57 protein-coding genes, 6 tRNA genes and 1 riboswitch (2 of these 64 cut by a window edge) are annotated in these 57,671 nt (G+C 47.4%); of the genes, 21 read left to right on the forward strand and 42 right to left on the reverse strand.

All coding sequences use genetic code 11. The annotated features are described in order from the left end of the window. From AC6CIF_RS09820 to AC6CIF_RS09895, 16 genes are all read right to left on the reverse strand, one after another. Positions 1–1,147, reverse strand: partial view of a DUF6382 domain-containing protein gene (locus AC6CIF_RS09820; RefSeq protein ID WP_498199367.1) — the 5' portion only. It extends 581 nt beyond the left edge of the window; the window shows 1,147 of its 1,728 coding nt (coding positions 1–1,147); it begins with the start codon at positions 1,145–1,147; its stop codon lies beyond the left edge, outside the window. A gap of 94 nt (positions 1,148–1,241) precedes the next feature. Beyond that, a complete protein-coding gene (locus tag AC6CIF_RS09825) occupies positions 1,242–1,757 on the reverse strand; it encodes an A24 family peptidase (protein ID WP_498199690.1) in 516 nt (171 codons plus the stop codon). A gap of 11 nt (positions 1,758–1,768) precedes the next feature. Continuing rightward, on the reverse strand, positions 1,769–2,800 hold the full coding sequence (locus tag AC6CIF_RS09830) for a pilus assembly protein (RefSeq protein ID WP_498199369.1): 1,032 nt from the start codon (positions 2,798–2,800) through the stop codon (positions 1,769–1,771). Positions 2,801–2,829: 29 nt separating this feature from the next. Continuing rightward, entirely contained in the window at positions 2,830–4,947 is a 2,118-nt protein-coding gene (locus tag AC6CIF_RS09835; RefSeq protein WP_498199370.1) for a hypothetical protein, read from the reverse strand. 91 nt (positions 4,948–5,038) lie between these two features. Further along, entirely contained in the window at positions 5,039–5,716 is a 678-nt protein-coding gene (locus AC6CIF_RS09840) for a TadE/TadG family type IV pilus assembly protein (RefSeq protein WP_498199372.1), read from the reverse strand. Then, complete coding sequence (locus AC6CIF_RS09845; protein ID WP_076209456.1) at positions 5,697–5,888, reverse strand: Flp1 family type IVb pilin; 192 nt, start codon at positions 5,886–5,888, stop codon at positions 5,697–5,699. The genes AC6CIF_RS09840 and AC6CIF_RS09845 overlap by 20 nt, the downstream gene beginning before the upstream one ends. Before the next feature lie 11 nt (positions 5,889–5,899). Further along, positions 5,900–6,769: a type II secretion system F family protein gene (locus tag AC6CIF_RS09850; protein ID WP_076209457.1), complete on the reverse strand. Its 870-nt coding sequence runs from the start codon at positions 6,767–6,769 to the stop codon at positions 5,900–5,902. 12 nt (positions 6,770–6,781) lie between these two features. Next, positions 6,782–7,525 carry a type II secretion system F family protein gene (locus AC6CIF_RS09855; RefSeq protein ID WP_076209547.1) on the reverse strand — a complete coding sequence of 248 codons (744 nt, stop codon included), beginning with the start codon at positions 7,523–7,525 and terminating at the stop codon, positions 6,782–6,784. A 40-nt stretch (positions 7,526–7,565) separates the two neighbouring features. After that, entirely contained in the window at positions 7,566–8,870 is a 1,305-nt protein-coding gene (locus AC6CIF_RS09860; RefSeq protein ID WP_498199691.1) for a TadA family conjugal transfer-associated ATPase, read from the reverse strand. After that, the gene (locus AC6CIF_RS09865) at positions 8,867–10,084 is read right to left on the reverse strand and encodes a nucleotide-binding protein (RefSeq protein ID WP_498199374.1); all 1,218 of its coding nucleotides are present in this window, start codon (positions 10,082–10,084) and stop codon (positions 8,867–8,869) included. Before AC6CIF_RS09865 ends, AC6CIF_RS09860 begins: the two co-directional genes overlap by 4 nt. A 161-nt stretch (positions 10,085–10,245) precedes the next feature. Then, the gene (locus tag AC6CIF_RS09870) at positions 10,246–10,629 is read right to left on the reverse strand and encodes a VOC family protein (RefSeq protein ID WP_498199376.1); all 384 of its coding nucleotides are present in this window, start codon (positions 10,627–10,629) and stop codon (positions 10,246–10,248) included. Positions 10,630–10,774: 145 nt separating this feature from the next. Then, positions 10,775–11,638: a DUF6612 family protein gene (locus AC6CIF_RS09875; RefSeq protein ID WP_076209460.1), complete on the reverse strand. Its 864-nt coding sequence runs from the start codon at positions 11,636–11,638 to the stop codon at positions 10,775–10,777. Positions 11,639–11,705: 67 nt separating this feature from the next. After that, positions 11,706–12,128, reverse strand: a complete 423-nt coding sequence (locus tag AC6CIF_RS09880; RefSeq protein WP_076209461.1) for a thiol-disulfide oxidoreductase DCC family protein — start codon at positions 12,126–12,128, stop codon at positions 11,706–11,708. Positions 12,129–12,315: 187 nt separating this feature from the next. Then, positions 12,316–12,594, reverse strand: a complete 279-nt coding sequence (locus AC6CIF_RS09885) for a hypothetical protein (RefSeq protein ID WP_017690003.1) — start codon at positions 12,592–12,594, stop codon at positions 12,316–12,318. Between the two features lie 99 nt (positions 12,595–12,693). Further along, a complete protein-coding gene (locus tag AC6CIF_RS09890) occupies positions 12,694–12,939 on the reverse strand; it encodes a zinc ribbon domain-containing protein (RefSeq protein ID WP_036610816.1) in 246 nt (81 codons plus the stop codon). 211 nt (positions 12,940–13,150) lie between these two features. Then, positions 13,151–13,570, reverse strand: a complete 420-nt coding sequence (locus AC6CIF_RS09895; RefSeq protein WP_017690005.1) for an organic hydroperoxide resistance protein — start codon at positions 13,568–13,570, stop codon at positions 13,151–13,153. A gap of 383 nt (positions 13,571–13,953) precedes the next feature. Between AC6CIF_RS09895 and AC6CIF_RS09900 the strand changes: the two genes are divergently transcribed. After that, a complete protein-coding gene (locus tag AC6CIF_RS09900; protein ID WP_498199692.1) occupies positions 13,954–15,249 on the forward strand; it encodes an Nramp family divalent metal transporter in 1,296 nt (431 codons plus the stop codon). A gap of 136 nt (positions 15,250–15,385) precedes the next feature. Here the strand turns inward: AC6CIF_RS09900 and AC6CIF_RS09905 are convergent, their stop codons facing one another. Beyond that, on the reverse strand, positions 15,386–16,069 hold the full coding sequence (locus tag AC6CIF_RS09905; RefSeq protein ID WP_498199378.1) for an HAD family hydrolase: 684 nt from the start codon (positions 16,067–16,069) through the stop codon (positions 15,386–15,388). Positions 16,070–16,410: 341 nt separating this feature from the next. After that, on the reverse strand, positions 16,411–16,809 hold the full coding sequence (locus tag AC6CIF_RS09910; RefSeq protein ID WP_235193755.1) for an HAD family hydrolase: 399 nt from the start codon (positions 16,807–16,809) through the stop codon (positions 16,411–16,413). A 115-nt stretch (positions 16,810–16,924) separates the two neighbouring features. Then, a riboswitch (cyclic di-AMP (ydaO/yuaA leader) is annotated at positions 16,925–17,100 on the reverse strand. A gap of 372 nt (positions 17,101–17,472) precedes the next feature. Between AC6CIF_RS09910 and AC6CIF_RS09915 the strand changes: the two genes are divergently transcribed. Continuing rightward, positions 17,473–17,952 (forward strand): glutathione peroxidase, encoded by a 480-nt coding sequence (locus tag AC6CIF_RS09915; protein WP_091015296.1) that lies wholly within the window; start codon positions 17,473–17,475, stop codon positions 17,950–17,952. A 143-nt stretch (positions 17,953–18,095) separates the two neighbouring features. Here AC6CIF_RS09915 and AC6CIF_RS09920 read toward each other — a convergent pair. Further along, a tRNA-Leu gene (locus AC6CIF_RS09920) sits at positions 18,096–18,178 on the reverse strand. Positions 18,179–18,601: 423 nt separating this feature from the next. Between AC6CIF_RS09920 and AC6CIF_RS09925 the strand changes: the two genes are divergently transcribed. The 3 genes from AC6CIF_RS09925 (at position 18,602) to AC6CIF_RS09935 (ending at position 20,436) form a co-directional block, all read left to right on the forward strand. Then, positions 18,602–19,303, forward strand: coding sequence for an urease accessory protein UreF (locus AC6CIF_RS09925; RefSeq protein ID WP_498199380.1), 702 nt, complete (start codon positions 18,602–18,604; stop codon positions 19,301–19,303). 266 nt (positions 19,304–19,569) lie between these two features. Further along, positions 19,570–19,773, forward strand: coding sequence for a hypothetical protein (locus AC6CIF_RS09930; protein WP_017690011.1), 204 nt, complete (start codon positions 19,570–19,572; stop codon positions 19,771–19,773). Between the two features lie 27 nt (positions 19,774–19,800). Beyond that, entirely contained in the window at positions 19,801–20,436 is a 636-nt protein-coding gene (locus AC6CIF_RS09935) for a hypothetical protein (protein WP_498199382.1), read from the forward strand. A 30-nt stretch (positions 20,437–20,466) separates the two neighbouring features. Here AC6CIF_RS09935 and urtE read toward each other — a convergent pair whose 3' ends face one another. The 5 genes from urtE to urtA all read right to left on the reverse strand — a co-directional run bounded on the left by urtE (position 20,467) and on the right by urtA (position 25,363). After that, positions 20,467–21,162 carry an urea ABC transporter ATP-binding subunit UrtE gene (urtE, locus tag AC6CIF_RS09940; protein ID WP_076209466.1) on the reverse strand — a complete coding sequence of 232 codons (696 nt, stop codon included), beginning with the start codon at positions 21,160–21,162 and terminating at the stop codon, positions 20,467–20,469. Further along, positions 21,140–21,949, reverse strand: a complete 810-nt coding sequence (urtD, locus tag AC6CIF_RS09945; RefSeq protein ID WP_498199384.1) for an urea ABC transporter ATP-binding protein UrtD — start codon at positions 21,947–21,949, stop codon at positions 21,140–21,142. The genes urtE and urtD overlap by 23 nt, the downstream gene beginning before the upstream one ends. Next, on the reverse strand, positions 21,912–23,003 hold the full coding sequence (gene urtC / locus AC6CIF_RS09950) for an urea ABC transporter permease subunit UrtC (RefSeq protein WP_076209468.1): 1,092 nt from the start codon (positions 23,001–23,003) through the stop codon (positions 21,912–21,914). Before urtC ends, urtD begins: the two co-directional genes overlap by 38 nt. 21 nt (positions 23,004–23,024) lie before the next feature. After that, complete coding sequence (gene urtB, locus AC6CIF_RS09955; protein ID WP_036610830.1) at positions 23,025–23,930, reverse strand: urea ABC transporter permease subunit UrtB; 906 nt, start codon at positions 23,928–23,930, stop codon at positions 23,025–23,027. 182 nt (positions 23,931–24,112) lie between these two features. After that, positions 24,113–25,363 (reverse strand): urea ABC transporter substrate-binding protein, encoded by a 1,251-nt coding sequence (urtA, locus tag AC6CIF_RS09960; protein ID WP_498199386.1) that lies wholly within the window; start codon positions 25,361–25,363, stop codon positions 24,113–24,115. A 261-nt stretch (positions 25,364–25,624) separates the two neighbouring features. Between urtA and AC6CIF_RS09965 the strand changes: the two genes are divergently transcribed. From AC6CIF_RS09965 to AC6CIF_RS09990, 6 genes are read left to right on the forward strand one after another with little or no spacing between them, the layout of a single operon-like run. Next, entirely contained in the window at positions 25,625–25,927 is a 303-nt protein-coding gene (locus AC6CIF_RS09965; protein WP_076209470.1) for an urease subunit gamma, read from the forward strand. Positions 25,928–25,944: 17 nt separating this feature from the next. Continuing rightward, on the forward strand, positions 25,945–26,334 hold the full coding sequence (locus tag AC6CIF_RS09970) for an urease subunit beta (protein WP_498199388.1): 390 nt from the start codon (positions 25,945–25,947) through the stop codon (positions 26,332–26,334). After that, positions 26,331–28,049, forward strand: a complete 1,719-nt coding sequence (gene ureC, locus AC6CIF_RS09975; RefSeq protein WP_498199390.1) for an urease subunit alpha — start codon at positions 26,331–26,333, stop codon at positions 28,047–28,049. Before AC6CIF_RS09970 ends, ureC begins: the two co-directional genes overlap by 4 nt. 33 nt (positions 28,050–28,082) lie before the next feature. Beyond that, positions 28,083–28,778, forward strand: a complete 696-nt coding sequence (locus tag AC6CIF_RS09980) for an urease accessory protein UreF (RefSeq protein ID WP_498199392.1) — start codon at positions 28,083–28,085, stop codon at positions 28,776–28,778. A gap of 33 nt (positions 28,779–28,811) precedes the next feature. Continuing rightward, the gene (gene ureG, locus AC6CIF_RS09985; protein WP_498199394.1) at positions 28,812–29,531 is read left to right on the forward strand and encodes an urease accessory protein UreG; all 720 of its coding nucleotides are present in this window, start codon (positions 28,812–28,814) and stop codon (positions 29,529–29,531) included. After that, on the forward strand, positions 29,449–30,408 hold the full coding sequence (locus AC6CIF_RS09990; RefSeq protein ID WP_498199396.1) for an urease accessory protein UreD: 960 nt from the start codon (positions 29,449–29,451) through the stop codon (positions 30,406–30,408). Before ureG ends, AC6CIF_RS09990 begins: the two co-directional genes overlap by 83 nt. 110 nt (positions 30,409–30,518) lie before the next feature. Here AC6CIF_RS09990 and AC6CIF_RS09995 read toward each other — a convergent pair whose 3' ends face one another. From AC6CIF_RS09995 to AC6CIF_RS10010, 4 genes are all read right to left on the reverse strand, one after another. Continuing rightward, positions 30,519–30,944 carry a helix-turn-helix domain-containing protein gene (locus tag AC6CIF_RS09995; RefSeq protein ID WP_036610863.1) on the reverse strand — a complete coding sequence of 142 codons (426 nt, stop codon included), beginning with the start codon at positions 30,942–30,944 and terminating at the stop codon, positions 30,519–30,521. 169 nt (positions 30,945–31,113) lie between these two features. After that, a tRNA-Leu gene (locus tag AC6CIF_RS10000) sits at positions 31,114–31,196 on the reverse strand. Between the two features lie 17 nt (positions 31,197–31,213). Further along, positions 31,214–31,289, reverse strand: a tRNA-Lys gene (locus AC6CIF_RS10005). Between the two features lie 106 nt (positions 31,290–31,395). Next, positions 31,396–31,467: transfer RNA gene (locus AC6CIF_RS10010), tRNA-Glu, on the reverse strand. Between the two features lie 306 nt (positions 31,468–31,773). On the opposite strand from AC6CIF_RS10010, the gene AC6CIF_RS10015 reads away from it, so the two are divergent. Further along, positions 31,774–32,550: a DeoR/GlpR family DNA-binding transcription regulator gene (locus tag AC6CIF_RS10015; protein ID WP_047842021.1), complete on the forward strand. Its 777-nt coding sequence runs from the start codon at positions 31,774–31,776 to the stop codon at positions 32,548–32,550. 4 nt (positions 32,551–32,554) lie between these two features. Continuing rightward, a complete protein-coding gene (locus tag AC6CIF_RS10020) occupies positions 32,555–33,451 on the forward strand; it encodes a Cof-type HAD-IIB family hydrolase (RefSeq protein ID WP_498199399.1) in 897 nt (298 codons plus the stop codon). A 64-nt stretch (positions 33,452–33,515) separates the two neighbouring features. Here AC6CIF_RS10020 and AC6CIF_RS10025 read toward each other — a convergent pair whose 3' ends face one another. Together AC6CIF_RS10025 and AC6CIF_RS10030 are read right to left on the reverse strand one after the other, a co-directional pair. Next, the gene (locus AC6CIF_RS10025; RefSeq protein WP_498199401.1) at positions 33,516–34,187 is read right to left on the reverse strand and encodes an MgtC/SapB family protein; all 672 of its coding nucleotides are present in this window, start codon (positions 34,185–34,187) and stop codon (positions 33,516–33,518) included. Positions 34,188–34,502: 315 nt separating this feature from the next. Continuing rightward, positions 34,503–35,168: a flavin reductase family protein gene (locus AC6CIF_RS10030; protein WP_498199402.1), complete on the reverse strand. Its 666-nt coding sequence runs from the start codon at positions 35,166–35,168 to the stop codon at positions 34,503–34,505. 107 nt (positions 35,169–35,275) lie between these two features. Between AC6CIF_RS10030 and AC6CIF_RS10035 the strand changes: the two genes are divergently transcribed. Further along, the gene (locus AC6CIF_RS10035; RefSeq protein ID WP_498199404.1) at positions 35,276–35,974 is read left to right on the forward strand and encodes an ArsR/SmtB family transcription factor; all 699 of its coding nucleotides are present in this window, start codon (positions 35,276–35,278) and stop codon (positions 35,972–35,974) included. A gap of 221 nt (positions 35,975–36,195) precedes the next feature. Here AC6CIF_RS10035 and AC6CIF_RS10040 read toward each other — a convergent pair. The 3 genes from AC6CIF_RS10040 to AC6CIF_RS10050 all read right to left on the reverse strand — a co-directional run bounded on the left by AC6CIF_RS10040 (position 36,196) and on the right by AC6CIF_RS10050 (position 36,921). Next, positions 36,196–36,284: transfer RNA gene (locus AC6CIF_RS10040), tRNA-Ser, on the reverse strand. 6 nt (positions 36,285–36,290) lie between these two features. Continuing rightward, positions 36,291–36,366: transfer RNA gene (locus tag AC6CIF_RS10045), tRNA-Asn, on the reverse strand. Between the two features lie 93 nt (positions 36,367–36,459). Then, on the reverse strand, positions 36,460–36,921 hold the full coding sequence (locus tag AC6CIF_RS10050) for a SprT family protein (protein ID WP_498199406.1): 462 nt from the start codon (positions 36,919–36,921) through the stop codon (positions 36,460–36,462). A 119-nt stretch (positions 36,922–37,040) separates the two neighbouring features. Between AC6CIF_RS10050 and AC6CIF_RS10055 the strand changes: the two genes are divergently transcribed. Together AC6CIF_RS10055 and cmpA are read left to right on the forward strand one after the other, a co-directional pair. After that, complete coding sequence (locus AC6CIF_RS10055) at positions 37,041–37,397, forward strand: hydrolase/acyltransferase (RefSeq protein WP_498199407.1); 357 nt, start codon at positions 37,041–37,043, stop codon at positions 37,395–37,397. A 182-nt stretch (positions 37,398–37,579) separates the two neighbouring features. Further along, positions 37,580–37,723, forward strand: coding sequence for a cortex morphogenetic protein CmpA (gene cmpA, locus AC6CIF_RS10060; protein ID WP_017690033.1), 144 nt, complete (start codon positions 37,580–37,582; stop codon positions 37,721–37,723). A gap of 185 nt (positions 37,724–37,908) precedes the next feature. On the opposite strand, the gene AC6CIF_RS10065 is transcribed toward cmpA, so the two are convergent. The 7 genes from AC6CIF_RS10065 to AC6CIF_RS10095 form a co-directional block, all read right to left on the reverse strand. After that, positions 37,909–40,131 (reverse strand): Tex family protein, encoded by a 2,223-nt coding sequence (locus tag AC6CIF_RS10065; RefSeq protein WP_498199408.1) that lies wholly within the window; start codon positions 40,129–40,131, stop codon positions 37,909–37,911. Positions 40,132–40,406: 275 nt separating this feature from the next. Further along, entirely contained in the window at positions 40,407–42,596 is a 2,190-nt protein-coding gene (locus AC6CIF_RS10070) for an alpha-galactosidase (protein WP_498199409.1), read from the reverse strand. 235 nt (positions 42,597–42,831) lie between these two features. Continuing rightward, the gene (locus AC6CIF_RS10075) at positions 42,832–43,182 is read right to left on the reverse strand and encodes a type II toxin-antitoxin system PemK/MazF family toxin (RefSeq protein WP_024630714.1); all 351 of its coding nucleotides are present in this window, start codon (positions 43,180–43,182) and stop codon (positions 42,832–42,834) included. Between the two features lie 3 nt (positions 43,183–43,185). Further along, positions 43,186–43,467: a CopG family ribbon-helix-helix protein gene (locus AC6CIF_RS10080; RefSeq protein ID WP_017690037.1), complete on the reverse strand. Its 282-nt coding sequence runs from the start codon at positions 43,465–43,467 to the stop codon at positions 43,186–43,188. A gap of 260 nt (positions 43,468–43,727) precedes the next feature. Next, positions 43,728–44,915, reverse strand: coding sequence for an alanine racemase (gene alr, locus AC6CIF_RS10085; protein ID WP_498199412.1), 1,188 nt, complete (start codon positions 44,913–44,915; stop codon positions 43,728–43,730). A gap of 394 nt (positions 44,916–45,309) precedes the next feature. Further along, on the reverse strand, positions 45,310–46,509 hold the full coding sequence (locus AC6CIF_RS10090) for an outer membrane lipoprotein-sorting protein (protein WP_498199413.1): 1,200 nt from the start codon (positions 46,507–46,509) through the stop codon (positions 45,310–45,312). A 163-nt stretch (positions 46,510–46,672) separates the two neighbouring features. Further along, a complete protein-coding gene (locus tag AC6CIF_RS10095; protein WP_498199414.1) occupies positions 46,673–48,556 on the reverse strand; it encodes an ABC transporter substrate-binding protein in 1,884 nt (627 codons plus the stop codon). A 123-nt stretch (positions 48,557–48,679) separates the two neighbouring features. Between AC6CIF_RS10095 and AC6CIF_RS10100 the strand changes: the two genes are divergently transcribed. From AC6CIF_RS10100 to AC6CIF_RS10115, 4 genes are all read left to right on the forward strand, one after another. Next, positions 48,680–49,930: an MFS transporter gene (locus AC6CIF_RS10100; protein WP_498199415.1), complete on the forward strand. Its 1,251-nt coding sequence runs from the start codon at positions 48,680–48,682 to the stop codon at positions 49,928–49,930. 174 nt (positions 49,931–50,104) lie between these two features. Continuing rightward, the gene (locus AC6CIF_RS10105) at positions 50,105–50,314 is read left to right on the forward strand and encodes a helix-turn-helix transcriptional regulator (protein WP_017690042.1); all 210 of its coding nucleotides are present in this window, start codon (positions 50,105–50,107) and stop codon (positions 50,312–50,314) included. Position 50,315: 1 nt separating this feature from the next. Continuing rightward, complete coding sequence (locus tag AC6CIF_RS10110) at positions 50,316–51,086, forward strand: DUF3169 family protein (RefSeq protein ID WP_498199416.1); 771 nt, start codon at positions 50,316–50,318, stop codon at positions 51,084–51,086. Between the two features lie 50 nt (positions 51,087–51,136). Next, on the forward strand, positions 51,137–53,344 hold the full coding sequence (locus AC6CIF_RS10115) for a serine hydrolase domain-containing protein (protein WP_498199418.1): 2,208 nt from the start codon (positions 51,137–51,139) through the stop codon (positions 53,342–53,344). A 152-nt stretch (positions 53,345–53,496) separates the two neighbouring features. On the opposite strand, the gene AC6CIF_RS10120 is transcribed toward AC6CIF_RS10115, so the two are convergent. Together AC6CIF_RS10120 and AC6CIF_RS10125 are read right to left on the reverse strand one after the other, a co-directional pair. Then, positions 53,497–54,546 (reverse strand): hypothetical protein, encoded by a 1,050-nt coding sequence (locus tag AC6CIF_RS10120; protein WP_498199420.1) that lies wholly within the window; start codon positions 54,544–54,546, stop codon positions 53,497–53,499. Then, positions 54,546–56,381 (reverse strand): HSP90 family protein, encoded by a 1,836-nt coding sequence (locus AC6CIF_RS10125; protein WP_498199421.1) that lies wholly within the window; start codon positions 56,379–56,381, stop codon positions 54,546–54,548. The genes AC6CIF_RS10120 and AC6CIF_RS10125 overlap by 1 nt, the downstream gene beginning before the upstream one ends. Before the next feature lie 445 nt (positions 56,382–56,826). Between AC6CIF_RS10125 and AC6CIF_RS10130 the strand changes: the two genes are divergently transcribed. Next, a protein-coding gene (locus AC6CIF_RS10130) for an ABC transporter ATP-binding protein (RefSeq protein ID WP_498199423.1) crosses the window boundary here: on the forward strand, positions 56,827–57,671 show its 5' portion. 61 nt of this gene lie beyond the right edge of the window; 845 of the gene's 906 nt are visible here — the first part of the coding sequence; its start codon is at positions 56,827–56,829; its stop codon lies off the right edge, out of view.

Genomic DNA, 57,671 nt, shown 5'->3' on the forward strand with positions numbered 1-57,671 from the left:
GTTCCTCATCATCTTCCGTTCGCTTGCCTTTGTTCTTACCTAAATTGAATGAAAAAGAACGCTTATTCTCTGCGTTATTCTGAGGGTTTTCCTTGCGCTTCCAGGTCCATCCTGCTACACCAAACAAGCCAAGGCTCAGTACCATGCACAGGATCATCTGTGTCTGTCCCGGTTGCTCCATGTAAATAAATCTCCATATCAATGCCATGGCAACCATACAGCCCAATATGATATAAGTTACTTTGGAAGATCCGGGCTTTTCCCCCACTTCCATATCAACACGCTCTAGCGGATCATACGGGTTATTTGCTCTCTTATCCATACCGTTTGAACTCTCTAATGGAACTTGCTCAGGTGAGCGCCTGCCTGGAAAGGTTCGAGATCTCACCGGAATGTCTTCCACCTCGATTTCATATGTTTTCTGCGGCTGACGGAAATTTAGTTGCGGTCCCACACCAGCATTTTGAACGGGAGGACCGGGTTGATATGGCCGAGAAGTACCAGTGGCTAGCCTGCTATCTCGCTCAGAAATCGACGAATGAAGATCACCTCTTGGATCATTGAGTGTTTCCGAAGTTCTGGACGAGAGAAATGCTGCGCCTCCTCCATTCTCTTGCTCGTCAGCGTATAATTCCAACAGAAGCTCTCGCAACTGTCTGATATCCCAGCGTTCGTTGTCACATAACTGCAGAACACGCTGAATACCTTCTCCCTGCAGTTCCTGTACATGTGCCATCAGCCTGATCACCAGTTCACGGAATTGCTTAGGCGTTGGATCAACTTCAACTGTATCCATGATTGGAACATATACCATCCCAAGCTCACCCTGTTCGAATGAACCGTTAATGAACAAGTACTCTTCCTGGATCAATAATTTACGAGGCTCCAACATATACTGTCGGCATTCCGTGAAGGCATCGGCTAGTTGGAACAACAAACCATATAGAACACGCAATTTGATTTTGCTTGACTTTAACATCTGGGACAACATCTTGTACCCTGATATGTCGTACTGCAAAGTTACATTTCGATCAACTTCCCGAATATGAACAGGAAGAAGTCGCGGAATCTGATTGGAGGACAACATCCCCATCTGTACACGGCTCAATTCCTCCATTCGTAACCCGTCTGCTTTCTCCAAAACCATGAAAGCCCCACCATTACGAATAAAATCTCTCGTTAATCCATACATGCCAATCCTCTCTTTCCATTGTTATTCTCAAATTTCTCTACTCCTTTTTTTAAGGGAAAAGTCCTGAGACAAGGACCGTGATAAACCCGGGCAATACGGCCAGCATAAACGGAAACTTCAATGTCTTCTCTTTGTTTACCAGCTTGAGCGAACCGAGCATAAAAAAACCTGCAAGACTACCTGCCATGCCTCGAATTCTCTTCGCTGAATCTTTACGGAATAAAAGTATCACTAGACCAATTGCTCCCGCGTACAAAACGGAGTAAATAATGACATGAATGCCAAAAGCAAGTCCCGTCCATGCGCCAATCCCACCAAACAATTTCACATCTCCTGCCCCTACGGCTCCAATCGCATACATCAGAAACAAAATGCCAAAACCTGCTGCAAATCCAGCGGCTGAGAACAAGAAACCATCCCAACCTCCCCATATGATATGGGCCAATACGCCTGCAGCAGTCACGGGTAAAGTCAATCGATTTGGAATTTTCATGGAACGAATATCTGTAATAAAAGCTGCAATGACGTATATGCCACAGGCAATGTAAAACCACTCCACCTCCATCATCCCCTTCCTTATTTTCTGGAGGCCACTGCAAACGTAGTCTCCGTCTTGGCACCTTCCCCTGTCTCGACAACAAAACTCCATGTTCCTTCGGTTGTCCGAGTACCTACAAACCAGTTCCATTCAATAATTCCATTCTCATCTGCGGTGGCCCAGCCAATGTGCTTCGCAGAACTTTCACCTGACTTGTAAAATATCGTTAAGTTGGCTGTCGCTCCTGGTTCTACCTTCACCTTGATCGTTGCATTGTTGCCTATGTAAGCCGGGTCAGGCTTCGACAGTACCGTTGCTGAACCCGCAGTATCCCCGTCCCCTGCGCTGCCATCTGATCCTTCTCCGGTATCTCCAATCCATACCCGTTCTGCCGCAGCAGCCTGAATCCGAAGCGGTTTACTGAGAAAGGGGACTTTTATAGGCAATTCATAACTCAGTTCAAGTCGGAAATATGGATTTGTTTTGTTTTTGAGATCAGGTATCGAAATACCATTCACATGAACACGTTCCATATTCAGCAGCGTTGGCTCGATAAATGGTTGAAGCAGCGGTTTTACCGTGGGATCAAGTACGGTTTCCAAGACGGATGTCTTGATCTCCTGTAGTGGCTGTTCACCACTGGCCGCCGCTGAACGTACCCAATCACTTAGTGGCTCGGGTAGAGAAGAAGCATAACCTTCTGCCCATTCCGTAAGTGATAACTCAGGTATCTTCCAACCCCCTCCTGAACCTTCTCCGCCGGCAGAATCAGAAGGTGTGAATGCAAGGGAAACGGGATATATTTTCGTTGACAATTGCTTTACTGCTTCCCCTGCCGTGCTCTGTAGCGCTGTGGAGATTAGAGTCATTTGCACTATGAAGATGAGAAACATGATAAAGAATAGAAAGACAGGTAACACCAGTGAAGCTTCCAGAACCATGCTACCCTGTTCCTTTTTTGGAGAACATATCTGCTTTTTGAGAGACTTCAAACGCTGCAATCTGATTATTCTTGTTAAACGAATCTGCTTTTGTGCGCTTTCTTTTTCATAATGTTGCTGCTTATCCATAATCCCTCCACCGAAACGATCCTAATTATTCAATAGGAATAATCCGCCTTCCGCTCAATGAAAAATCGCCCATCTTCAACTTGGTCCGCACTACCCATAACTGCACCTATGCTTCTAACCACCCCTGGTAAAAACCACAGCTTGATGCTACTACGCATGTTACCCGAAGCATACGTCTGTTTCTCATCTGGATTCACACCAGTATTCAATCGAATTAGCGCCAGCATTCTGGACATTTTGCGTTCATTGTTGCTATGCATCAATAGGAACAATCGGAGATGGTCCCTGTACGTCAGTTTGACTTTGATATACTTGGATAATTCCACACTGCCCTCTTTTGCTAGTTTCACCATATCCGTGATGGCGTTTGTAATCCCATATAAGATTGCCGCCGATAATACCAGAAGTGGATTCCCAAGCTTGCTGTGCTCAATTAACCCTTCTGCCGTCCGAATTGCCAGCCGCATCCCAAATATCTCCGCATATGCCGCAGCGATATTACCCGAAGGATTATGAAACCCGTAGACGATATACTCCAGTTCCTGATTCTCCAGTTTGAAAACATCACCAGCATCTCCATCACCTTCAGTCCAGGTAAATAACTGACCAAAATCCATGGAATTGAAATAGGCTAAAGCATATTCATTCTGAAATAATTCGTCGCCAAGACTGTCCAGCAGATCGGACATCCCGCCAAACAAACTATCCATTCCCTTCATGGCATCGCCACCAGAGTCGTAGGGGTCACCCGCAATCTCTGTCTTTTGGGCTTCCTCACGACTAGCCTCATTAAAAGAAATATTAGCGTTGTAATATTCCTCCAACTGTTTGAAAGCGTCCATGGAACCCGAACTTCCATTCTTAATCTGCGACAAGATTCGTTTGACTTCCTTCAATTTCCCTTTGGATTCTTTGTCATTTGCTTTGCGCTGGGCATCCGACCCACGACCACTCTCCAGCTGCTGCTTACTTTGGAGGATGAGATTGGCAGGACCGCTACGTACATAGGTGTCCATATATCGTTCCGTAACCTGACTTGCCTGTCTGACCGCCGGTTTAATCGGAACACCGCTCATGGCCGTGACACTGCGAAGCTGTGTATTCAATTCCATGTTGTCTCTTCTGACGTTAGAGAAGTCTGAATTCTGGGAAACAACCCGCGCCTTCAATTGATCAAATAGGCTATCTGCCCTCACAAGCTCCGAAGCAAGAGAACGTGTACTTTTAGCTTCAGTGCCTGATCCAGTAGATGCAGGACTCGTCCCAGGCAAATTCGAGTTGCCGACGTTGTCATAGCTCGCATTCTGCGAACGGTTCTCCCCCTCCGCGATCACACGTTTCATTTCCTCATTAATCTTGCGTGCTTCTTCGATTTTGGACTGCGCTTCCTCCAGCTTCGTTTGATGGGCCTGTAACGCGGGCTGTATGATCATGCTGATGCCTGTCACCACATTACCAACACCAGTCCGATAACGAGCCAGTTCCAATATGTATTGTTGCTCTCTGAACGGCAGTCCCTCATCCGCCTGTTTCTTGTTCAGATAATCTGCATAACGTGCAGCTGCCTCGGCAGCTGTCTCTGGTGTATCTTCCAGCATCTCTTCATAGATGGCCGGTGAAGGCGGGTCCATGATCAACTTCGGAAGATTCTTCAGTTTCTCCGCGGATTCCGTCTGATTAGCAATGGCTTCATCCAGTAATTCTTCACGTTTGTCATATAACTTCTGTAATTTTTTCAGCAAGTCTACCGTGTGTGCAGCTTCCTTCATCTCGTCTGATATCGGTTTGAACCGATTGATCACTTCAAGGGTAAAATCAACCGGAGCCCGATACTTCATATCCTCCTGAATCTGGCGATTAAATATATCGTATCTGCCCAGTTCACGCTCCATGCTCAGCGAAGTTGTATCCCACTGGATATCCAGAATGGGAAATCCATCTTTTACAGCTGAAGGCTTTACGCTATCATTCAACACTTTAGCCATAATTGCATCCCCACTGCTGTCCCCATACCCGAATAAACCATACTCCCGGAGTGATGTGTCATAGGCTGACATGACGGATCTCATCGCAGCATGAGTCATGCGTTCGGTCTGCACCTTGAATGCCGCTATACGAGCGTAATCAATAAATATTGCGACAAACATATAAACTCCGGCCAATATTAATATTAAAAAAAGGGTTACGGCTCCCGACTCACCGTCTTTTTTTCTAAACAGCTCCGCCCTCCTCCTTTTCTCACTTTTTGCTTTTGCCAAAATGCTGCACAACCTGTCCGGCTTCTGCCGCTGTACTGGTCGCCGCACCGCCTTTGCCTTTAAACTTGGCTGCGTAATAACGGACCAGATCTACCGTTCGAATGAATTCAACCGGTTCAACAACTGCGGACGATCCTTGAGTGAGGACACGGTTACCTGAATCGAACAAAAAAGAAGGAAGAGGCAAAGAAATTACTTGTTCCAGCTTGGTTGTTATTTTCCGCTGAATCAGAGAATTCTGATACTCAATCGTTCCTTTCATAGCTGAGGGCATATGTTGCACCGCTTGTGATAATTTCTGTTCCGAGAGATTTCCGCCTTCACCAGCAGGTATAGAAACGCTAACCTGATTATCCGCTCCCGCCCAGCCAAACAGCGCTCCAAGCATACGATCGTCCATCAGTCTCCAGTACAGATTGTCATGTTCTCCAGCGACAAATTCACCCGTCATCGCCTGTTTGTGGCTGTTGTCCCAGCTATAGGCTGCACGTTCGGAAGCTGCATAAGCATGTTGATTCAAGAATGTCTTTTGATACATGTACATGGTAAAGAAGAGCAACAACACAAGAATAAACAGCACGACAGGGAAGATCAGGGAGGCTTCAACGGTGAAGCTCCCTTCTTCCTTCTTCAGCCTGTTAACCCGGGAAAAATTCATTACTTTTTGTATCCACTTTGCTAAGAAGAGACTTGATTAGTGCCGTTATTTGGTCTTTAAAAATCAAAGCAATAATGATAATAACCCCGATAATCAGAATCAACTCCAACGTGCCGAGTCCGTCCTCTTCCTCCCAAAATACATTTACCTTGTTCTTCAATACTTCCATCATCCCAATTCCTCCTACATATTCATCATCATAAAAGCAGGTGCCCCGATCATGACCACAATCGTAAAAAAGATCAGTACCATCGGAAACACCAGTTTGGAAGACGCCTGTTCTCCCTTCGCCCGACTGACAGCCTTGCGTTTCTCCCACAACACATGTGACAGATCCCGCAGCGCCAATACAAAGTCACCTCCCCCACGTCGGAAATTCAGCAGCACCGTTGTCGTAAAAATCGTCACTTCCTGTACACCGCAGCGGCGACTGAACTGTTCAAATGATTGTTGAAACGAGTAACCATTATTCCAATCTCCCACGGTCTTTCTGAGTTCGTTGTACAGCGGATGATCCCGTTCCCCCTGGCTTGTGACACAGTGAACGATAGCACGTTGCACGGTCTCCCCTGCGCCAACCAGCAGTACAATTCGGTTCAGCAGCTCAGGCAGTTCCATAAGAATATCCTGGTCTCTTCGCTGCACCTTTGTATTGAGGTCTTTGTAGAGCGCAAAAGGCAACGCTGCACCGAGCGCGAGCCCACCCACCATACCTCCGATGCCCATATCTCCAACGAGTGATAACAGGCAGCCCACCAGCAGCATGAGCCATGTATAAGTCAACATTTCAGCGCAATACAGCATCGTTTTCTCTCCGCTGTGCTGTATGCCGTACATTTTCTGAATGGCATGTTGCATTCGAAACATGAGCACTGGCAATCTGCGTCCAATCTCGAACTTGTCCAATATAAACAGGAAGGGACCATGCAATTTTTTCAGTCGTAATCCTTCCATATCCAGCTTGCGCAGATGCCGGTAGGTCTGCCCCCGGGTTCGATCCAGCACCAGCCATCCCGCTCCGAGCATCCCTGCGACTATAACGGGAAGCAGCATCGTTTCAGCTCCTTATACTTTGATATCCATAATGCGATTAATCCACAGATAACAGCAGGCGAGTACTACCAATGCTCCACTAGAGATGAGGTACCCCATCCCGCTATATAACGGCTCCATAAAGTCCTTGGCGGTCAGATTGAGGAATATCAGAAAAATAAATGGAGCGGCAAACATCACCTTTGATTCGAACTTTTTCTGCGATACCGCGACCATAATATCCTGCTGAATGTCCAACTTCTCACCAATCACCGCAGAGGTACGACGCACAACCTCAACCAGATCCCCGCCAGTTCGTTTGCACGTAATGAACACATCTGCAAAGTTCGTAATATCTTCAATCTGCGCCCGATCCGAAAAATCCTGTAGTGCCTCTTCAATTGGTTGTCCATACTCCATCCGTGTCCGCAATATCGTGAACTCACGAATCAGATCGGTATCCGCTTCCGGGTTCAACATCCGCAGATCCTCTACGGATTCCTTGAATCCATTTTCCACCGATTTTCCTGCGGCAAGTGCCGAAGATAATGCATATAATGCTTGCTTAAAATGTAAACTGAGTGTCATTCTTTTTCGTTCCAACAGCACTTTAGTCCAATGTTTTGGTACCCATATGCAACCCGCAGCCAGGATCGCTCCAGCCAACCAGTGATGGTAGAACAGAATTCCGATGCCAAAAAACAGCAGACCACTAATCAGCATACAGACCATTCGTTGTCTCCGGGAAAGCGTATATACGGTGTAATCCGTCAACATCTGTCTGGCTTCACCCAACAGTAATCACCTTCCAATGGCTTTAATTCACGTTGTTATCTGACGAATCAGTTTCAACACTATATTGTTCTATGTATTCATCTAGCCATTCCCCAAGCCCAGCCATCTGAATTTTATCCACCTGATTCAACTTTCCAACCTGCACTAACCCGCCAATAATTTTGCCTTCACACTCTTCTTGTTCCTGGAAACGAAACAGTGGATTCAGCATAACCTCACCGTCCTGCATGCCAATCACTTCACTAATCTCAGTCACCCGCCGTGAACGATCTCGTAGCCGGGACAGATGTACAAAAATATCGATTGCTGAACTAATCTGCTGCCGTACAACCACAATCGGAAGATCCGCACCGCTGAGCACCATCGTTTCAAGTCTGCTGATCATGTCGGAAATCGTGTTTGCGTGCCCTGTAGACAATGATCCATCGTGGCCAGTGTTCATGGCCTGTAACATATCCAGCGCTTCTGCGCCCCTGACTTCCCCAATCACAATCCGGTTTGGACGCATCCGTAAGGAAGATTTGATCAGATCCCGAATAGATATCTGTCCCTTGCCTTCAGTGTTTGCATTCCGCGTTTCCAGTGATACCAGATTGGGTACCGTGACAATCTGTAACTCAGCCGAATCCTCAATGGTAATAATCCGCTCATCGGCAGGGATGAACTGTGATAATGCGTTCAGAAAGGTCGTTTTTCCCGATCCGGTCCCACCTCCAATGAAGATGTTGTATTTGCTCCTTACCAACTGCTGCAATAATTCTGCCGCTTCTTCATGCAGGGCTCCCTTTTCAATCAGATCGGACATCTTCATCGGTTCACTGGGGAATTTACGAATCGTCATTGTGGGGCCTTTCAAGGCAATAGGAGGCAACACGATATTAACCCGCGAACCATCCTTTAAACGGGCATCTACGATTGGAGAAGACTCATTCACAATCCGGTTTACCCCGGACACAATCATCTGGATAATATCCTCGAGTCGTTCCCTCGACTCAAATTCAAGGGTGATCTGGCTGACTTCACCTTCCTGCTCCACAAAAATCTCCTTGTGACTATTGATCATAATCTCCGTAATATCGGGATGATCCACAAGTGGCTGCAAAATATCCAATCCACGAAAGGAGTCAAACAATCGCTGTACCAGCGTATGTCGCTCTCCTGAGGTCAGATCATCCAGCTTCGGGTCAGTGAGAACTTTGCGTTCTATCCCCTGCCACAATTCATCATCTCCTGCGGAAGAGGTTAAATCGAGGCCAGCCCTGACTTCCCTGCGCATCATCTGAAACTGTTCTTCACGATCCAGTATTCTATTGGATGAATCCGTCATAGTGTCCACCGATCCTGCTTCTGAATTCGTCCCGTCTGCTTCAATTCTTCTTCGCCATCTTGTACCAGCATGGCACATAATCTCTTCACTTCACGTTGAAAGATCGGAGAACTAAGCATGACTTCCTCCTGACTGAGTTGCTTCCAAGAAGGAATATAGGGCAACACTGCATCCAGATGCAAATCAGGGCGTGGAAGTGCATTGACGACATTGTCCCGATATTTGTTAACCACAAAGCGTGAACGCTCCAGCATACTTTCGTACAAATCTGGCTTCGTACGCTCAGCATGCTGTAACCATTGTCCCCATCGATGCATGGCAGATATATCATCCTCAACCAGCCAGACAAATGCATCTGCTGCATCCAGCACCCCTTCACTGCGCCCATCCCAACCGGAATCCCCATCCAGAATCAGCACGTCATACTGTCCGCAATCCGTTAAATAACGAAGCAGATTCGACGTATCCTCACGAGTCATTTGCAACAGTTCTTTCCGATTCGATAATGGCCAGAACACATCGGATTTCAGCGCTTCATGCCGGACCACATATCCATCTACGCCCTTCGATTGCACCTGTAACTGCTTGCCGGATTCCTTTCTGCCCACTTTCAAATCGTATAACAGGCGCGACAATCCCGTCTCCGAATCCGGTTGACGCTGCCCACTTCTAGTTAATCCCTTTTCCAGAAACGGGAGCGTACTATCCAGCGTCTCCAGATTCAGATAGAGAACAGCATAACCTGCAAGTCCCAGTTGCTTCGCCATATGCAGGGCTACTGCCGTTTTGCCACTCCCACCCGAAGCGGATACTACACCGATGGAGAGAGTCTCTTGCCCCGGATGGTGAACCTTCTTACGGCGTGGCTGCCGGCAAGCATGCATCACAGCATCCAGCAAAGCAGGCAAAGGTTGATATTTCATCAGCCGCTTGGCCTCATCCACCTCTTCCATCCCTTCACTAAGCATTAGCCAAGGTACACCTGAACCTTCTCCCCCGTTATTCAGCCAGTCATTCAGAAACTCCGGTTCCGCAATAACCAGATCCGGTAATTCTCGACCTTCTTGCTCTTTCATGTGATCCTTGAACGAATCCCCTTGGGAGAATGCCGTGAAACGCACATGAAGACCAGACGAATTTCCCTGTACATAATCAAGCCAGGCGCTAATGTAATCTCTATCCTTTGAAACCAGAACAACCTTCAGTACAATCAAATTTTCCTTCCCTCCCTGTCAAAAAGCACAAAAAAGCACCGTCCAATAACCGCATAAGTATGCAGTATATGGACGGTGCTTCCGTCACGTGCTATGAATGTATGGATAATATAGCATACAATTTCTGGGGGAGCAAGGGATTTATTCTAACCCTTTTTCCCTTAAGAGTTATACGGTGAATCGAACTCAATAATGTTACGGTCCGGATCAAGTACAAAAATCTGTGCGAATCCAGCCACACTTTCAGGTCTCGCTTCATACTCAATTCCCTGCTGCTCCAGCCAGGCTATAGTCCCTGAATAACTGGTGACCCAGATCGCAAAGTGACCGTCTGTAGTATCAATACCAGCTTCGCGTAACGTGTGACCCTCCGGGTGCTGTAACAGATGAAGCTGCTGGCTGCCGATAGCGTACCATGTACCCGTGGAGCGGAAGGCTGGACGTTCAATCTCCTGCATGCCTAGTAACCCCGAGTAGAACTTCTTCGCGATTTCCAGATCACGTACAGCCAGACTAACATGGTGGATGTGTGCATATTCAATCATCTTTTATATCCCCCTCTCTACTTCAATATGACTATACTATAACACCTTGAACCCTGACCATAATCTCCGCTAAACAGAAAAACACCCCTGATTTTAATCCGGTAAACCTCTCGGCTCACACAGATCTAGTTCAGAGGTGCATGTTTTATTTCGCGCTATCCAATGCTTCTTGTGGAATCTTGATCTCTTCCACTTGATCTTGGTTAGAAAATGTACTGTTCATCTTCATGTCCATCGTCATTTTCTGTCCATTCTGTTCCATCTCCATGACCATGGTTACGTCCGTACTTGCAGGCAGATAGGTTTCTTTGTTGATCATGTATTTCATCTTCATGCTGGTGATATTCATCTGATCAAGCATGGCTTGCATCTGGGCATCCGATCCGTTCTGCTCCATCACGGCTTTCGCCAGTTCCTTCACATTATCACCGGATACGTCAGCGTTAATCACATAATTGTCGCCTTCTTCGGTCACTTCAGTATCTTCTTCAATCTTTTTGAATTGCTCCAATTCACCTTCCGGATTCATGCTTGCCTTCATCTGCTCAATCAGTTCCTTGGTTTGAGCTTCAGGAATCGCAACCCATTGATCCCCAACTTGAGAGTAGATTTTATCCGATGTGATATACTGCTTCACGTTCTGTGCTTCCTGTCCCGACATTTCCATTTTCATCTCTTGATAGATCATCATTGGATCTTTGATAATATCCATCTTGAGCGATGTTTTAACCTGTTGATCCTGGGACTGTTCACCAGCATCCAGTTTCAGATTCTGATCAATATTTGCTTCAGTTGTGAAGCTTTTCATTTCTTTGGTTGCTGCATTGGTTTTGGTAATCAATTCGTCCAGGGTTGGGACCTTTGTTTCCTGCTCCGCAGGTGTATTACCCTCGTTAGATGTTTCGTTGTTAGTCGCTGGCGGCGTTGCCGTATTATCTGTATCGTTACCACATGCTGCCAAGCTCACTGCTAATAATGCCCCGATAAATAATGTAGTCCACTTCTTCAAGTTGTTTTCCTCCCAAAATAGATATGATCTGTAGTCATTACCCAATTATTTCCGTTATTAATCACACTCACAAAAATCGATCTTTGATCTCCGGTGTAGGCAACATGCACGCTTCATCCTTGCCAAACCAGCGATAACGGTTGCGAGCAACCCAGTTATAGACTGCATTACGAATAAATCTAGGCACAATAATGAACACATATAACAACGGATAAGGAAACTTCAGACCTTTGGCCAATCGCAGTGCGGCGGTTGAACGTGTATAGTATTTTCCATTTTCAATCAGCACAAAGGTATCCATACTGTCTGTCGACAAATTGCCCTTCGCCAGCAGTTCCTTGGCTACATCCGATTGGAGCGATGCAAAATGATATTTCCCTTCCGGGTCACGCTTGATAATCCATTTGGTTAAGCCCTGGCAGAAGTGACAGACACCATCCACCAGTACGATCGGATGTCCCTGATGCACATCTGTTTGATTTGCTGTCATATTGGCTGCCTCCTATTGTTGCGGTTAGAGTAACTTACCCAATCTGGGCCTTCTTGTTCACTAATTCTAAATTTATTTCTGGATGTAGTTCAAAAAGACTGAAAACTGCTCTTTTTAAACACGCATTAATGGGAAATAAAAGAAAAAGAGCGCAGGCACTGTGCCCACGCTCGTATCTGTCCGACAATTACTCCGTAACTGCCTTTTCCATCCATTGGTCATCGATCATCTGTTGATGCAGGTCACTTGCCCACTGGTCCATACATTTGCAAATGAAATCTTTGCGACATACTGGACAAGGCGTTTTCTGCAGACGGCTGATATTGGTCATCTTCCATTCGGGAGAACGGGAGTAGAATACACGGCATTTTGTACCGTCTACCAAATTCATTTTGAATTCATACAATCCGTCTTCCTTGTTACCATAAGCTAATTCTAAATCTGCAATACGCGGTCTATAAGACATGGATATCACCTGTTTAATTCAAATTTGGTTCATGCAATGACACTACTCAGTACTAAGTTATATTAAAGAAAATTCAGTTCAATGTCAACTCGCGCATGTCTACCCGCCAAACAGAATATCCAGAATCGTCCCTACCTGCCCTTGTTTTTTACCTTTCAAAACATCCGGATCAAATACTTCAACATACCCGCAGGAAGCACAAGCCACAAACAGGTAGTGGTTATGTTGTATATCAAACATCTTGCTCAGGCCAGCTCCTGACATGGAAACTTCCTTAATGTTACAATCCGTGCCCCTGCATTTCGTACATACAAATCGGCGCTCGATCATCTCTTCAATACTCATCTTCGTTCCCCCTTTATGGAATGTGTAGCATGAAGTGGGAGTGCAATTATGTAAAATAGTACGCGATCTGGCATCTAATCTCCTGCATCCTGTCCTTATATTATAATCAACACAAAACCCTGCCGATTGCCAGCAGGGCCTTGTAGTCGAACATCAGGTATCTGGGATACCCTGCTCTATATGTTCCCCTTTACTTGCCGGGAGTCAAATCTTAGACTACGTTTAATACAACATCAATGTTGCCACGTGTCGCTTTGGAATATGGACAGAAATCATGTGCCTTGCGGGCCAGATCTTCTGCTTGACTGTGATCCACACCAGGCATACTAACATCCAGGCGAACAGACAACTGGAAACCGTCATCCGCAGGGTCTTTACCAATGGATACGTTACTTGTAACGACCACATTCTCCAATTTCACACCTGCTTTACGTGCTACATTGGCAAGGGCACTTTCATAACATGCTCCATATCCAGCGGCGAAAAGCTGTTCAGGGTTAGTACCTTCACCACCGGAACCTCCAAGCTCTTTGGGCATTTTCAGATCATGCTTAAGCACGCCATCCGAAGAAGTCACCGAACCTGTACGTCCACCTTTAACTGTCGCTACTGCTGTATATAAAGCTTCCATTAAGAATCTCTCCCTTATCCATATAGTTTTAACTTCCTTCCTTACAATTTAAACTTCTGGCTCATTTTGAAACGCATTTTATATCTTTATCAGCTTTTACAACTTTATTATTTTCATTCATTTCAACGCCATGGCTGTATTTTCCCTAAGGTTGGGTAATATACGAAGGGATCTTCAAACTAGAACCGGAAATTTTGTGTTAATACATAAAAGTTGCACTAGACAAAAATTATTGAAGGAGTACAATGTAACAATAAACATAAAAATTTAGATATATCATGAGCGGTTTGTCCCGCATCAATATTCCAAAGTCAGGTGATTATCGTATGAGTAAAAAAAATCCGTTCAACGCGCCTTCAAGAGAATCATTGTCTACTGCGGGCATGGCCCCTTCCCTTGGAGAAGCACATAGTTCCATGAAAGTTCCGCAGAATGCTGCATGGTGGAAGAAATTCCTCGCCTTTGTAGGCCCAGGATACCTCGTTGCCGTAGGTTACATGGACCCCGGTAACTGGGCAACAGATATCGCAGGTGGCTCGCAGTTCGGGTATACCTTGTTATCCGTCATCCTGCTCTCGAACCTGATGGCCGTTGTACTTCAATCGTTGGCTGGAAAGCTAGGAATTGTCACTGGACGGGATCTGGCTCAAGCCTGTCGCGAACGTTTTAGCATGCCAGTCGTCATGATGTTATGGATTCTATGTGAGCTTGCCATTGCAGCCACCGATCTGGCTGAGGTTATAGGTTCTGCCATCGCGTTAAAGCTGTTATTTAACATCCCCATGTTATACGGCGTGATTATCACCGCAGTTGATGTACTCCTGATTCTTGTACTGCAAAACAAAGGCTTCCGCGCTTTGGAAACTCTCGTCATTGTGCTAATGGCAACCATTGCCCTCTGCTTTGGGATTGACCTGTTCCTGGCGAAACCGGATATGGGCGGTGTTCTCCATGGTTTTGTACCAAATGTTGAGATTTTGCAAAACCCGGCTATGCTCTATATCGCCATTGGTATTATCGGAGCAACCGTGATGCCGCATAATCTGTACCTGCATTCTTCCATTGTGCAGACCCGTCAGATCGAACAGACACCACAGGGTAAAAAAGAAGCTATTCGGTACTCGACCATGGATTCTACAATCGCGCTGACACTAGCCCTGTTCATCAATGCGGCCATCCTGATTGTATCTGCTGCTGTATTTCACAGGGCAGGCATGACACAGGTTGCCGAGATCGCAGATGCCTACCATCTGCTGACACCTCTATTGGGTACAACCGTTGCAAGTATCCTGTTCGGTGTTGCGCTGTTAGCATCAGGTCAGAATTCTACCCTTACAGGTACACTCGCCGGGCAGATTGTTATGGAAGGTTTCCTGAACATTCGAATTCCGGCTTGGCTGCGCAGACTGGTCACACGTCTGATTGCCATCATCCCTGCGGTAATTGTCACAGCCATTGCAGGAGAACACGGCACAGAAGAACTGCTCATTTTGAGTCAGGTTGTGCTGTCTCTTCAATTACCTTTTGCGGTAATCCCTCTCGTGATGTTCACGAGTGATAAAAAAAGCATGGGTGCATTCGCCAACAAATTGTGGCTCAAAATCATCTCATGGGTCATTGCCGCGATTATCGTTGTGCTGAATGTATATCTGATCATTCAGACGATTCGGTTATTCTAATCTCGTTCTTATCGACTAAATACTAAAAAGGCTGATCAACTCGGGTATTGCATACCCCAGTTGATCAGCCTTTATTGTTGCAATACAGCAAGGTGTTTCCTTTTATAGTAAAACTCAAACTCCAATAAACAACCATCTAATCCTGATTTGGTATCAGTAATGGCAGGAGCTGATCCAATGAATCAACAGTCCAATCCGCACGTTTGTCATCCGATAGTTCTGGCTGGAATCTTCCGTAACCCTGCATAATTCGAATCGTACGCATGCCCAGCTTACGAGCAGGTATAATGTCGTTATCGATCCGATCGCCGATCATGACGGCTTCCCCCGGTTCACAACCGGCCTGCTTCAAGGCCACAGCGTATAACTCAGGGTCTGGCTTGGACACTCCTTCTTCAGCCGAACATGCCAGAACATCAACATACTTCCGCAACCCGTAGCTTTCCAGTCTCTCTTCCGTTCCAGGACTCTGATTGGCAATAATGCCAATGCGATAATGCCGTGACAACTGCTGAAGAACGGAATCCGCTGAAGGAAAAGGACGTTCAAGATCTTTTTGAAATTTCAGCTTGTCCTGAATCTGTTTCTGGTGCTTCTCATCTCCAATGAATGTGCGAATAGCCACTCTCATAGGCCATTGCTCATAATTCTGATAACAGTTCGCGAACAGTTCTCTTACCGCCTCAATCTTCACCAGATACCCCAATGCACAGGCTTCGCGGACGAATTGTCCGATAATATCATCAACCGGCTCCCATTCATCCACCAGCGTATCTCCAACATCAAAAAACAACCACTTTAATCCACCTACATCCGGCACGCCAATTCCTCCTTGTAAGCCACAGGTGATTCCTGATCCTAATCGTGTTCAAAAAGTCTGGTTTTCAGTACCGAGAAGATGGAATGAAGCTAGAAATGGAGTAGCGGAGCGTAGGGAAAACTACGTGAGCAACGGACATTTCGGCTGAATTTCATATTCGATGCTGATGATGCCGCCAGGCATCCTTCGTAATCAAAAGCGGACTTTTTGAACTACCTTTAAAACCATAAAAAAGAAGACTCACCATCCTGCATGAGTCTCCTCAAATTTCCGTTTATTGATATATTCAATTATAACAGGCCCCTTACACCGGAGCAATCACAAGCTAACAAGCTAGCGCACTAACCATTCAGGAGAAAGCCGACTTCTCCATTAAGTGAATACACAATCCGGTCTGCACCCATTCCTCGATAAATGCCCTTTGGATGACTCTGCTCCGTAATGACGCACAGGGATTTCGATGTCCATGAACGGCAGATCTGTAAATAACGACAGGTCAGATTCAGGCTGTTCTCGAAAATAAACACGTTGCCTACGCTGCCCTGCGGCAAAAACCATTTTTGAGCTGCAGCCGTATTCATGCGAATGACATGTTCTACTCCGATTCTACGGAGTCTGCGCTCTTCCCCTGCACTATTGGTTAGAACGGCAAACGGCATTTTTTTGTACATCAGCAATTTAATAAATTTGCGTCCTGCTTCATTTGGAGCAGTCACTAAGATCATCTCAGTATCCATCATTTGTTCCTCCCTTGGCGTGAAAAGACAACAAAAAAGAAGCGTGGGGGACCAAGGCCTCCCGAACGCTTCTTAAAGAACCCATGGCGAAAACGCCATGAACCAGCGTACGGCTTGTTGCCTCTCCCTTTAACGCTTACGAGGTTAGCTGACGGATTCGGGCGCGAGAGTCGCCCTATTTCCGGCTGTCACCGGAAAATTCACCCCATGAATGCCTACTGTCCTGGACAGCGCATTCTGTTGGTTCCCCCGTTTTCCACTCATCAATGAATGAAAACTCAGCGATTAAAACATCGTTCGTATATCTTAAGGATAAGATCGAGCGATATTATCGTTTGTTTCGTTTTTCAGGTACAATTTAGTTTAAATTGAAATCACGTTATGAATCATACACCCGCGCCATGACGGTGTAAAGTCCGCACAGATCACCGAATCGACAGATTTTCGGCAATACTCACATATAATAGCGCTTACAATAAGGTCATACTCTATCCATCTCTTTAAATCTATCTAATTCTCACTCTGACGAAAATCAACTCGCAATTCATTCACGTATTTAGCACAACTTGCCTGTTTTGATTCTTTTAACACCATATTAGTTTTGCATTATTTAATTGTAACCAATATAATAGAAGATATAAGAGTAAATAAATGGAGGCGATTTAGATGACAGTCTACGATTACAAAGTGAATACCCTTCGCGGTCAAGAAGTTGAAATGTCCGACTACCGTGACAAAGTGTTACTGATCGTGAATACGGCAAGCTCATGCGGCCTTACCCCTCAATTCAAAGGACTGCAAGAACTGCAAGACAAGTTTCAAGATGCTCCATTTGAAGTTCTTGGTTTCCCAAGCAACCAGTTTGCACAGGAAAAAGGATCTTCCGACGATATTGCCGAGTTCTGTCAGATGAATTATGGCGTAAGCTTCCCTATGTTTGAGAAAATTGATGTGAACGGCTCAAGCGCTCACCCTCTTTTCCAACACCTTAGTACAGAAGCTCCTGGCCTGCTCGGCTCCAAAGCAATCAAATGGAATTTCACCAAATTCCTTGTGGATCAGAACGGACAGGTACTGAAACGTTATGCTCCCAAAACAACACCGGACAAGATTGAAGAAGATATCAAGAACTTGCTGCAAAAATAATACATTGGCCACCCGTAGCCGGAAGGTAGAGCACCATTGCCCCGGTAATGGATGGCCTTTTTTCTCAACTTTAATGTCATTTCAAAAAGACAAAAAAAGAAGCTTTCCATTAATGGAAAGCTTCTTTTTAATCGTTCATATGATGCGGTCGAGAGGACTCGAACCTCCACGGGCATACGCCCACTACCCCCTCAAGATAGCGTGTCTGCCATTCCACCACGACCGCATGTCGTAAATAATCGGCAACAGAATTGATTATACCGGGTTCAGAACTAAAAGTAAAGTATTTTTTAATACTACTTTTTCAGCTAGGCATTTTCATCAAAAATCGCATAATCTCGTCATCTTTACCCATGAAATGCATATGATTAGATTTGATCCCCTCTTTTCCGGCTTGAGCTGATCTTATTCATTTATATATAGTCCTTCCTTCACCTATTCATACATATGACATTACACGTTATTTAAAATAACACAATAATTTAGATTTAGATTCTATTCATTAAATTTCACTGATACTATTGACAAAAAGCGGACATTTATGGGATGATAACTATCATATAATTCGGATTTTTAAACATAAAGCAAACAAAAAGGAATATAAATGTCACTTTAAGTGACATTTAACGAACACAGGAGGCGAATGATTGTGAACCGTGGGAATAAGCTGCTCGATTATGTCAAACTGCTTGATTCCTCTATTCAGGTCGGAGGGTTCACCCATTCCTTCGGCATGGATATCCATATTAGGGAGGGTACCATTCGTAATGCAGAAGATCTCGAATCATTCATGCGTTGTCAGTTGCATCCCAGCATCGTTCGTCTTGAAGGTATGGCCATCAAAGGTATCTATACCGCAGCAGATCACAAGGATACATGGCGGATAGCTCTGATCGACAAGCTCGTCCATGTTCAGCGAACCCCTGGAGATCTCAGAGAACAAGCTGCCGCCATGGGTAAACGATTGATCAGACTTGCACGCGCTCTGCACCCCTGGATTGAATTCAGCCAGCTTGAACAGATCTTTGCCAAATACGATTCGGTTGGCTGCCTCTCCACTGTTCACGCCTGGATTAACCACCACCTCGACATCCCGGTCGAGGAGGCGGTCCTTGGTTACCTGCATTCAGCCATGAATGCCTGCATAACCAAAGCCTCCAAAGTCATTCCCCTGAACAATGATACAACCAAGGATCTGATGGTCCGCCTGGCCACAGATCTGGAGAATGAATGGAAGACCGTCAGCGCCTCGGCTGCGGATGGACTGGCACAGCCAACCTCGATGTCCATGAAATCGTTTTTCCCCAGTTTCCATATGCTTGGAGCTGGACTTCATGCCTACAGGGCCTAATCCTCATCCTCCTCATACCTGCTCCCCTTCATTCAAACAAACTAAAAAACACGCGGCAACCTCCTTGCCGACGTGTTTTTTGTCATTTTATTTGTTTTATTTACGTATTTACGCCATTTATCATCACAAAATACACTTTTTTCCGTCTTTTTTAATTGTTAGATGACGAATTTACGTATATAATGAAACATACAGCTCGCATTTCTATATATTCTACATGAAGAAAGGGCGGCTGAATACTACATTCTAACCAGGGGTGAACCCTTTTGAACAAGAAAAAACCAGTTACTCCGTTCGGATGGGCCATCAAACGACGGCTAACCGAACTTCAAGTGGACCAGAAGACCTTTTGTGAACAGCATGGCATCCCACCCTATCGTTTATCCAATCTTATTCACGGCACACGCAAAGCAACCCGATTCAGGCACCTGGTCGCTGATATTTTGGATATTCCAGATGAACTGAGATAAGATTTCTGCCAAAGGAGGGTCCTATCCATGAGACATGTTACATCCGATCTGGAGAGGCTGTCGTTCCAGTCCATACGTCACCAGCTCATCATCGTTGATCACAATTGGATTATCCAAAGTTGTAACCGTGCCTGGCAACAGGGGCTTGGTCAATGCTCACCAAACCCGGATATACACAGTAGTCATAGACATTACCTGCATCTGACGGAAGCCTGGGCAAAACGAGGCAAGAACGCTAACATGGCACTTGTCGCACAGAATTTGAAAGAACGCGGAATACCCTTTAATCGAAATCATACATACGACATCTGCGTGTATACTTTATACAACGAAAAGAGGTGGTTTCGTGTAGAACTCACCCCTCTATCTTATGCGAATTCAATTCTGGATACCGATCTAGCTTTAATTGCACACATGGATATCACCGAACAGAGAAAGACAGAACACCAATTGAAGAAGGCATTGTCTGAAGTGCGCACATTGCGCGGACTGCTGCCTATTTGCGCCGTCTGCAAACAAATCAAGGACGAAGAGGAACACTGGAACTCCGTTGAGAGTTATCTGGAGAAGCATACCCACGCCGAATTTACCCATGACATCTGTCCGGAATGCATCCGGCGGTTATATCCGAAATACTCGAATATCCTGGACAAGCGTTCCTGAAACCTTTCTCCTCTCGCCGACTAACTACAACTATACGGAGAGATGATGTTCAAACTGCGACATATCCAGTTCTTGCGGTGTCCCATGCAGGGTTATGGTTCCTTTGTCCATGATATAGATGTAATCTGCGGCACTTCGTACAAAATCAATACTCTGCTCTACCAGCAGAACCGAGAGGTTCCCCTTTGCCTTGAGCTGCAAAATAACCTGCCGAATGTCCTCCACGATAGAAGGCTGGATGCCTTCTGTCGGCTCATCAAGTAGCAACAACCCCGGACGCGAAGCCAATGCCCGGGCAAACGCCAACTGTTGCTGCTGTCCACCACTCAGATCCCCGCCCTGCCGTCCATACATCGTCGCAAGCACCGGAAACATCGCCAGTACATCCTCCGGGAACGTTTTTACTCCCGGAGCACTTGTCTCCAGACCGAGCAATAAGTTTTCTTTCACCGTAAGCTGCGGGAAAATCTCCCGCCCCTGCGGTACATAACCAATCCCTGCCCTTGCCCGCTTGGCTGTGTCCAAGGTGGATAACTCCTGATTTTGCCACTGAATACTGCCCTTGCGTGTTTTGAGCAGCCCCATTAATGTTTTCATCAACGTTGTTTTCCCTACACCGTTACGGCCCATCAGACACACCACCTGTCCAGGCTGTACATCCAGGTTCACACCACGAAGCACATTGCTTTCCCCGTAGCCGGATTCAATTCGTTGCAGCGACAGCATGGTCATCCCTCCTTTTGCCCAGATACACTTCTGCCACTTTCGGGTCTGCCTGTACCTCCGCCATCGTACCTTCCTTCAGCAGTTTTCCTTCATGCATCACCGTTACCTTGGCTGCGAACTCTCGCACAAACTCCATATCATGCTCCACCACCACAACCGAGCGCTCACGCGCAATCTCTTGCAGAAGTCGCCCGGTCTTATGTGTTTCTTCATCCGTCATGCCTGCGGCTGGTTCGTCCAGCAACAACACCCGTGGCTCCTGCAGAAGCAGCATGCCGATCTCCAGCCACTGCTTCTCCCCATGTGATAACGCTCCTGCACGAGCATCAACGCGGTCTTGCAGACCAATCTGGAGGGTAACATGTTCCATGGCAGCACTCATTTTCCCATATCGACGAATACCGATAGCTTGCAAAGGGGAACGGCGAGTCTCCGCAGCCAGTGTCAGATTCTCCTGTACCGTCAGACCCGCAAAGATCGATGGCGCCTGGAATTTGCGTCCCACACCTTTGCGAACAATCTGGTGCTCCTTCAGTCGTGTTAATTCCGTGCCATCCCCCATCTTCACCGAGCCGGACATGGGTTTTGTTTTGCCACATATCACATCCAGCATCGTTGTTTTCCCTGCACCATTGGGTCCAATCAGAAAATGCAGGTCATGTTCATGCAGCTTCAGATTCATGCCTTTGACAGCAACGAACCCACCAAAGGCCACCGTAATATCCTCGGCTACCAACACCGCTAATTCCTCAGTAGACTTTAGGTTTTTCCCGAGTGACTTGGACATGCGCACTCTCTCCTCTCCGCTTCAGCAAGCGAACGATATGACGATATACACCTACAATACCGTTTGGCATGAACAAAACTACCGTTACAAAGAGTCCACCAATGACAAACAGCCACCCTTCGGGATAAGCCTCACTTATGCCTGTTTTGGCTGCATTCAGCACCACCGCTCCGATGACCGCTCCAATAAGCGTACCGCGACCACCCAGCGCAACCCACAGGACCATCTCAATGGAAGGCACAATCCCCATCATTGATGGCGAGATAATACCCACCTGAAGTACAAACAACATGCCCGCGATGCCTGCAAGCGCACCGGAAAAAGCAAAAGCCAGCGTTTTATATCCTGCCGGATCATATCCGAGGAATCGCACCCGATTCTCTCCATCACGCGCAGCTTCGAGCACTTGACCGAACCGACTGTTCACCATTCGACGACAGAGCATATAAGCGATCACCAGAACAGCAAGCGTTATATAGTAGAGAGCAATCGTCGTTCCAGCGGAATGAAGTGTAAAACCAAAGATCGAATTATATCCGGTGATGCCATTTGTCCCACCCGTCCATTCCTGTTTACCAACAAAGAGTGTCACCGTAATAAGAACCAAAGCTTGAGTCAGGATAGTAAAATAAACACCGGTGATCCGGTTACGGAACGTAAACCACCCCAGGGCAAAAGCAAGTAATGCCGGAAGGGCTATCCCCAATAACAGCGCCACCGGGAAAGAGCGAAATGGTTCCCAGAACCACGGCAGACCACTGAGACCACTCCATCCCATGAAGTCAGGAAGCGTTGCTCCACTAGCCTGAAGCTTCAGATACATCGCCATCGCGTACCCACCCAGACCAAAGAACACCCCATGCCCAAGACTTAGCACACCCCCATATCCCCAGATCAGATCGAGACCGATGGCCAGGATTGCCAGCGCCAAAAACTTGGCTAACAGACTCAGACGAAACTCCGTGGAGATTAGTGGAGCAAGACACATCATGATCAGTACAACCGCCCAGATGATTCTCATTTTCAGACTGCCAGTCTTGAGTAATGCCGACATGAACTAACCCCCTTTTTCACGTTAATCGAGACTCCGTGTGCGCATCGCGACCAATCCGCGTGGTTTCCATTGCAGGAAAGCAACGATACATACAAACACAAGCACCTTGCCAATGGAGGCCGAGGTATAGGTTTCGAACAGCGTGTTGAACATACCAATCCCCAATGCACCACACACGGTTCCAACCAATTTCCCAACGCCACCCAGAACAACGACCATGAACGCATCCACAATATAATACGTACCAAGCGAAGGACCAATCGGACCAATGAGCGTTAATGCACAGCCAGCAATTCCGGCAATTCCCGAACCAATCGCAAAGGTCATGCCATCCACCCGCCGGGTCGAAATCCCAAGACACCCCGCCATGCTCCGATTCTGCATTACAGCCCTCATTCGTCTTCCGGAAGATGTTCGATAGATATAGAGATACATACACAGCAGCACAACCGCAACCAGTGCGATAATGAAGATTCGTTTATACGGAAATACAATACCATCCGAGATCGCCAATCCCCCATTGAGCCAAGCCGGACTGGATACTCCCACGTTTGGCGCTCCGAATATCGTACGGGCCAGTTGTTGCAGCATCATGCCTACACCCCATGTCGCAAGCAGACTGTCAAGCGGCCTGCCATACAGATGCCGGATCAGCACCACTTCAAGCAACCAGCCAATCAGAGCAGCTACAATGAACGCAATCGGTAGAGCCACAACAAAGTAGGCACCAAACCACGCCGCTGGAGCATAGGACATGAACAGATTTTGTGTTACATACGTTGCATATGCACCAATCATGATCAGTTCACCGTGAGCCATATTGATGACATTCATCAGCCCAAACGTTACTGCAAGCCCCAATGCAATCAACAACAAAATTGAACTGATACTCAGACCGTTGAACATCTGCAGGATAAACATATCCATCGCTATCCCCTCCTCCATACCGTGACTCTCGATATTTCACATGAATTCAATTAGCGGCAGTAACATTTTTCACATCACAGTAACGCTTTACCGCGATACGGTAAGAGGATGTGTTGTCACACCCTCGTTTATGTTTCGGCTGCTTTGAAGCGAGTTGCCTGTTTTATTGCGAGGTTTCTATGTTATTTAGCGCTGAGGGTTGCTCCCCATTCATACGTTTTCAGATAAGGGTCCGGCTTGACAGGCTCACCAGAATTCCACAATTCCTTGAACTGCCCATCCTCCTGCACCTCACCGATCCGTACGGTTTTGTAGATATGCTGATTCTCTCCATCCACGGTTACCTTACCTTCCGGGGCATCAAACTCCAGACCCTTGGCAGCTGCCTTCACCTTTTCCACGTCGGTTGATCCTGCTTTTTCCACCGCCGCCTTCCAGAGATAAACCGCCACATATCCCGCTTCAATCGGATCAGCTGTCACTCGATCAGCCCCATATTTTTCTTTATACTTGGCAACAAATGTAGCATTTTCAGGTGTATCCGTTGTCTGATAATAATTCCACGAAGCCAGATGCCCTTTCAATACGTCTGCGCCAATACCACGGATTTCTTCCTCCGCCACACTTACCGAGAGGGTCGTCATCTGATCCGAGGAGATTCCGGCATCCTTCAATTGTTTGAAGAAGGCCACATTGCTATCTCCGTTCAGCGTATTGTATACAATATCCGGCTTCGCAGCTTTGATTTTGCTAATGATGGTACTGTAATCGGTATGACCCAGCGGTGTGTACTCCTCACCCACCACTTCGCCGCCCTCTGCTGCGAGTTGTGCCTTAATGACCTGATTGGCCGTTTTTGGGAATACATAATCTGAACCGAGCAGATAAAACGTCTTGCCCCTGTTCTCCAGTAACCAGGTTACGGATGGAACGATCTGCTGATTGGTTGTTGCTCCTGTATAAAAAATATTTGGCGACGATTCCAATCCCTCATATTGCACCGGGTAAAACAATAAACCTTTATTCTGTTCAAACACCGGGAGCATAGCCTTCCGACTTGCAGAGGTCCATCCACCAAATACAGCAGCTACCTTATCTTGTTGCAGTAACTTCCCAGCCTTCTCCGCAAAAGTAGGCCAATCCGAAGCTCCATCCTCAATTACAGGCTCGATCTGTTTACCCAAAACTCCGCCCGCGGCGTTGATCTCTTCAATGGCAAGCATCTCCGCATCTTTAACAGATACTTCACTGATCGCCATCGTTCCGCTGAGAGAGTGAAGAATGCCAACTTTAATCGTATCACCGGATGCAGCCGGCTCTCCTGTACCACCTGAACCCGAAGCTTCAGGCGGTGCAGTGCCCTCCACACATCCTGTCATCACAATGACCGCACCCAGCAAAATACTCCATAACTTGACCGACCTCTTCTTCAATAGCCTACACTCCCTTTTTTTAGTCTATTGACGAACATTAAGGTCATTTGCGTCCGAAATGTTCGTTGATCCAAATTATGGAGGGTTCCTCTCTTCATGTCAATATAGCTTACATAATTTTATTTCATGCCTACTCGTTTCATGCATACTGCTAATATGCCTTGAAGCTTATTGACAAAGGATTCACCCTGTGTGAGTATATTTAACATACAATATGATCCATGAACATATCAGACATTATAAGCGAAAGGTCGGATTGCCTTGCACTGGACTGAGCAGGAAAAGGAAAAACTCCTGATTACCGTGGCCGCTAACCTCGCCCGTGAACGAAGAGCACGCGGACTCAAGTTGAATGTTCCCGAAGCCATCGCCTTGTTGACCTCCGAACTGATGGAACGAGCACGGGATGGAATGAGTGTTGCCGAATTAATGAGATACGGAGGCACCATCCTGACACGTGAAGACTGTATGGATGGTGTTCCCGATATGATTCCTGAAGTACAGGTAGAAGCCACATTTCCTGACGGTACAAAACTGGTTACCGTACATGAACCTATACGCTGAGAAAGGCAGGAGAAACCATGATTCCTGGTGAATACCGTTTGAAGCCAGATGACGACATCATCTGTCATCCGGATCGTTTAACCCTACGACTCATTGTCCTTAACCGCGGCGACCGCCCCGTCCAGGTCGGCTCTCACGTTCACTTCTATGAAGTTAATGCAGCACTGGACTTTGATCGCACCTCAGCTTTTGGACATCGCCTGCACATTCCGGCAGGCACCGCAGTTCGCTTCGAACCCGGTGAAGAGAAACCTGTTGAACTCACGACCTTTGGCGGCAAACGCCAAATTCACGGGTTCAACGGATTAACCGAAGGCTCTGCGGATCAAGCCCCCGATCCAGTGAAACTGGAGGCATTCCTGAAGACGTTCTCCCCTCCCATACCAGATGGAGGTGAACCTTCATGAGACGAATGAGCCGTGAACAATACGCGTCCATGTTCGGACCGACAACCGGTGATGCCGTAAGACTTGCGGATACCGAACTATGGGCAGAGATTGAACATGATTATGCCGTATACGGAGATGAGAGCAAGTTCGGGGGCGGCAAAGTTATCCGCGACGGAATGGGCCAGTCTACTACTGCTCTGCGAAGTGACGGCACTCCTGATACTGTTATCACCAACGCTATCATTATCGATCATTGGGGCATTGTAAAAGCGGATATCGGCATTCGAGATGGTCATATCTGCGCCATTGGCAAATCCGGTAACCCGGATACAATGGATGGTGTTCATCCCGCACTGGTCATCGGTGCTTCCACCGAAATCATCGCCGGTGAAGGCATGATTGTAACTGCTGGCGGTATTGATACCCATATTCATTTCATCTGCCCACAGCAGATTCAGACTGCGTTATCTTCCGGGGTCACGACCATGATCGGTGGCGGAACAGGACCAGCAACAGGAACCAAAGCCACCACCTGCACACCAGGAGCCTGGCACATCCACCGGATGTTAGAATCGGCAGAGGCTTTTCCCATGAACATCGGTTACCTTGGCAAAGGCAACAGTTCCAGTACCGCACCTTTAATTGAACAGATTGAAGCGGGTGTAATCGGCCTGAAGCTGCATGAAGATTGGGGCACTACCCCGAGCGCTATCGACGCTTGTCTGACTGCCGCCGGGGAACATGATGTTCAAGTGGCTATCCATACCGATACATTGAACGAAACCGGATTTCTCGAAAACACCCTGGCTGCAATCAACGGCCGGACGATCCACACGTACCATACGGAAGGCGCTGGTGGCGGACACGCACCGGATATTATCCGGGCCGCTGGGGAGTCCTACGTTATCCCCTCATCAACCAACCCAACACGACCGTACACACGCAACACCGTAGAAGAGCATCTCGATATGTTGATGGTGTGTCATCACCTGGACCCTTCCATCCCGGAAGATGTGGCTTTCGCCGATTCGCGGATTCGTCCCGAAACCATCGCAGCCGAAGATATTTTGCATGATCTTGGCGTGTTCAGCATCATCAGTTCCGATTCTCAAGCCATGGGCCGAGTGGGCGAAGTCATTATCCGCACCTGGCAGACAGCCGACAAAATGAAAAAACAGCGTGGCAAACTTGAGCTCAACCCGAATTCCCCCTCCGATAACGATCGGATCAAGCGATATGTGGCCAAGTACACCATCAATCCAGCTATCGCACACGGAATCGGTCATCTCGTCGGTTCGGTGGAAGTTGGCAAACTGGCAGATCTAATCATATGGAAACCGGCTTACTTCGGTGTTAAACCCGAGATTGTCATCAAGGGTGGCATGATTACATTCGCCCAGATGGGTGATCCCAATGCGTCCATCCCGACACCTCAGCCGGTATTTGGCAGACCGATGTTCGGAGCTTATGGTAGCGCCATTGCCAGCGGATCGATCACCTTTGTCTCCCAAGCCGCAGCAGATGCAGGAATCAAAGAGTCATTGGGCTTGAAAAAGCGGGTTGAACCCGTTAAAGGCTGTCGCTCGGTCAGCAAAAAAGACATGATTCATAACGACGTCACCCCCGTTATTGAAGTCGATCCCGAAACCTACGAGGTACGCGCCGACGGCGAGCTACTCACCTGTGAACCCGCAGACGAGTTGCCTATGGCACAGCGGTACTTTATGTTTTGATAGGAATACGGATTAGCTGATAAGGGGGCACTCATGATGAATAGTGGCACGAAGCTACTCCGTTATGTTCAGCTGCTGGATTCAGCCCTGCCCATCGGTGGTTTCTCCCATTCCTTCGGTCTGGAAGCTTACACGCATGATGGCACCGTGCAAAATACCGCGCAGCTTGAACAGTTTATTCGCAGCCAGCTTCACTCCAGTCTTGTACGACTAGATGGTCTTGCCATCAAAGGCGTCTATCAGGCGATAAAACAACAAGATGCCGCTCTACTTGCCCTGTATGACAAACGTGTCCACGCCCAGCGCTCCCCTCGGGAACTCAGGGAAAGCGGCCACAAAATGGGAAAACGACTGCTCAAGCTGGCCCGTTCACTCTATCCATGGATGGACTTTTCCCTGATTGATGAGGCTATCCGGGAATACGGCGCGTATTGCGGCATCACGACCATTCACGGTTATATCAACTATCAATTGGAGATTGAATTGGATGAAGCCGTTACCGGGCATCTGTATACCTCGGTGAACGCTTATGTGAACAGCGCACTTCGCCTGCTGCCCATCGGGCAAACCGAAGCGCAGATGTTGATTCAGAAACTGCTTGATGATATCGAAACGGAATGGGCGCTCATTCGGGAAAATGACCCGGAAGATATGCACAGCTTCGGAATCGCCCAGGAAATCTACGCCATGCGGCATGAGACCTTACCCGCGCGGCTGTTTATGTCTTAACATCAACTTTTATATAACCAAGGAGGAATTGTTATGTGTGGAGGAGCTAATCATACGCATCATCCGGAGTGGGAACGTAAGGCATTTGATCGGAGTCGTCCGATGCGAATTGGAATTGGTGGACCGGTAGGTTCAGGTAAAACAGCCCTTGTGGAGAAGCTGTCCAAGGCACTGCGTACACGTTACAGCCTTGCTGTCATCACGAATGACATTTATACCAAGGAAGATGCCGAAATCTTGCTGCGTCAGAATGCACTGGCACCAGAGCGTATTATCGGAGTAGAGACAGGCGGATGCCCGCACACGGCTATTCGTGAGGATGCCTCCATGAATTTCGAAGCGGTTGATGAGTTGATTGAACGTTTCCCGGATCTGCAACTAATCTTCATCGAGAGTGGCGGCGACAATCTCTCTGCTGCCTTCAGTCCGGAACTGGCCGATGTGTTCATCTACATTATCGACGTTGCCCAAGGGGAGAAACTTCCTCGCAAAGGCGGTCCTGGCATCACGCGTTCAGATCTGCTGTTAATCAACAAAACAGACCTCGCCCCTTACGTTGGTGCAAGCCTGGAAGTTATGAAAAATGATACCGAACGGGTACGCGAAGGCCGCCCTTATGTCATGTCTAATCTAATGAGCGGTGAAGGTATATCCGAGATTGTCCACTGGCTTGAACATCAATATATGGATGACGATGCTTCCGCTGCACATCTGCATTCACACAGCCATGAACATGGCACTCACTCGCATTAATTCATCTTCTGTTCCCACGGGAACAGAGATAAATGGGAATGAAAGTGCAGGTGCGCCCGTCACACGCCGCAGCGAGCTTCGGGCCACCTTTGCCTTTCAAGGCGACCGGACTGTCATGACTGATCGTTATTACAGCGCACCGCTCCGGTTTAGCCGATCCTTTCGACCTCCCGGAGGCGGAACCGAATTATGTGTGTACACGTCAGACGTCTCGCCCGGAGTCCTTAACGGGGATCATTATCATTCCGAGTGGGAATTAGGGGAAGGCACCCATGTCATGCTGAGCAGCACATCTGCTACCAGACTTCATCCCACACCTTCCATTCCTTCATCCGTTAATCATCACTTTCGGTTGGGAAAAGGGGCCACGCTGGAATATTTTCCTGAATGCGTCATTCCCTTCAAGGGAAGTTCTTCTTCGCTCGCTGTAACCTTTGAGCTGGAAGAACAGGCGATCCTGGCCTATGCAGATATCTGGTCTGCCGGACGGATTCATCGGGGAGAAGCGTTCCAATTCGAGCGTTACCGCAGCTTGACGGAGATATGGCAAGGTGAACAACTGGCTGTCTGGGATCGATTCGGACTTGAACCCGATACCGATGATCCCAAACACTCCGCGTCTCTCCTTCACTATACCCATACCGCTGCGTTGTGGATGATCGCACCGGGGCTTGGTACTGCGGAGTTGGAGCAAGTCAGATCCGCGCTGCCACCAGATGGACGGATGCTCGCAGGTGCAAGTTTGCTGGCAACCGGAGGCATCGGCGTTCGACTCCTTGGCATGGCAGCCTGGGAACTTCAGGAGCGATGTCTTCAGATCTGGAACACACTCCGCCCCCATCTGCTGGGCAAAGAAACTCTTGTCTTTCGTAAATAAGGGCATGAAGCATGCATGGTTAATACAAAAACCTCTGAACTGTCTCCGAGTGTGTTCGGATTAGTCCAGAGGTTTTTGTACATTCAGTCTATGGATGATGCTCATATCACTTACGCTTCGTTTTCCTCAGAATCGTTCTCTGATTTGTTCTCAGGTTTATAGCGATAGTCGCCTGCATCCTTGCTTTCCTTCGATTTGCGGTAACGGGTGAACTCAATATATTCGCTGATAAAAGACTGTTCCACAGTCGATAATTCACTTTCTTGGCAATTCAATTGCCGCAAAACGTCAAAAAAATAATCCTCCCGTTTTTCCCGAACCATCGCTTCCTTCGATGGACGTCCAATCATGAGCCAGTCGAGGCTCACATCAAAAAACGAAGCAATTTCAATTAATTTATTCGTACTCGGAATAGACTTGCCACGTTTCCAATCACCCAGATTGCCTGTGCTAATCTTCAGCTGTTGGCAGAAAGCCTTCTTGGTCATTCCTCGTTCGGCAATCAGGTGTTCAATTCGCTCATAGATCGACTGCATACAAGAACCGCCTTCCAACCGTAATAATCAACTCATCTGCTTGAATTATACCACATTATTCCTGAATGCTCAGCCTTTATATGCCCGGAACAGGATGAGGTATATCGTATAACACAAAGATAGACTCCCATGAATGATCATAGAAGTCTATCTTATGTTGTTGCTGTGATGCGGTCGAGAGGACTCGAACCTCCACGGGTATACACCCACTACCCCCTCAAGATAGCGTGTCTGCCATTCCACCACGACCGCATATTCAATTGTAAAAATGGTGAGCCATGAAGGGCTCGAACCTTCGACACCCTGATTAAAAGTCAGGTGCTCTACCAACTGAGCTAATGGCTCTTGCTGTAAACTTCACCGGATGTGCCATGCTTCATTCTTGTCTATAAGAGCAATGACTTTGAGGATTACTCATCGAAAATGTAGATCTAATGAGGTAGTGAAGATATGACCCGTAGGGGATTCGAACCCCTGTTACCTCCGTGAAAGGGAGGTGTCTTAACCCCTTGACCAACGGGCCTTAATAACAAGTTGTCTTTCTTGGCGACAAGAATGAGTATACCACAGGACAATTTGAACTTGCAATACTTTTTTTAAAATTTATTTTTCAAGCGTTTTTGTCCATTGCATACTGTTCTTCAGAGCCCCGTTATTAGCCACCTTCCGTTCATGCCAATGTCATCCCCGTGCAGGAACAATGTAAACCATCCATCAAAACACTTATAAAAACTTACGTTCACTTATAATATTGCAAATCACATTAAGAATACTTATAATTAAAGTATCAGTATAAGTACGGTCATCCATACACTCGGAGGTGACATGTTTGTTTCAAGAAGAACGAATGCAGCTCATTGTTGAACATCTACGCAAACACAATCGCATCTCAGCCGATGATATTGTCGCCTTGTTTGATGTCTCACGGGATACTGCACGCAGGGATCTGATTAAGCTTGAGGAACAGGATGCTATTATCCGAACCCGTGGCGGCGCAATTCTCCCCCCTCCTCCGCAAGAATTCAGATCCTACAAAGACCGTTTACTCGATGTATCTGAGGAAAAGAGGGCCATCGGCAAACTCGCTGCGGCCATTGTAAGGGAAGGCGAGATTATTATTCTGGACTCTTCCACGACTGTGCAGGCCTGTGCCGAGAACTTAAACGGCAAATCCTGTACCGTCATTACCAATTCGATTCATTCCGCTGATCTTCTCTCCAATCACACTGCTGTCCAGATTCGTTTGCTCGGAGGCAAAGTAGATAAGGAACAACGTTATGTCTACGGTACCTCTGTTATCGAGACCCTCTCCCACTATTATGTAGATAAAGCCTTTATCGGAATTGGCGGAATCACCATGGATGGCTTCAGTGCTTCCGAAGAGGAAGGGAAGATTAAACACCAAATGATGAAAGCTGCCAAGAAAGTTGTTGTTCTTGCAGATCAATCCAAGTTTGATAGACGTTATGGTTATCGTTTTGCCGACTGGTCATTGGTGGATGTATTGATTACGGATCAATGGCCAACCAAAGAATGGCTTGTTTTTCTAGCCGAACAACAGGTTGAGATTCTCATTCCTGAACCTACAGATGATAAGGAGTTGTAAATATATGAAATTATTTGCCACAGATTTAGATGGAACTTTGTTGAACATAGATAGCCAGATTAGCCCGGAGAATGCCGCAGCCATCCAAAAGGCCCAGCAATCCGGTATGAAAGTTACCATTGCAACAGGACGTGTCTATTCCGATGTTGTGACCATCAGCCGCGAAGGCGGAATCAAAACCCCGATTATCGGCTCCAACGGAGCGACAATTCATGATGCAGACGGTGAACGTTTATTCCATCTTCCGCTCGAGCGTGACACAGCAGCTTCCGTCATGCAGTGGCTGGAAGATCATGATGTCTATTATGAGGCTTCAACGCAACAAGGCATCTATGCCCCGCGTAGCAGTCATGAGACCTTGCTCGCCGAGATGGAACGTGTTCTGGGTTCGAACCCTGGTGAGGACATTGCACGCATGATTCGCTCCATCAAGAAACACTATGACAAAAAAGACTACCACCGCGTAAACAGCCATCTGGAAATTCCGGCAGAAGCCTACATCTATAATATTATGGCCTTCTCCATGAATCCGGACAAAGTAAAGACAGGACGAGAATACTTCGCTTCCCGATCCGATGTCGCTATGGTTGTATCCTTTGAGCATAACTTCGAAATGCAGCACCCGGACGTATCCAAAGGTAATGCCCTCACCAAACTGGCGGCTCACCTGAACATCTCCATGGAGGATACAGTAGCGATCGGTGATAACTTCAACGATGTCTCCATGTTAAAAATGGCAGGACTCGGCATCGCCATGGGTAATGGCGAACCCGAAATCCAGGCATTAGCCAAAGCCATAACGCTAACCAATGTGGAGCACGGTGTTGCCTATGCCATTGAGTGCCTGCTTGAAGGTAAACCGGTGTCCCGTCCAGAAACGATTGTCGGAGAAGGTCAGTAATTGAACCCATACTGAATTAAGCACTGAACCTGCATGGTCGCCTGTTGATCCATGCAGGTTCTCTTCATTTTAACTCCGCAGATCGAACGTGAGGCACGTCCTGTAACAAAATAATCAGTTGCTCGCCCCGGTATGAACCCGGTAGTTGCAACGTGAACTCAAGCACGGTCTCTGCCACGGAGTCTGTGCTTGTTTGCTGTTCTGTCTTAAATCCGATGACTGATATCTTCTCCTGTCCCAGCAGTGCCAAAACAGTCTTCAGGGCCTCTCCCTCATTTTGCAGATGGATGGTTAACGTCTCTGTTCGGGCGGATACCAGCCAGCGTGTGGGTCTATGCAGTAACATCTGTGCCACGACAATAAGCAGTGTCACGCCCGCACCCGTCCAATACAGACCTGAACCCACAGCAAGTCCCATGCCTGCGGTAGCCCATATACCAGCTGCTGTGGTCAATCCTCTGACCGTGTGACGCTGCGTGAAGATCATGCCTGCTCCAATGAAACCTACACCGCTTACCACCTGTGCTGCGATCCTCGATGGATCAAGAGACAGATTGTCCCAGCCAGCCTGATCTTGGAATCCGTATTTCGATACAATCATCATCAGGGCAGCACCGACGGCGACCACAAAATGAGTACGGATTCCCGCTTCTTTCATTCGGTTTTTGCGCTCATACCCAATTAGCACACCACATATTCCAGCTATGAGTACACGCATCAAATATTCCATTTCCATGCACATCACCTCTTTCATTATGTATATGCTTACATGAGTCTATCTTTACTATTACCCAATCTTTACATGACTATATAAGTTGAACTAAAGATTATTTACACTGCACTACGATGACAGAACAACCTTCCAATCGCTGTTATCCCCAGATTTTTTCGATTCCCTTTTCTCAAGGGAAAATCCGGTGATAGCGTATGCTTCCGATGTAGCTTTCTTTCAGAAAGCTTTTGGGCGAGCGCTTCGCTTTTTCAGTTTGTTTCTGTCCTCTCCGTTGTCGTGTAAATGATTAATTCATCTTATATAATAAAAAGCCTCTACTCAGGTCAATTTCTCTGCCCGGAAATTTCCCCCTTGTCTCTTGCCCAATCCGAAATAATGTCTGAAATTATATATCAGCGGATGCCATTCTTCTGGATTAATCTTGTTCGGTCCAGAAATTAGTCTTGTGTGCGCGTGCACCTTCAACGCTTTCACTTCGACAATCACCATAAACGGTGTATGTTCGGGAATACGTATGTGTTGTACAGCCGCTTCAATCTGGAGCGGACATTCCACTATTTTATCTGGTGCCACCTGAACCGATGATTCAGATGTCAGTCCAGCTACAGTGAATTTATCATGACAATATTCATAGCCCATCTTCCTTTTCTCCTCAGGAACCGGTGTGACTCCCGTATAACGACCCAATGCCTCAACCTGTTTCCACATGGTCGCATCCGGCAGATTAATTACACACTCCGGGTGTCGACTCAGATTTTCATAGGCTTTGCCCTGTGTACCTAGACCGAGAACCAGACAATCCCCCAGTGCCCAAGACGAGGATAATGGTGACAGGTTGGTTGATCCATCCTCATTTAAAGTGCTTAGCAGCACTACAGGCGTACCATAATATAAAATACTGGGATTAATCATCTCATGTTGAATCACTTCTGGACTCGCGGACAACTGCTCTGTAGCAGAGTCCTGTTTCGTTATCTTTTTCATCCTGTACCTCTCCTCTTCCCATTCCAATGCTTTATAAGCTCAATCTGACCCATATGGGACGATACAACTCGATTGTAATACAGTAATAGTTCAGATATGATCGAAGTATGAATGTATATCCGAATATTACTGTTATTGCGTCGTTAATCGCTGATCCAAGCCGCGCTATTTTTCTGTCATCCTTACTGGATGGCCGTGCGTTGCCTGCAGGAGAGCTTGCTCATATGGCAAGTGTCACTCCCCAGACGGCAAGCAGCCATCTAGCTAAACTCGTAGAGGGAGGATTACTCGAAGTTGAACAACAAGGGCGCCACCGATACTACCGTCTTGCAAACAAAGAAATTGCTAATCTGATTGAAAGCATGGCCAGTATTGCTCCGCCTGTACAGATCCGCTCTCTCAAACAATTCGATCAGCTTCAACAACTGAGTCATGCACGGACCTGTTATGGTCATCTGGCCGGGAAATTGGGAATCTCGCTCTGTGAAGCCTTAATACAGAAGGGGTATCTTGCAGAGTCCGAAGAGGCACACAGCAAGGATTATCAAGTTACAGAGAAAGGAATACAGTGGTTCACTACGTTTGGAATTGAACTTCAGATGAAGCCGGGATCACGCCGGGCCATCGCTCGCAAATGTCTGGATTGGAGCGAACGCCGTCATCATCTCTCAGGTATGCTCGGGGAACAACTCAGACATCGGTTAGCGGAACTGGACTGGATTCGTCAAAAAACAGGAAGTCGCTCTGTCGAAGTAACGGAAGCAGGCAAGAAAGGTTTATACGAGGTGTTGAGCATTTCACTTTAAGCAGAAGCGTATACAAGGGATAACCAAAGATGAATAAACGCAAAAAATCCCCTTCACACTGACCGTTAACTGGTCTAATGTGAAGAGGATTTTTTGTGCAATCAGAACGGAGAAAGAGGGGTACTCTCACTTCGTTCGAGACTGCGAAGTATTGCTAACGAAGCTTATGCTCCGACGAACCTTTAGGGTTCTCATCCCTTTGCAGAGAAGTTAATTCAGAACGGAGAGAGAGGGATTCGAACCCTCGCACCGCTTACGCAGTCTAACCCCTTAGCAGAGGGTCCCCTTATAGCCACTTGGGTATCTCTCCAAGAAATGGCTCCCCGAACAGGGCTCGAACCTGTGACAACTCGATTAACAGTCGAGTGCTCTACCAACTGAGCTATCAGGGAAAATTAACTTGAATAAGACTAATCTATCATGATTAATAATCCAAGTCAACATCCCTTCCATCACTTTCTTTAATACATTGAACGATACGCACATCAGATATTCTGAAGCCCCAGTTTTCCCGCGCAACGGCCACAACGGTAACGCTTCGGATCTATTTTCCGTTTGCGCAAATATTCCGTACCACAGCTCTTGCACACCAGCTTATAACGATATGGCAGCGGCTTTCTGCCTTTACCGTCAGGAAGTGATTGGCAGTAACGCGAGCCACCTACCTTCTGCAATAAAGCCTTGAATTCCGGGTCACGATGCTGATAGCTGCGCCCACGAATATGCAGATGATAGTGACACAGCTCATGTTTGATGATTTTCTCAACTTCATCTCGCCCATAGGCTTCGAGTTGATGCGGATTGATCTCAATCCGGTGACTTTTGAGCATATAACGCCCCCCCGTCGTGGTCAGGCGACTGTTAAACAACGCTTCATGGGTGAACGGCACTCCGAAATGATCCAGTGATACCTGTTCAATCCATTGTTGCAATTCCTCATTTTCCATCGATATCCTCTCCTTGCACCCCCTCGGAGCATTTGTTTTTCCGGTATAATACTTGAATTTTAACCGTTGCGTAGGCTACACTGTCAAGTAGAATGTATGAGGGGAGATTATTACTCGTTATGCCTACAATGCGCTATGTCATCCTGCAGCAGGAACAACACTTGCAGTTCGTGGAAATGCCCGCAGATTACGCCTATCAACTCAGTGCGCTCAACCTGCGCCTGCACAAGGAAATTGATAAACTCACTGCAGCAGATGTCCCTGTCCTGCCTTGGGCGATCGCCGAATGTGACAGCCTCGATCTCCTAAACGAAAATCTTACTATCATCAGTGGCCTTGATTATATCAATGCGCTTGAAGAATCTTTTGCAGTATTACGTGAAAGCCATTATCCCTTGATTTCTCTGCTTACCGAAATCCGAGCTCTTCAGGCCCAATTGGAACAATGGTATGAAGAAGAGATGGAAGCTCTCTAATTCACCGCTGGTATCATTTTATAATGATGAGAACGAAAAGCACATTTCCCTGAATTGGGATTTGTGCTTTTTTTTGAGTGAACAAGATTGATTTGCCGGAGGCCTCCACTTATCCCGCACAGTCCAGGCTATTGCCACATATGCTAACGTACAGATGAATTATGCAAGAGGAGGAGATACCCTTGCCTCAATGGCTTTGCAATCAACTGATGCGTGCATTTCACAAAAAGGACAGCCGGCAAATCAAGTTGCTGAACGAATGCTGGTTCTTTTATCGTAACAAACCAGCAAATGGCACACCACGCAGCGCGGAGAACGAACTTTAAGAGGTTGTTCATAAAAGTCTGCTTTGGATTACGAAGGATGGCCTTTTGAACAAGCACTTTAAGAAAAAGCCATCATTATTCCCACCGTACTTACTAAAGGAATTAGAACGGACAACGGGAACATTACTGTCGACAACAACAAACAGCCTTCCTGGTTAGGGAAGGCTGTTCTCCATTCCTACTATTTAAGAAGACTGTTGCGCAGAAGCAGGCTTCTTCATCGTAAGGCCGACACGGCCTTTTTTGGTATCCACATTCATAACCCAGACCGTTACATTATCACCTACAGATACAACATCCATCGGGTGTTTAACATACCCGTTGCTGAGCTGTGAAATATGGACAAGCCCATCACTCTTGATCCCAATATCAACAAAAGCACCAAAATCAATAACGTTCCGAACCGTACCTTGCAGCTCCATGCCTTCCACCAGATCCTCAATTTTCAATACATCTGTACGGAAGATTGGCAACGGCATTTCTTCACGCGGGTCACGACCCGGACGCTGCAAGCTGTCCAAAATGTCACGCAATGTAGGCACACCTACGTCCAGTTTCACAGCCAATTGTTCTGGCTGTTGCTCTGACAGTAATACCGACAGTTCCTTGCTGCCTAGCTTGTCCAGTGCAACCTGAAGCTCCTTGAACAGCTGATCCACTACCTTGTAAGACTCAGGATGAATAGGTGTACGGTCCAGCGGGTTCTCTCCCTCACCAATACGCATAAATCCTACGCACTGTTCATAGGTTTTGGCACCCAGACGTGGCACCTTCTGAAGCTGACGGCGGTTCGTAAACCGGCCATTTTCTTCACGGTACTTCACGATGTTTTTGGCAATCGTAGCGTTAACTCCTGCAACATATGACAGCAAGGAAGGTGATGCCGTATTCACGTCCACACCCACATGGTTAACTGCGGATTCCACGACAGCCTTCAGGCTTTCTTCGAGAATCTTCTGGGAGACGTCATGCTGATATTGACCCACGCCAATGGCTTTTGGATCAATCTTAACCAACTCCGCCAGCGGGTCTTGTACCCGGCGTGCAATGGAAGCTGCACTGCGCTCCGCAACATCCAGATCCGGGAACTCTTCCTGGGCCAGCTTGGATGCAGAATATACACTCGCGCCTGCTTCGTTAACAATCAGATACACAAGACTTTCATCACCGTTCTCCTGAATGATCTCGGCAACAAACTGCTCGGTCTCACGTGATCCGGTACCATTACCAATGACGATCAGTCCGATATCATATTGCTTGATCATCCGATGGAATACTTCCGCAGCTTCACGTTTCTTGTTGTGTGGTGGCGTTGGGTAGGTCACAGCCACTTCAAGCAGCTTGCCCGTATCATCTACTACAGCCAGTTTACAACCGGTACGATAGGCAGGATCGACACCCAGCACACGTTTGCCATGAATCGGCGGTTGAAGCAACAGGTTACGCAGATTGGCCGAGAATACCGATATGGCCTGATTTTCACCTTTTTCCGTAAGTTCTCCCCGAACTTCTCGCTCAATGGAAGGCGCAATCAGCCGCTTGTAAGCATCTTCAATCACATCACGCAGGATATCCTGCACGGCAGAAGCACCACGAATGATCTGTCCTTCCATATAGCGATGGGCCGGTTCTGCCTGTACGTCCAGGCCGACTTTCAGAATACTCTCACGTTCACCGCGATTAATTGCAAGAATACGGTGTGGGGGCATCTTTTTGGCTAGTTCGCGGTAATCATAATAATTCTCGTACACGGACTCCTCTTGAGCATCCTTCGCTTCTGAAGTCAGCATCCCGTGATCCAAGGTGTACCGACGAATCCAGGCACGAATGGCAGCATCGTCTGCGATATTCTCCGCGAGAATGTCTTTGGCTCCCTGAAGCGCCGACTCCGCATCTTCTACACCCAGTTCAGCATTGATATATTTCGCAGCTTCCTGGAGTACATCTCCTTGTTTCGGTTGACCCCAGATCCATACAGCAAGGGGCTCAAGACCTTTTTCCTTGGCCACACTGGCACGTGTTTTACGCTTCTGACGGTAAGGTCGATACAGATCTTCCACTTCCTGCAGCTTCACAGCTTGCGTAATGGATTGCTTCAGTTCTCCGGTCAGTTTGCCCTGTTCCTCTATAATACGGATGACTTCCAATTTGCGATCCTCAAGATTGCGCAGATAAACAATGCGTTCTTCAATCGATCGCAGCTGGTTCTCATCCAGCTCTCCAGTCATTTCTTTACGGTAGCGGGCGATAAATGGAATCGTATTGCCTTCGTCCAGAAGCTCCGACGTTGTGCGGACCTGCTTCAAGGACAGTGACAGTTCCTTGGCTACCTGTTTGATGATTCGTTCATGGCGTTCTGCCTTTATTGTTTCTTCATTGGGTTCCAGAACCGTTTCCTGTTCAGACAAAATAAATCCCTCTTTCCTTCCTGAATCGTTCGTTACAATCATTTCAGGGCAGCTTTGCTGCTGTAATTACAGTATAGTTGAACCATTTGTTTCTTCCACTCTACCCTATATTATCACAGAATCACGTCCAGATTTCCATCAATCCGCAAGCATACAAGTTCTGACAGAATGATGTCATCCTCCAGCCTTCCCCATTACGTCAAAAAAAGACCGAAAAACGTCATCACGACGCTCCTCGGTCCTCCCTTTTTTAAAACTTTATATGCAACTGCAGTCTAGACGCGTTCAAAGCGGAACAGTTCGCTCAGATAGTCTCCTGATGTGCTGCCTACTGAAATACCGCCATACATGAGGGCATCGCCGGTAAAGGTCTCTGATCCGCCTTTCAGACGGTAATCCGCATTAGGGTCCAATCCTTTCAGCTTCAGGCGCTGAAGTGGTGCATTAGGCTCAGAGAGCACGCGGAAGTAGAATACAACAGCTTCGCTTCCGTCCGGTGCAATAAACATCCACGCTGTCTCATTGCCTTCAAACGGACTGAGCAAACGGCGGAATGTTCCATATTGAACCGTTCCACGGATCTCTTTGTACAGCTCAACCTGGGCTTTCACGATGTCGTTCTCTTCCTCCGTGAATTTTGTCAGGTCCAGCTCGTACCCGAAGTTGCCCGACATCGCAACATGTCCCCGAATCTCAAGCGAAGTGATCCGGTTGACCTGATGATTCGGTACCGCTGAGATATGCGACCCCATCGAACTTACCGGGTACACAAGACTCGTACCGTATTGAATCCGCAGGCGGGATATGGCATCCGTGTTATCACTTGTCCACGTCTGTGGCATGTAATACAGCATACCTGGATCGAAGCGGCCACCACCACCTGAACAACTCTCGAACAGAATGTTCGGGAACGCCGAAGTGATTCGTTCCATCACGTCATACAACCCCAGCATGTAACGATGCGCGGTCTCACGCTGTCTGTCTGCCGGAAGCAACGCGGAACCCACTTCCGTCATATTCCGGTTCATGTCCCATTTCACATAAGTAATTGGTGCAGAACCAAGTACGTCTGTTAACATGCGCACAATCTCATCACGTACATCCTGACGAGAGAAGTCGAGTACCAATTGTTGACGTCCTTCTGTCCGGCGACGATCAGGCACATGCAGACACCAGTCCGGGTGCGCTCGGTACAGCTCACTGTCTGGTGAGATCATCTCAGGCTCAAACCACAATCCGAACTGCATATCCAGACCTGTTACGCGGTTAGCCAGATCATCCAGTCCCTGTGGCAATTTGTTCTTATCTACAATCCAGTCGCCCAGCGAAGAGTTGTCACTGTCCCGATGTCCAAACCAGCCATCATCCAAGACAAACAGCTCAATACCCAGCTTCTGTCCAGCACGAGCGATCTGCTCAATCTTGTCTGCATTGAATCCAAAATAGGTTGCTTCCCAGTTATTGACCAGAACCGGACGTTCCGCATTACGGAACTTACCACGCGCCAGACGCTCCCGATACAATTCGTGGTAGGACTGAGACATGCCGTCCAAACCTGCAGCCGAGTAAACCATAACCGTCTCAGGTGTCTGGAACGCTTCTTGCGGCTCCAGCTTCCAGCTGAACTCGAACGGATTGATCCCGAGCGATACACGTGTGGTGTGGAACTGATCCACTTCAGCCTGTGCAGTGAAGCTGCCACTATAGACGAGACTGAATCCATAAACTTCACCTTGGTCTTCATCCGTGCCTGGTGTCATCAGCGCAATAAATGGATTCTGCTGGTGACTGCTTGAACCGCGACGGCTCTCAATCCCTTGCAGGCCTGACGCAAGCGGTCTGCGAACGATATCACGTTCCCTTGTCCATGCACCTGACAATTGCAACAATTCATAATCTGCATGCGGAAAATCAACAGATGAACTGAGCGCACGCACCACATTCACTGAGGTAGCGCTCTCATTAACGATACGCATGGAGCGTGTAATCGCATTAAATGCCGTAAAGGCTGTATAAGAAAGCTCGATTTTGATACCCGCAACGCGGTCTTCCAACTCAATAACCAGCGTCTCTGCTTCTTCATCGGACTCAACATACGTTGCTGGCAAACCAGTAAGCGCTGTCTTTCCTTTGACCAATCGATGGCCTGTATACGTAAACTCCGAAACCATTGAGCCATTCTCAAGTTCCAATTGGATTGCCGGATTACGGAAATCACTCGTGCCATACACTGGCAATTCCACCGGCAAAGTATCAAATGAGATCGTACGATCCTCTGGCACCGGGTTAGGGCTAAAGGACGCTCGTTCTGTCCGTACATGCAACCAACTCAGATCGGTGTCGCGTAATTTTTTGCCATAATACAAATGCACCAAATATCCTGAAGGCAGTACCTGAAATACGTAACTGGCCTCACGGGTCTGTAAATGAAATTGAAGTTTCTCCTGATTGATGTAAATGCTCATATGTCTCCTCCACCTCTATATATAGGTCTTTCGGGTAAACGGTTTCTCAGGTTTCATTATAGCGAAAAGATCGCCAATGTTCTACGCTTTCATCAAGCTTTAATCAAAAGAGCGCATAACAGCCCGAAGGATGTCATACGCTCTTTTGGTTACAGTCTGAATTCAGTGTGTTCCCTTACAGGAACATCCATTGCCAACGGACGGCAGGACAGCGTACAAGACGCTGGTTGCTGCCTTAAAAATCGATTAAACCAAGGCTGATCTGTAAGGCTTCGTTGACCAGTTTCATGGTCTCCTCGTCCAGATGGGTAATCTTGTCAGTCAGCCTCTGTTTATCAATCGTCCGTATTTGTTCGAGCAAAATAACCGAGTCCCGGTCAAAGCCGTGTGCCGCCGCATCAATTTCAACATGCGTTGGCAGCTTTGCCTTCTGGATTTGGGCGGTGATAGCCGCCACAATACAAGTTGGACTGAACCGGTTGCCGATATCATTCTGGATCACCAGAACCGGCCTGACTCCACCTTGCTCGGAACCGACAACGGGAGAAAGATCCGCAAAAAAAACGTCACCACGTTTTACGATCAATGTCTACACCCCGCTAACTAAGCGGTCCAGAGTGCTGTCCGCATCTTCCTCCGCATGAAAGGCTTCGGATGCCATGGTCAGATTAATTTTTGCCATCTCCATGTACCCTCGCTGCATCGTTTCACGGATGTAACGTTTCTTACGCTCCGTTAAATACAGCTTCATAGCCTGCCTAATCAATTCGCTGCGGTTGGAATTCTCCAGCGCTACGATGCCATCCACTTCCTGCAAAAGATAATCAGGTAAACTGATCATGATCCGCTTGGTGTTCTGCAAGTTGGCCACCTTTCTTCCACCCCCACAAACCTTTCGCCATTGTGAACCAGTATTACGTTTTTCCAGAACTTTTATACAAAGGAATATATATGCCCCGAGTATATCAAGTATGCTGTACTCCATTATAAACACGGGGAACAATATTCGTACAGACCAAACATCTCAATTCAGGAATTAAATCCTTACCGTCATACATAATTCGAGATGCTCCGACAGTTTTCCTTCTGTTCTGAAAAAAAGTTTATTGGTAATGACGTCCAGTTTACCTATCAGGATGTCAAAAGTGGATTGATTCTGGCGACTACTGCTCCTCCGCGAGCATATACCCGTGGAATGCGGTGCGCCATCATGCAGATCACTTCATAAGCAATCGTACCGAGTTGGGATGCCACCTCGTCTGCGGTTATTACACCACCAGACTGATGACCGATGAGGACAACCTCTTCGCCGACTTGAATTTCTTCCGCCTCTTCCGCGAAAGATTGTAACGACACCATACACTGATCCATGCAGATTGTACCGACGACAGGGACGCGGCGTCCGCGTACAAGCACTTCTGCTTTACCTGTCAGCATTCTGGAGAATCCGTCTGCATATCCGATCGGCAGGGTCGCTATTCGTTCGTAACCTTGCGTAAAATAACGGGTTCCGTAACTGATCCCCCAATGGGGCGGCAGTGTTTTGACCAGAACCGCTTTTGTCTTCAGCGTCAATACCGGGGACAGCTTCACCACCTGATGATTCACCTCAGCCGAAGGATACAGTCCGTACAGGCTTATTCCCACACGTACCATGTCAAAGGACAATTCCGGTGTATCAATGGCAGCGGCGCTGTTCGCCGTATGTATAATCGGGATGAAACATCCCTGATCCCTGAGCGCATGAACCACGCTTTGGAACCGTCTATACTGCTCCAGTGTATAGGTTTTGTCTTCTTCATCTGCTCTGGCAAAATGGGTAAACATGCCTTCCAGCATCACCTGATTGAGCGAAGCTACTTCCTGAATGAAAGCCAATGCCTCATCGCCAGGCAAGAGACCTAATCGGCCCATGCCGCTGTCGATTTTAATATGAACCTTCAGTTTGTTAGCGAATGTGCTCGCATCCAGATGTCGAATGGCGTCAAGCACTCCCCTGCTGAACAGTGTGACGGTCACATCATGTTGCCATGCAACAGCGATCCCTTCAGGCGGCGTATAACCCAGTACCAGGATTGGAATCGTAATCCCATGTTGTCGCAGTTCCAGAGCTTCGTCAAGAAAAGCCACACTTAAGTAATCCACACCCACTCGTTCCAGTTCTCTAGCCGTCTCCACCGCTCCGTGTCCATAGGCATTGGCCTTCACACAGGCGAGGAATTTCATGCCCTGAGGCAATGCCTCGCGGAAAGCTTCTACGTTAGTACACAAATGATCCAAATTGATCTCCGCTTGGGTCGGCCGATATTGTCCTTGCACGTTAAGTCACCTTCTCTAATCATCTTAATCCGGCTCACGTCAGACTCCATCGTAATGCTCCAGCATGTGACTGTCAAATGAACCGAAGTTTCGCATTCAAAAACAGATGTAAGGTGCGCCGTTTGAAGAACAACTGCGAACAGAGAAGAAGACCAATAAGCGAGATTGACAGGGCAAAATTCCACTTCTTACCCCAGCAAAATCTGCTTATATCGATTATTTACCCGGTTCCTTCTGCGTAGAAGCGCGTTTTGCATTATTGAGTGTATCTGGTAAGAAAAACGGCGCCAGATGAATACCTGTCTTACATCAAAGCAAAGCACCGGAGAACGGGTCTCCGATGCTTCTTAGCATTCCTTATGTTTATGCTGCTATTCGTTCATTTGTTCAAAAATCATTTGCCTGACTCTTCCTGCATGGATGTTGCAATGCGTACCATTTCGTTATCAGGCAGATCGGCACTGGTGATCCGATATTCTATGCCATCTGTCGTCCATGTCAGTGTCTGCAGTGCATCTCCGCTGACCATGCCCAGTGTGAATCCCAGATCCAGTACACGGGATGGGGCAAGCGACACAGCTCGATCCTGTGGTCTGGCTTCGAAAATTGTGTAATTGTATGTTCCTTCATAACGAAGCATGACGGAATAGTCTCCTGCTTCCTCCAAAATCTGATCATCCTTAAGCTGGACTCCTTCCGGCGCATACGTCGGCTGAATCACACCAAAGCTGTCTGCACCTTCCGGCTCTGCAAGCGTTGGTTCTTCGCCTTCCTGACCTGTTGCAGCACCCTCTGTACCTTGCTGCTCTGTGTCACCACTCACACCGGTCTGTCCATCAGTGACAGCTCCGTCAGGTTCAGGCGCAGTCTGAGGATTGGCAGGTTCTTTACCGCCCTCATTCCCGGTTTGCTCCGCAGGAGTCGCACCGGAGTCCGTTCCTGTTTGGCCGCCTTCTTCTGTAGCGGCTGTCATGTTACGTTGCATGTCAAAGGCATCTTTTTCAAATTCAGTCCCGAATTTGAAGGAGTCAAATTTCACATCAACCACAACATTGGCATTGGAGTCGGATACCTCCACCTGTTTAGGTGCATAATCACTTTTGTTCAGCCAAATTTTCTGTCTGACAAGTGCGTGTGTATTATAATTGGCAGCTACATCAAAAACATAGCTCTCCTTCTCATCCGCAAACTGACGGGTTGTATCCCCCGTAATGCTCCGAATCAATGTTTCATAGAGATATACCTGCCCCTGATTATCTGGCCAATTGCTCTGAAAACGGAAGCTTTTGTTCTGGCTCGGCGTCAAAACAAACACGCCTTCATCGTTACGCAGTACAATCTGTGTTACATCCTTTTTTGCATTCGTTAACGCAATACGATAATAGGAAGGCTTCTGATGCCATACCTCGACCTTGTACTGCTGCGGCGTATCTCCGGTATGCAGCGTCATCACGCCTGCCCCCTGGTAACTTTCCATTTCTCCTACGACTTCGTTCAGATCTTTGACCACAGCTGCCGCATCCTTCTTCCCGCAGGCGGCAAGCAAGACCGATAAGACCAATACCATGGCAAGCATCCATGATATTCGGCGCATGACATCATCCCCTTTAGCACATGTTTTCACTTCAGGATTGTGCTTGCAGCAGAACCCCTACTTGATTAGTACATGTTATGAGGGACTTGTTCGATATATGCGGACTAGTTTGACAAGCAATCGGTGAAGTCCGTTAATACGGCATTGCTACGCTCGCATAATCCTACCACAACGGAATATACACCGGATAACTCGTATCCTCTTCCTCGGCACCAGGGCTTCTCCTCACCCACAATCTGCGCAGATCAGGCAGACCATACCCCGCAAGACGATAATCTCGCAGCGAATCATGATGGGCGTGTTCTTCCTTGAAGCTGTATGTGGGCAGAAGCAACGCCTCCTGAATCAGTCGATCTTCTAGCCGAATCAATCTATTCAACCGCTCCGCAGGTTCCGGGATCATGACCACTCGTCCACATTCCTGTTCCATTTCATGTCTCCAGTGATCATTCATCGCAATCAGGAATAACGTGTTCTGGAAGGTGTACATCGTCACGAGACTCAGCACGACATGATCATTGAAGATTTCTCCTGTATAGATCAGATCACAATCCCCGAACCCATCTTGATAGACGGCATGGATCGGATCTCCCTGCATAATGTTGATATGTAGGCCAATCTGTCTACTTCTCTCTGCAAACCAGACCATATCAGCCTCCAGCTTCTCGCCTTCTTCCACCCACAGACTTAAACTCTGCCCTTGATAAGAGCTATGACGCAATAATGCTGAGGCCCGCGCCAGTGAGGTCTCCACGGAAAGTTCAGGTACAGGTGTGACCAAACCATCCGGTTGTTCCGATTGCTGTTTCCATGGCTCCCCTTGATCTGAACCCACCTTTAAAGGTTGCTGTACTCGTCCTCGAATCAGACTATAGGCAGCCTGCGTGTTCGTGCTTCCGAGCGCTTGCGACAACTCCTGCGCATTCAATAGCTGTTGAACAGCCCGGCGAAAATTCACATCATGCTGTGGCCCTTCCTTTTGCATATTAAAAGTCATATACATGCCACCCTGCATCTCATGCTGCACGGCACGAGGCTCCGCATCCGGAAATATATTATGCTTGATGACGGACTCCACCCTCCCAGAATGGGGAAGTTGCCATATTTCAACGCGGTCAATATAGGCTCGGCCTCGGAAGTAGGAAGGGAATACTTCCAACACAAGCAACTTGGAATCATGACGCGTCAACCGATAAGGTCCTGTTCCAATCGGATGGAGCGGATTCATCTCCACATCTCTAGGCAAGATCGATGCAGACATACTGCTCATCAGATCCGGGAACATGAAGTTTGGCTTGTTTAACACAAAACGTACAGTCAATTCGTCCAATGTCTCTATGCGCTCAATAGATCCAAACAGAGGCCTGCACGGGTTACTATTGTCAGAGATAATGCGATCAAAGGTAAATTTCACGTCCTCTGCATCCAATATTCTGCCATGATGAAATGGTATACCTTTGTGCAGATAAAAGGTCCATTCCCTCCCCTCCGAATGACTCTCCCATGCCACAGCCAGACTCGGTTCACAGACCTGGTGTTCAGCATTATAGCGAACCAAACAATCAAAAACCTCCGCAACAATAAAAACTTCTCCCCACATGGCCGTCTGCGTGGGATCCAATGTCTCAAAAGGGATATTCCGTGGAATCCGCAATGTATCCACTCGTCCTCTGTCCCCTTTATTCGAATACAGACCGAATTGATGCTGCATTTGTTGTATCAGATGTTCTCTCATCGTAATTGGCAAGGTGGCAGCCAGTTCATAGGCGTCCTCCATCCTGTTCCCATCCAGGAGATGGTCAAATCGTTCACGCGCCACTTCAAGCAACGGGACACAAAATACCAGCATCGATTTTTTGCCTCTTCCGCGCTGCGGGTTCCAGCTGACCCATCCATTCTCCTTGAATTTGTTCATAATGAGGTTCATATTGCGCATGGTACAACATAATAGATCGGCAAGTTCCCCTACCGTTGTATGCACTTCTTGTTCATCATGTACATGTGGAAAGTTTAATCGCAGTTGAATGTAATGTTCTGATACGTCCATATTTGCCCTACCTTCTGCTAAAATACGAAATCTCTATGGATGCTTCTACAGTTTTTCTTCAGGTTTTCCTCCATTATACTCAGTATCATCAACATGACCAGTGGGAAGGAAGAAAAACGACTTATGAAATACGCCGATCTGCACCCTAACATCAGGATACGTATCATTACTGATTTTTTCACCGATCTGACCCAAAAGTCCATCATTCCATTCATGGCGATCTATCTGAGTATTCAGATTGGCGCAGGTTTGGCGGGGTTATTGCTGACGGTTAATATTGTGGCTTCCATGATTGTTGGATTATGGGCAGGATATTGGTCTGACCGAATTGGACGGAAGAAGTTAATGGTGATTGCACAAACTCTGCAGGTAGTGGCTCTACTTTGTTTGACCATCGCCAATTCACCATGGATGGATTCGATCCTCGTCACTTGTCTCATGTTTCTGCTCAGCAGTCTCAGTTCAGGGATCACCGTGCCGATTGCTAATGCCATGATTGTCGACGTGAGCAGTGAACATGAACGTCATTATGTATATGGATTGCAATATTGGACAACAAACGTTGCTGTAACTTTTGGTGCACTGATGGGCGGGCTATTTTTCGAATCATTTCGTTTCCTATTGTTCAGTCTGGTATGCCTTGAAAGCCTAGCTACCCTGTTTATTTTGATCTTTATGATTCGCGAAACAATGGATAAACGTGGATCAGGTTATGGCGATGCTCCCATCCAGAGGAACATACTGAAAACGTACTGGGCGGTCTTTCAGGACAAACGTTTCATGATATTTTTCACGGCCACTGTACTTGCAGTCTCCCTGGAATTTCAATTGGATAAATACATCGCTGTTCGTCTAAAAAATGAATTCACCGCTCAACTGCTCGGCTCAGATATCTCAGGTCTGCATATGTTCAGCCTGATCATGGTCATCAACACCGTAATGGTCGCCTTGGTTGCCATTCCATTCTCCAGATGGATAGGTCGCTTCCAGTCCCGATCTATTATGACTGTTGGTATGCTCCTCTATACCGCAGGTTTCACCGTACTGGCTTTCAGCAACTGGGCCTGGTTACTCATCTCATCCGCTATATTGCTAACCATTGGAGAATTGATGTACGCCCCTGTTCGTCAGGTCATGCTCGCGGGCATGGTTCCAGATTCGGACCGTGCTGCCTATATGGCTGCTGACGGGTTGAGTTACAACGTTGCTGCCCTCCTCGGCAGTCTCGGGTTAACCATTGGAGCCTTTCTGCCCTCCTATGCGATGGCTGGTCTGTATGTCCTGATGGGGCTTGGAGCGCTCATCTTTTTCCGAATGTTATTTCGGAAGGCAGAGGAACAGAATCAACATCTGCCGTGTGCCGATGCATCTTGATTTCACTTTTCCGGCAACTTTTCCGGCAACAAAATAATCATCCAAGAGAGCCCAGCAGGCTCTCTTTTTCATGTCCATTATCAACGTTTAGAAGTAAATTATCTTTAACATTTTGTATATTATAGTTTACATTTAGTCAAATATCATATACATTAGGTTCATGGAGGTGAGCAAGTGGAAGAATTACACAATCACGTTCGGGAGTTACGAGCCAGAGACCGGCTATCCCAAGCAGAACTGGCCAAACTCATTGGTGCATCCCGTCAAACCATTGCCCTGATTGAGCGTGGAGATTACTCTCCGTCGGTCGTTCTGGCACTAAAAATAGCACATGTCTTTCGTGAACCCGTCGAAAAAATCTTTGAACTGAAAGGTGGAGATTAAAATGAAAAATTCATCATCCTCGTCCATTAAAAAGCGGTTGCGTCTTCCCTTGTATGCTGCAGGTGGCGCTGTAGTTGGTTTTCTTGGAGCTAGCGGAGTCAGTAAACTCCCTTCTGACTTGAACTGGGCACTGTCCGTGTACTATGACTATGATCTTTTATTCGCAATACTGGCGGCTCTTGTGGTGGTTATGACGGTGTGGAACATCTTCAGTCTCTCCCGTACGCCATCTGTCCCTCCCATGGAAGATGATGCTTATGGAGATTCCGATTCACTCATCTCTCCCGCAGAGCGCTCCCTCGGAAAAGCGATGATCCTCAGCGGATTCAGCGTTATTCTTACGTTTACCTGGGCAGCACTTGCCTTGTCCTTGTATGCATCCAACCGAACCATGCCGAATTCTCCAGAACTGTTCAACCTCTTGAATTTTGTTGCTTCGTGTATCTCTATTATCATCGTTGTGGTCGTGCAAACTCTGACTGTGAAGCGATACAACCGTTATTATCCTGAACGCACTCTGGATCTGAACTCGCGCAATATGAAAAAAGATCACTTCGAGAAACTAGATGAAGGTGAGAAATGGATCGTTTATCGCGCAGCCTATCGTTCTTTTCAGATGATGAATGTACTTCTTGGTGTTGGAATGGTCTCTATGGTTCTATATTCGATGCTCTTTACCTTTGCTCCATTCCCAATTGTAATGCTCTCTGTGATCTGGATTGCCAACATCGGAATCTATTATCGTGAAACCTATCGTGCGAGTAATCAGTAATACATGGGTAGGTAACTATTTTGTAAATATTTTCATAAAGGAGTGTTTGCATGCATTTATCCAAACGAAAGACCCGTTTCAGGTTCACCTCCCTAACAGGAGCTTTTATGGCTGTGGTTCTGTCTCTCAGTCTGTGGGTACCCGCAGTTCAGGCGGAGACAGCGACTCCAGTAGCTGCTGAACAAGGAAAGACGAAAGCGCTGACAACTGAATCGGCTACAGCTTTTCTGGATTCATTCTTCGATTCATCTGAGGCAAAACCCCATTATGTGGGAGCCTCTGTTGTTGTTGTGAAGGATGGCAAAGTTCTGGCAGAAAAGGGATATGGCTTCTCTGATGTGGAGAGCAAAACAGCGATCGATCCGAAAAAAACTGCTTTCCGTGTAGCCTCTGTCTCCAAAACGTTCACGTCAGTAGCTGTAATGCAGCTGGTAGAGCAAGGCAAGGTTGATCTGCAAGCTGATTTTCAGACCTATGTGAAAGGGCTCGAATTTGATAATCCTTTTGACAAACCTGTAACTGTGGAGAACCTGCTCACACACACGACCGGATTCGAGATCCGTGATCCGCAGCAGGAAGACATCCATACTGATTTTGACAAGTACATAGCGATGGAGGATTACGCACAGCAACACATGCCTCCTGTCGTTCGCGAGCCTGGTAGCGCCTATATGTACGATAATTTCTCATTTTTGCTGCTTGGCATGATTGTTGAGAATGTAAGCGGCGAACCCTTTGAATCCTACATGCAACAACATATCTTCAAACCGCTAGGAATGAATAACAGCAGTTTCATGCTGGACAAAAAGTTCCAAAAGCAGCTGGCTACAGGCTATGATGCGGCACACAATCCGCTTGATCTGTACACCATCGCTCCAACACCTATGCCTCATGGCGGCATGTTGTCTACCGGAGAAGACATTGGGAAGTTCATGATCGCTTTCCTGAATGATGGCGTGAAGGACAACGAGCGGATTCTCAAGGAATCCACGGTGAAAAGCATGGAACAGTACCGTTCTTCCATTCACCCATTGTTGCCAAACACCACGTATGGATTCGAAGCTGCATTTCAGCTTCCCGGTGCAGGGAGTAGTCCAGAAGTTATTACAAAAGCAGGCGACCTGAACGGATTCAGCTCTTATCTCTTCCTTATTCCCGAGCAAAATACAGGCGTTTTCCTGACGTATAATCAAAATGGAGCACTTCGTAATCTGTTCTACCCGGCATTCATTCAGAATTTCTTCCCGCAATATGCAGAGCCTGTACAGTTCAAGGAATACACGCCGCAATCCGCAGCTGAGCTGCAACGCTTCACCGGATTGTACGCGGATCTGCGAATTAGCACGATCGTCAGCTCCTTGAAAAATGCTGGTAAAGAGCCTGGACAACTGAGCATTTCGGACGTTTTTCTGGGTCAACGCAACCTGATTCAAGTGGAAGATAATCTCTTCAAAGATGAATTGACCGGTCAATTCACAGCATTCAAGAAAAATGCTGATGGAACCATCTATATGAAAGAACCTTACCTCAACCCAATGGGTTATGAGAAAAAAGGACAAAAGCCTATGGGCTTCCGGGATGTTCGTGAGAACAGTCCTTATGCTGAAGCCATCTATGCCATACAATCTCTTGGATATTATGAGAATGATGCTAACAAGTCTTTCCAACCGAAATCAGCTGTGACACGAGCTGAATTTATTGAGAACACGCTTAAACTGAGTGGATTGAAGCCCAGCAAAACAACACCTCCTGCAGGCACTGATTGGGCCGACCATGCAGCAGCCGGATATATCCAACTTGGATATGAAATGGGTATGATTACTGGGACGGACGAACAACAGTTTAAGCCGGATCAAGTGATTATCCGACAGGAAGCCATGGTCATGATGTGGAGAATTCTCCAACTGCAATATCCTAGTGAACTGTTCACGGATGTCAAACTTGCGGGACACACGGACCCATGGGCTGTACCAGCCGTTCAGATGATGGCGAAGCTTGGTATCCATGGACCTGAGGTAAAAGTGCTGGAAGATGGATCCGTTGATTTCCTTTCCCGCAAACCTCTGATTCGTCAGGAAGAGGCTGCGATCATGTATGCGCTGCTTACCCAACCAACAGATCAAATCGTCGCTGAACTGATGGCTGCTCAGCAGCCGCAAGCGAAACCTGCTGAAGAAGCCGAAGCTGCAGAGGAGACATCTGAAACTGCACCGGTTCCAGTACCAGCGCCGGTCCCTTCTGCGACTTCAGCACAATAAAAATAAAACATCTTCATACCGATTAGATTTATTATGCTTATGATGCAAGAAAAAACAGGCTTGTTCAGAAGGGTACGATCCTTCTCGAACAAGCCTGTTTCGTTCCTTTTCCTAACTTATTATAAAAATCTATTACTCAGTTATATCCGTCTCTATTCGATCAACGAAGATACATGCTGGTTCCCGTTGCGCTGATCAAACTTGGCTGCAGCGGTCTGCGCATGTTCCGCAAAGTAATCGGCCAGCTTGAGCAGGTCGCCCGGGTCACCTTCATACGGGAAGGATGCTGGCAGACGCAATCGGTATTCTGGAGATTCTTCCACCCAGCGGCGAAGCAACGATGCTGCTCTGGCATAGAACAACATTTTGGCGTAAGGATCCTCATGATCGGCAGCGAACACCAGTGTTTCCTCCAGCACATCAATGCCTTTTGCAGGATTCATACGTGTGAGATAATCCATCTGCTCCGCAAAACTCTGCACAAAATCGTTCTGGCCTTTAATCAGGCGATATCCCTTGGTCTGATGTTTATCTGCTTCCGCAGTCCGTCCCAACCGATATAGTGGCATCAAAATTTCAGACAAAGTCAGATGCGGAATCTCTGCACAGCTCATACGCCCTTTCAGGATAGGCTGTGCCGCCTCCAATACCTTCTCATCGTCTCCTTTTAACAAGAAATATCGCATAATCTCATCCTGCTCACAGGCTTCGCAGTCACTCATAAAGTCACGATCCATCGTTCTGAATCGATCATAACTGCGTCCCGCTTCCTCCAGCTCCCCAAAATCCATAAAGATCCGAAACCGATAATACCAGTAGGAGCGTTCACTGTAACCGTAGGACTTGAAACGCCGTCCGAAATCCTCCAACAGCTCCAGGATCTTCTCACGTGATATTTCCGGGAAGTCGGGCATCTTGCCCAATATCCATTTGTACGACCACATTAACGTTTCTTCATCATATTCTTCGGGCTGTTGGTCGAACTTGCCCAGCTGCCAGGAAAAAGCAATCAGCGCTTTCATCGGATAACCACAGAATGTTGCTGTCTCCACAATCTCCGATCTTGCTTCGTATGCCTCTTCCTCCATGCCGTTCACATCGGCAACTCTTGCCGCTTCCTCCAGCATACCAAGCTTCGCCGGACCATTGGGCAAACCATAGGCCTCGTCCATCAGTTCTTCAAAATCCATCTCTGTCTTCATCAGGCATCCCCCTTACGATCTGTATTTGCACGCAAACCCCAATCAATAAAACGAACAATGCCCTGATTTAACACTTCAAGCTCCTGCTTGCTCATGGCATAATGCCCCATCATCAGTGCATTGACGTATAACATTTCGATGGCAATAGGTGTCATCTGGTCATCCGGTGATGTCAGTACCCGCTGAATGATCGGATTACTCACGTTCAAATACAAGGTTGAGTACCCTGCTGAACTCATGCCAGAAGACAATGAACCCAGAACAGACGAGAACAATTCCGTGCTCTCCTCGCTTGCTTTTTCAAGCGCACGAAGTGTTGAGGATTCCTGAGACAGCGTGAACAACACTGGCAGATCCGATGGCTTAAAACCTTTCACCTCAGCCCGACAACGGAAGCGCTGTAAGGCAGAATCGGCCAGTCGCAACGCATCATAATACTGATTACGCTCAGCGGGTGGCACATCGGTGAAACTCATCGAGACCTGATCCGGCTGTAGCCGCTCCGTGTGTACGTTGTGCACGGTCATCGGCAGTGTCGCCATCAACTCGCTGTCATAGATGTAACCACCATTAATTACCAGCATCGATTGTGCGGAAGCTACATGATGAATCTGACGGTACTCATCAACAGAGGTCGTGAAATACAACGTCTCTCCTTCATCGATTAACTCACCCAGTTCACGGTGACCCCTCGTGCTCTCAAAAGGCAGCCAGCGATGAATCATCGCGTAGAATGCTTGATCCTGTACAGCTAGTGCCTTCATGGACAGGGCATGCAGGCGAATCAGCTTCTGCAGCCGTTCCGTCTGGCTCTCAGCCATGTCGGCCAGTCCTTTGCGAATTGCGTCTCCGAGTTCGGAGCGAACTTCCTCCAGCTTCTCATTTTCATAAAAATGTTCCCGTGATGCCGTCGGTTGAAGCTCATCTGTCCAGATCAGGCATTTCACGAAGAAAGCCCACTCTGGCAAAATGTTCTCAGCCTTCTCCGAAATCAGCATTCGCTTCAGGTAAACCCGGTGAGAACGCTTGGCATTCAGATTAACCGCGTGTGGCAGTACAAAAGCAATACCTCCGGTACGGCCTGAAGCTGTCGTCAACGGAATGAAGTCCTGGAACTGCTCACCAAGCAGACGTTCACCAAAAGCCAGTACCTCTGCTCTGCGTGAACGTGCGAGTGCAGGGTCCATCAGCCAGATCGGTGTCTCGCTATTCACCACATGTTGCGCGCCGTCATGATACAGCGTGACCGGATACGGCAATAACGCTCCGTAATAGAACAGAGCTTCTTTCACATAATCTGGTTCAAAGTAGTGCGCCGCGTCCGGTGTGCAACGCAGATATACTTTGGTCCCTGGGGACAGCTGTGTGTCCAACTCTCGAATCGTATAGGTGCCATCCGGCTTGCCCCGCCACTCCATCGAAGGGCCGCCCTTCGCGGATTGCGTCAGCATGACGATTTCTTGACTCACCATAAAACAGGATAACAACCCGATCCCGAAACGTCCGATAAACGAAGACTCTCCATCCAGCAGCGCTTGCTGCCCCCTCTTCGAGGATTGTCCAATCATCGCCAGAAATTCATGGATGTCAGCTTCAGTCAAGCCGATGCCGTTGTCCTCCACCATCATGGTCAATTGCTCACCTGTTCCCGTCAGTTCAACACGCACTTCACCCTGATACCCTGGCTCCGCCTCCGTTCGTGCGGTAATCGCATCCGTCGCATTCTGCATCAGTTCTCGCAAGAACACTTTAGGACTGCTATATAGATGGTTGGATAAAATCTGGATCATCCCACTCAGATTCACTTGAAAACGATATTCATTGGATGCTGTCATGACTCACTCACCTTCCTCTACGTCCAAACACAATATGTACCCATATGATGTATTCATATGGATGTGTTAGACGAATTTATTATGTAATTGCTAGAAACAGACGTTCCCCGTGACAGGGGCGCCACAACATCACGTCAAGCCGGCCCTGGATAACCAAGACCGGCGTTATATGCATATTTCAGGCATTCATGAGACGTATGGCCTTATCTTTCATTACCACGTTATGAATAGCAATGAAACGGATGTTCTACCCTAAAATAAGGATACATGGTACAAGCCAGAGTGAAAACAAACCTGAGACCCGATTTCAGACAGACTTCAGGGTAAATGTGCATCCTACATTCGGGACTATTGAAGGAGGAATGGATCTTTTTTGTCGTCCATTTGAACGATATCAGCCTACCACACGTATAATCTCCAAACTCAGATCGGACGGTGAATATACATGATCGAAGTACGCAACATATCCAAGCAATTCAAGGTGCATCAAGCACTGCATGATGTCAGTTTCACAGTTAAACAAGGCAGTGTCACCGGGTTGATTGGACCCAACGGTTCGGGCAAAACCACACTGATCCGTATCATGAATGGGGTCTTGGGCGCTTCCGGTGGACAGGTAACCATTAACGGATTGGACGCCGCTCGTGAGGCGGAGAAAGTACTGGCCATGTGTGGCACCCTTACCGAGCAAAGTGGATTATATGAAAATATGAGCGGGCGTGACAATCTGACTTTCTTCGCAGATGTTTTTGGCCTGAAGCATGCCAAGAAACGAATCGACGAGCTTGTAACTCTGTTTGAGTTGCAGGATTATCAGCATCGAAAAGTCGGCACCTATAGCACAGGCATGAAAAAACGCTTGGGCCTTGCACGAGTACTCCTGCACCGTCCTTCCATCCTGTTTCTGGATGAGCCCACCAATGGCCTGGATCCGGATGGAATTCAGATGGTGCTGCGCATTATCCGTCAGTTAAATAAGGAAGAAAAGATGACAATCCTGGTCTCATCCCATGTGCTGTCCCAGCTGTCAGCCGTCTGTGATCATTATATTTTCATGGAAAAGGGGCGCATTGTGGAGGAAGGCACGGAACAGGAGATTGTTAGCCGGTACCTGTCCACGCCGAAGCTCGAAGTAGAAGCCGACATGCCCGATGGATGGCATACGGCAACCGACTTTACGCCTGAAATAATCTCCGCACATCAAGCGACATTTCAGCTTACATCGCGTGAAGATATTCCATTACTGCTAAGGCAATTAACGGAGCATGGTCAAGTCTATCAGGCCCGCAT

The organism is Paenibacillus sp. GQ49 (genome assembly GCF_059759055.1).

Bases quoted from the DNA above. Each gene is read 5' to 3' on its own strand.
- AC6CIF_RS09825 (WP_498199690.1), bottom strand. From the start codon at position 1,757: ATGGAGGTGGAGTGGTTTTACATTGCCTGTGGCATATACGTCATTGCA.
- AC6CIF_RS09830 (WP_498199369.1), bottom strand. From the start codon at position 2,800: ATGGATAAGCAGCAACATTATGAAAAAGAAAGCGCACAAAAGCAGATT.
- AC6CIF_RS09835 (WP_498199370.1), bottom strand. From the start codon at position 4,947: ATGTTTGTCGCAATATTTATTGATTACGCTCGTATAGCGGCATTCAAG.
- AC6CIF_RS09840 (WP_498199372.1), bottom strand. From the start codon at position 5,716: ATGAATTTTTCCCGGGTTAACAGGCTGAAGAAGGAAGAAGGGAGCTTC.
- AC6CIF_RS09845 (WP_076209456.1), bottom strand. From the start codon at position 5,888: ATGATGGAAGTATTGAAGAACAAGGTAAATGTATTTTGGGAGGAAGAG.
- AC6CIF_RS09850 (WP_076209457.1), bottom strand. From the start codon at position 6,769: ATGCTGCTTCCCGTTATAGTCGCAGGGATGCTCGGAGCGGGATGGCTG.
- AC6CIF_RS09855 (WP_076209547.1), bottom strand. From the start codon at position 7,525: ATGTTGACGGATTACACCGTATATACGCTTTCCCGGAGACAACGAATG.
- AC6CIF_RS09860 (WP_498199691.1), bottom strand. From the start codon at position 8,870: ATGACGGATTCATCCAATAGAATACTGGATCGTGAAGAACAGTTTCAG.
- AC6CIF_RS09870 (WP_498199376.1), bottom strand. From the start codon at position 10,629: ATGATTGAATATGCACACATCCACCATGTTAGTCTGGCTGTACGTGAT.
- AC6CIF_RS09880 (WP_076209461.1), bottom strand. From the start codon at position 12,128: ATGACAGCAAATCAAACAGATGTGCATCAGGGACATCCGATCGTACTG.
- AC6CIF_RS09885 (WP_017690003.1), bottom strand. From the start codon at position 12,594: ATGTCTTATAGACCGCGTATTGCAGATTTAGAATTAGCTTATGGTAAC.
- AC6CIF_RS09890 (WP_036610816.1), bottom strand. From the start codon at position 12,939: ATGAGTATTGAAGAGATGATCGAGCGCCGATTTGTATGTACGAAATGC.
- AC6CIF_RS09895 (WP_017690005.1), bottom strand. From the start codon at position 13,570: ATGGAAGCTTTATATACAGCAGTAGCGACAGTTAAAGGTGGACGTACA.
- AC6CIF_RS09900 (WP_498199692.1), top strand. From the start codon at position 13,954: ATGGCCCCTTCCCTTGGAGAAGCACATAGTTCCATGAAAGTTCCGCAG.
- AC6CIF_RS09910 (WP_235193755.1), bottom strand. From the start codon at position 16,809: ATGATGGATACTGAGATGATCTTAGTGACTGCTCCAAATGAAGCAGGA.
- AC6CIF_RS09915 (WP_091015296.1), top strand. From the start codon at position 17,473: ATGACAGTCTACGATTACAAAGTGAATACCCTTCGCGGTCAAGAAGTT.
- AC6CIF_RS09935 (WP_498199382.1), top strand. From the start codon at position 19,801: ATGAGACATGTTACATCCGATCTGGAGAGGCTGTCGTTCCAGTCCATA.
- urtE (WP_076209466.1), bottom strand. From the start codon at position 21,162: ATGCTGTCGCTGCAACGAATTGAATCCGGCTACGGGGAAAGCAATGTG.
- urtD (WP_498199384.1), bottom strand. From the start codon at position 21,949: ATGTCCAAGTCACTCGGGAAAAACCTAAAGTCTACTGAGGAATTAGCG.
- urtC (WP_076209468.1), bottom strand. From the start codon at position 23,003: ATGTCGGCATTACTCAAGACTGGCAGTCTGAAAATGAGAATCATCTGG.
- urtB (WP_036610830.1), bottom strand. From the start codon at position 23,930: ATGGATATGTTTATCCTGCAGATGTTCAACGGTCTGAGTATCAGTTCA.
- AC6CIF_RS09970 (WP_498199388.1), top strand. From the start codon at position 25,945: ATGATTCCTGGTGAATACCGTTTGAAGCCAGATGACGACATCATCTGT.
- ureC (WP_498199390.1), top strand. From the start codon at position 26,331: ATGAGACGAATGAGCCGTGAACAATACGCGTCCATGTTCGGACCGACA.
- AC6CIF_RS09980 (WP_498199392.1), top strand. From the start codon at position 28,083: ATGATGAATAGTGGCACGAAGCTACTCCGTTATGTTCAGCTGCTGGAT.
- ureG (WP_498199394.1), top strand. From the start codon at position 28,812: ATGTGTGGAGGAGCTAATCATACGCATCATCCGGAGTGGGAACGTAAG.
- AC6CIF_RS09995 (WP_036610863.1), bottom strand. From the start codon at position 30,944: ATGCAGTCGATCTATGAGCGAATTGAACACCTGATTGCCGAACGAGGA.
- AC6CIF_RS10020 (WP_498199399.1), top strand. From the start codon at position 32,555: ATGAAATTATTTGCCACAGATTTAGATGGAACTTTGTTGAACATAGAT.
- AC6CIF_RS10025 (WP_498199401.1), bottom strand. From the start codon at position 34,187: ATGGAAATGGAATATTTGATGCGTGTACTCATAGCTGGAATATGTGGT.
- AC6CIF_RS10030 (WP_498199402.1), bottom strand. From the start codon at position 35,168: ATGAAAAAGATAACGAAACAGGACTCTGCTACAGAGCAGTTGTCCGCG.
- AC6CIF_RS10035 (WP_498199404.1), top strand. From the start codon at position 35,276: ATGAATGTATATCCGAATATTACTGTTATTGCGTCGTTAATCGCTGAT.
- AC6CIF_RS10050 (WP_498199406.1), bottom strand. From the start codon at position 36,921: ATGGAAAATGAGGAATTGCAACAATGGATTGAACAGGTATCACTGGAT.
- AC6CIF_RS10055 (WP_498199407.1), top strand. From the start codon at position 37,041: ATGCCTACAATGCGCTATGTCATCCTGCAGCAGGAACAACACTTGCAG.
- AC6CIF_RS10070 (WP_498199409.1), bottom strand. From the start codon at position 42,596: ATGAGCATTTACATCAATCAGGAGAAACTTCAATTTCATTTACAGACC.
- AC6CIF_RS10090 (WP_498199413.1), bottom strand. From the start codon at position 46,509: ATGCGCCGAATATCATGGATGCTTGCCATGGTATTGGTCTTATCGGTC.
- AC6CIF_RS10095 (WP_498199414.1), bottom strand. From the start codon at position 48,556: ATGGACGTATCAGAACATTACATTCAACTGCGATTAAACTTTCCACAT.
- AC6CIF_RS10100 (WP_498199415.1), top strand. From the start codon at position 48,680: ATGAAATACGCCGATCTGCACCCTAACATCAGGATACGTATCATTACT.
- AC6CIF_RS10110 (WP_498199416.1), top strand. From the start codon at position 50,316: ATGAAAAATTCATCATCCTCGTCCATTAAAAAGCGGTTGCGTCTTCCC.
- AC6CIF_RS10115 (WP_498199418.1), top strand. From the start codon at position 51,137: ATGCATTTATCCAAACGAAAGACCCGTTTCAGGTTCACCTCCCTAACA.
- AC6CIF_RS10120 (WP_498199420.1), bottom strand. From the start codon at position 54,546: ATGAAGACAGAGATGGATTTTGAAGAACTGATGGACGAGGCCTATGGT.
- AC6CIF_RS10125 (WP_498199421.1), bottom strand. From the start codon at position 56,381: ATGACAGCATCCAATGAATATCGTTTTCAAGTGAATCTGAGTGGGATG.